Source organism: Streptomyces sp. NPDC088812 (assembly GCF_044750285.1).
Taxonomy (GTDB): Bacteria; Actinomycetota; Actinomycetes; order Streptomycetales; family Streptomycetaceae; genus Streptomyces.
On sequence record NZ_JBIVJP010000007.1, the window covers coordinates 250,234 to 307,904 of the forward strand.

A 57,671-nucleotide genomic window follows, 5' to 3' on the forward strand; every position below is an offset into this window, starting at 1 on the left:
CAATCCCACCGGCGCCCGCGAGGCCGGGCAACTGCTGGAGAAGCACTTCCCCGAGCGGCGGGCGCAGATTCTCGCGCTGTACCGGGCGGCGGCAGCGGCCGGGGAGGACTTCGCCAGGACACGGCTGACCGCGTTGCTGGGAACGGAGCAGGGGAAGGCGGAGCAGGAGAAGAAGGTCCCGGCGCCGCAGCGGAACGGAAGGAACGCGGGAGCGAAGCAGACCGAGAAGGCCGCAGCGCCGCAGCAGAACGGCAAGGCCGCAGCGCCGCAGCAGAACGGCAAGGCGGTCGTGCGGACCGGCGCGGCGCCGACGCGCGGTCCCGCCCCCGGTGCCGACGCCCAGGTCGGTCGGGCTCCGCTGTCCCCGGCGGAACAGGCGCTGCTCAGCGAGCACCGGGCCTCCGCCCTGGAGGGGCGGATCAAGTCCATCCTGGCGATCGCGAACTGGTACAAGCAGCAGAAGCGCGACGAGTCCGCGCTCGTCTGGTACTGGCGGGCCGCGGAGGCCGGCCACGAGCACAGCATGCACGTGACCGCGCAACTGCTCGAGAAGGATCCCGACCGCTGGAACGAGTCGCTGGACTGGTACCGCAAAGCGGCCGAGACCGGCAACGTGGCGGCCATGGTCCGGGCCGGACGCCTCCTCCTGCGGGCGGACCGGCCGACGGAAGCGCTGGACCACTTCCGCACCGCCGCCGCCAAGGGGCACGTGAACTCCATGGTCGAGACGGCGCGCATCCTGGAGCAGACAGGGCAGCCGGACCGGGCGCTGGAGTGGTTGGCCCGCGCCACGGCGCAGGGCAGCACGGCGGCGGCCAAGGAGGCGGACCGGCTCCGCGCAGCTCTGCGGCGCACCTCACCTCCCCCTCCCGAGGCAGCCCCGCCACCCAAGGCACCCCCTTCGCCCAAGCCGACCACTGCACCCAAGCCCACCCCCGCGCCCAAGCCCACCCACGCGCCCAAGCCCACCCCTGCACCCAAGGCCACCACTCCACCCAAGCCCACCCCCGCGCCCAAGGCCGCCCCTCCGCCCAAGGCCGAACCGCCCCAGAAGAACACCCCGGCCCGGGTGAAGCCGAAGTCCGACACCGTCTCCAAGGGCGGCCGTCCGAGTGTGTCCTGGCTGCGCAAGGAGGCCGCGGCGCACGAGCGGGAGGGCCGACTGCAGAAGGCCCTGGACGGCTACGTCGAGGCCGCGGATCAGGGAGACGTGGCCTCCCGACGGGACGTCGCCCGGCTCTGCCTGCGGCTGCACGACCACAGCGCCGACGCCGACGTGCGCAGACGCCTCAAGAAGCGGGCGCTGCGGCTGTACCGGAAGCTGGCGGAGGAGGGTGACCAACCGTCGATCCTGGTCCTGGCCGAGCTGGACGGTGAAGCCCGGACCCATGCGGAGACGCAGGTACAGGCAGCCGAGGCGGGAAGCATCAAGGCGATGCGTGCCGTGGCCCGCACGCAGCTGCGGGCGGGAACGGACGACTCCTTCCAGGAAGCCCTGCGCTGGCTGCACGCGGCCGCCGGGCGCGGCAGCACGGGGGCCATGCTGGACGGCGCCCGCGCGTACGAGGACCGCGGCCGCTACCGGGAGGCCCTGGAGTGGTACCGGTGGGCCTTGGACAGCGGTGACCGGGCGGCCGTGCCGCACATCGAGCGGCTGGAGGCCGAACACCCCGGGACCGCCCTGATGCACCGCTGGTCCAGGCGCCTGCGCCGCGCGTGGTCCTGACGCCGGCGCACCGGTCGTACGGCACGTCGCGAACCAAGTGCGGGAGCCGGCGGGCCGGTCATTCCCGGGCGGCGGCCTGGAGCATCCGGCGCAGCCCCTCGGTGAGCCGGTCCGCGTCGGGCGCGGTCTCCGGGTCGAAGGTCCACTGGGCGATGAGGCCCGTCATGAGGGTCACGTAGAACAGGCCGACCGTGTCCGCGGTCTCGTCCGACACGTCCTCCTCCCGCCCGCCCATGAGCAGCGGGACGAGTCCGCGCCCGGCCTCGCGCTGGGCGCGGACGAGGTGGTCGCGGACCTCGGGCAGCTGATCGCCCATGACCACGATCTCCATGCTGAGCCGCCAGATCGAGCCCGGCTCCCGCATGGTGGCGATGATGTTGGACCACACCGCCCGGAACCGCTCCAGCGAGCCCGGCTCCCCCGCGAGCCCGCCCACGTCGCCGCCCGCGAAGGTGTCACCCATCCCCTCCACCAGCGCCACGTAGGCCTGCGCGAGCAGTGCGTCCTTCGAGCCGTAGTGGTAGCCGATCGAGGCGAGGTTGGTCCCCGACTCCTTGACGATGTCGCGCGCCGTCGTCCGCGCGAACCCCTTCTCCAGCAGGCAGCGCCGGGCGCCCTCGAGCAGATCCTCACGGTGTCCCATGCGGCCCACCCTATCCCCCGATCCATACATCCGTCCTAGACGCATGAGTGGGACGGCCGTCCCAGACGAACGATTTATACAAACGTTCTAGACAGTCGTTTAATACAGCCGTACAGTCCTCGCCATGACGAACTCGACGCGTACTTCCGCGGGCGGCGCCCGCGCCGGGCGCCGCGAATGGACCGCTCTCGGCGTCCTGATGCTTCCGCTGCTCCTGGTCTCCATGGACGTCTCGGTCCTCTACTTCGCCGTCCCGGCGATCAGCGCGGACCTGGAGCCGAGCGGCACCCAACAGTTGTGGATCTTCGACATCTACGCGTTCGTCCTCGCCGGCCTGCTGATGACCATGGGCTCGCTGGGCGACCGCATCGGCCGGCGCCGGCTGCTGCTGACCGGCGCGGCCGCCTTCGGCGCCGCCTCGCTCGTCGCGGCGTACGCGGACAGCGCCGAGACCCTCATCGCGGCCCGTGCGGTCCTCGGTGTCGGCGGCGCCACCCTGATGCCGTCGACGATGGCCCTGCTGCGCACGATGTTCACCGACCCCGGTCAGCGCGCGAAGGCGGTCGGCCTGTGGTCGGGCGTGATGACGGGCGGGATCGCGCTCGGCTCGGTGATGAGCGGCGTGCTGGTCGAACACTTCTGGTGGGGCTCGGTCTTCCTGGTCAACCTGCCCGCGATGGCGCTCCTGCTGGTCCTCGGTCCGGTCCTGCTGCCCGAGTCGCGCGATCCCGCCCCCGGCCGCTTCGACTGGGCCGGCATCCCCCTGTCGATGGCCGCCGTGCTGCCCGTGGTCTACGGCCTGAAGGAGATCCCGTCCGAGGGCTGGCACGTCCGCTACGTCGTCTCGATCACCGTGGGCCTGCTCTTCGCCGCGCTCTTCGTCCACCGCCAGCGCACGGCCGCCTCACCGATGATCCCCCCGGCCCTGTTCCGCGGCCGCGGCTTCGCCCCCTCCGTCGTCCTCAACCTGCTCGCGGCGTTCGGCGTGCTGGGTTCCGCCTACTTCACCACCCAGTACCTTCAGTCGGTGCTCGGCAAGAGCGCGCTGGAGGCCGCCCTGTGGGCGCTGCTGCCGTCGGTCCCGATCGGCGCGGCCGCACCGGTCGCGACGGCGCTGGTGCAGCGGGGCGTCCCCCGGGCGCACGTCGTCACCGCCGGATTCGCGGTCTCCGCGGGCGGCTTCGCGCTGCTCGCCCTCGCCGGTACCGACTCGATGGTGCTGGTGCTGGTCGCGTGCGCCGTCCTCGCCGTCGGGGGCGTCACCGTGATGTCCCAGATCATGGATCTCGCGATGAGCACGGCCCCGGTCGAGCGGGCGGGCACCGCGTCCTCCCTGATGGAGACCGCCACCGAGTTCGGCGGCGCCCTCGGTATGGCGGTGCTCGGCTCCGTCGGGACGGCGGTCTACCGCCACGGGATGCCGGCGTCGGCGCCGCACGCGGCCCGCGAGACGCTGGGCGGGGCCCTGGCGATCGCCGACCGGGTGCCGGGCCTGGCGGCCGTGGCCCGGGAGGCGTTCACCGACGGGATGCGGGGCGCGGCGATCACCGGCGCGGTGGTCCTGGCGGGGGCGGCGGTGCTGGCGGCGCTGAGCCTGAGGCGGGCGGAGGCGCGAGAGGCGGACGCCGAGGAAGCGGAGCAGGCCGGCGTGTGACACACCCCGGAGAGACGGACGCCGGACGGGCTGCGCCTCCCGGACAGCCGGACGCCGGACGGGCTGCTGCGGCCCGTCCGGCGTTCGGCGTTCGGCGAGGAGGCCCGTTCCGGGCCGAAAGGGGGCCCGGGGCGGCAGCCCCGGGCTGCGGCGACCGCGACGGGCGGTCACCGGAGACGGAACGGTCAGGCCAGGTTCACCGCGCGGGCCGACGTCGCGCCGATCTCCGCGGCGACCTCGCCGAGCACCGTGGCGGACACGGTGTCGTCCACCGTCAGCACGGCCAGCGCCTCGCCGCCCGCCGCCGCGCGGGCGACCTGCATACCGGCGATGTTGATCCCGGCCTCGCCGAAGATGCGGCCGACGGTGCCGACGACGCCCGGACGGTCCTCGTAGCGCAGCACCACCATGTGGTCGGCGAGCGCGAGGTCCACGTCGTAGTCGCCGACCGCGACGATCTTCTGCAGGTGCTTGGGGCCGGCCAGCGTGCCGGAGACCGACACCTCCTCGCCGCTGCCGAGCGTGCCGCGCACGGTGACGACGTTGCGGTGGTCGGCCGACTCAGAGCTGGTGGTCAGCCGCACCTCGACGCCGCGCTCCTGGGCGAACAGGGGGGCGTTGACGTACGACACCGTCTCGTCGACGACGTCCTCGAAGACGCCCTTGAGGGCGGACAGCTCCAGCACCTTCACGTCGTGCTGGGTGATCTCGCCGTAGACCTCCACGTCGAGGCGGACCGCGACCTCGCCCGCGAGCGCGGTGAAGATGCGGCCGAGGCGCTCGGCGAGCGGCAGGCCGGGCTTGACGTCCTCGGCGATGACACCGCCCTGGACGTTCACCGCGTCCGGCACCAGCTCACCGGCGAGGGCGAGACGGACGGACTTCGCGACCGCGATGCCCGCCTTCTCCTGCGCCTCGTCGGTGGAGGCACCGAGGTGCGGCGTGGCGACGACCTGGTCGAACTCGAACAGCGGGGAGTCCGTACAGGGCTCCTTGGCGTACACGTCGAGGCCGGCGCCGGCGACCCGGCCCTCCTTCAGCGCCGAGTACAGCGCCTCCTCGTCGACGATGCCGCCGCGGGCGGCGTTGACGATACGCACGCCCGGCTTGACCTTGCGCAGCGCCTCGTCACCGATGAGGCCGACCGTCTCGGGGGTCTTGGGCAGGTGGACGGTGATGAAGTCGGAGACCTCCAGCAGCTCGTCCAGCGACAGCACCTTCACGCCCATCTGGGCGGCGCGCGCGGGCTGCACGTAGGGGTCGTAGGCGACGACCTTCATGCCGAAGCCCGACATGCGCTGGGCGACGAGCGCGCCGATGCGGCCGAGCCCGACGACACCGAGGGTCTTCTCGGCCAGCTCCACACCCGTGTACTTGCTGCGCTTCCACTCGCCGTTCTTCAGCGCGGCGTTGGCCTGCGGGATGTGGCGGGCGGTGGCGAGGATCAGACCGCAGGCCAGCTCGGCGGCGGTCACGATGTTGGAGGTGGGGGCGTTGACGACCATCACGCCGGCCTTGGTGGCGGCGGAGACGTCGACGTTGTCCAGGCCGACGCCGGCTCGTGCGACGACCTTCAGTTTGCCCGCGGCGGCGATGGCCTCGGCGTCGACCTTGGTGGCCGAGCGGATCAGGATCGCGTCGACATCGGCGATGGCCGGGAGCAGTTCGGCTCGGTCCGCTCCGTTGCAGTGCCGGATCTCGAAGTCCGGGCCGAGCGCGTCCACGGTCGCGGGCGACAGCTCTTCAGCGATGAGTACGACGGGGTTCGAGCTCACGTGAGTCCTCACAGTTTGAGGGCACCTCCCATGCCCTCAATGGCTATGGGGGCGCGTGCGGACGGCCGTCCCGACGGCCGCAGGCGGAGGAGGGGCTAGCCGCGTGGAAGACGCACGACGCTGTGGGCCTGACGCGTATGTAGTGCAGCAGTCTAGTGCCGTGGCAAAGGGCGTCATGCGCCTCTGCGGAAGGATCACCCGTCCGTGGCTGGACGGGATGGACAACACCGTTTCACACGACGTTACCCGTGGTTCGCCGAAGGGGCCGGAGCAGCACGCTCCGGCCCCTCGGCCTGAGGCTTACGCCTCCTCGTCGACCCAGCTCATCAGCTTGCGCAGCTGCTTGCCGGTGGTCTCCAGCAGGTGCTCGGAGTCCTGCTGCTTGTACTCGTTGTACTTCTTCAGACCGCCGTGGTACTCCGCCATCCACTCACGGGCGAAGGTGCCGTCCTGGATCTCGGCGAGGACCTTCTTCATCTCGGCCTTGGTGGCGTCGGTGATGATCCGCGGGCCGGTGACGTAGTCGCCCCACTCGGCGGTCTCGGAGATCGACCAGCGCATCTTCTCCAGGCCGCCCTCGTACATGAGGTCCACGATCAGCTTCAGCTCGTGGAGGCACTCGAAGTAGGCGATCTCCGGCTGGTAGCCGGCCTCGGTCAGGGTCTCGAAGCCCGCCTTGACCAGCGCGGCCGTACCACCACAGAGGACGGCCTGCTCGCCGAAGAGGTCGGTCTCGGTCTCCTCGGTGAAGGTCGTCTTGATGACGCCGGCGCGGGTGCCGCCGATGCCCTTGGCGTACGACAGGGCCAGCGCGAAGGCGTTGCCGGAGGCGTCCTGCTCGACGGCGGCGATGCAGGGAACGCCGCGGCCCTCCTCGTACTGGCGGCGGACCAGGTGGCCCGGGCCCTTCGGGGCGACCATGCAGACGTCGACGCCGGCCGGGGGCTTGATGAAGTCGAAGCGGATGTTCAGGCCGTGCCCGAAGAACAGCGCGTCGCCGTCCTTGAGGTTGTCCTTGATGGACTCCTCGTAGACCTGCGCCTGGATCGGGTCCGGGACCAGGATCATGATGACGTCGGCCTCGGCGGCGGCCTCCGACGGGGTCACCACGCGCAGGCCCTGCTCCTCGGCCTTGGCCTTGGACTTGGAGCCCTCGTGCAGACCGACCCGCACGTCGACACCCGAGTCACGGAGCGACAGGGCGTGGGCGTGGCCCTGGCTGCCGTAGCCGATGACCGCGACCTTGCGGCCCTGGATGATGGACAGGTCGGCGTCAGCGTCGTAGAACAGCTCGGCCACTTTGGGTTCTCTCCTTGTGTGCAGGTGTTGCGTCCCACCGTATGACGGCGGGCTGAGGGGAAGTCTGGGGGTCTCGGTATGCGGGCGGTCGACGGCGCGCCGACCGCCCGTTCCCGGTACCGGACGAGTCCGGTAAGCGTGCTATGCCGACCGGTCGAGTGCGCGCAGTGAGCGGTCGGTGATCGAACGGGCGCCGCGGCCGATCGCGATCGTGCCGGACTGGACCAGCTCCTTGATGCCGTACGGTTCCAGCATCTTGAGCATGGCGGACAGCTTCTCGCTGCTCCCGGTGGCCTCGATGGTCACGGCCTCCGGGGAGACGTCCACGGTCTTGGCGCGGAACAGCTGGACGATCTCGACGATCTGGGAGCGCGTCTCGTTGTCGGCGCGCACCTTCACCAGGACGAGTTCGCGCTGGACGGCCTGGGCCGGCTCCAGCTCGACGATCTTCAGCACCTCGACCAGCTTGTTGAGCTGCTTGGTGACCTGCTCCAGCGGCAGCTCCTCCACCCCCACGACGATGGTGATGCGGGAGATGTCGGGGTGCTCGGTGACGCCGACGGCGAGGGAGTCGATGTTGAAGCCGCGGCGGGAGAAGAGGGCGGCGATCCGGGCCAGGATGCCCGGCTTGTTCTCCACCAGGACGGAGAGCGTGTGCTTGGACATGTCTCTTGGGTCTTCCTCGCTCAGTCGTCTTCGTTGTCGCCGAAGTCGGGGCGGACGTCCCGGGCGGCCATGATCTCGTCGTTGGAGGTGCCGGCGGCGACCATCGGCCACACCATGGCGTCCTCGTGGACGATGAAGTCGACGACGACCGGGCGGTCGTTGATCGAGTTCGCCTCCTCGATGACCTTGTCGAGGTCGGCGGGGTCCTCGCAGCGGATGGCGTAGCAGCCCATGGCCTCCGACAGCTTCACGAAGTCGGGGATGCGGGTGCCCCTCGCCTCCGGGTTCACGTCGTTCGGACCGGAGTGCAGCACCGTGTTGGAGTAGCGCTGGTTGTAGAAGAGGCTCTGCCACTGGCGGACCATCCCGAGGGCGCCGTTGTTGATGACGGCGACCTTGATCGGGATGTTGTTCAGGGCGCAGGTGGTGAGCTCCTGGTTGGTCATCTGGAAGCAGCCGTCGCCGTCGATCGCCCAGACCGTCTTCGACGGGGCTCCCGCCTTGGCGCCCATCGCGGCCGGAACCGCGTAGCCCATGGTGCCCGCGCCGCCGGAGTTCAGCCAGCTGGCGGGCTTCTCGTAGCGGATGAACTGGGCGGCCCACATCTGGTGCTGACCGACGCCCGCCGTGAAGACCGTGCCCTCGGGCGCGAGCTGCCCGATGCGCTCGATGACCTGCTGCGGGGAGAGCGAGCCGTCCTCGGGCTGGTCGTAGCCCAGCGGGTACGTCTCGCGCCAGCGGTCGAGGTCCTTCCACCAGGCGGTGTAATCGCCCCGGCCGCCCTCGCCGTGCTCCTTCTGGACGGCCTGGATCAGGTCGGCGATGACCTCGCGGGCGTCCCCGACGATCGGCACGTCGGCGGTGCGGTTCTTGCCGATCTCCGCCGGGTCGATGTCCGCGTGGACGATCTTGGCGTTCGGCGCGAAGCTGTCCAGCTTGCCGGTGACGCGGTCGTCGAAGCGGGCGCCGAGGGCGACGATCAGGTCGGCCTTCTGCAGACCGGTGACGGCCGCCACCGAGCCGTGCATGCCGGGCATGCCCAGGTGCTGCGGGTGGCTGTCGGGGAACGCGCCGAGCGCCATCAGGGTGGTGGTGACGGGCGCGCCGGTCAGTTCGGCGAGCACCTTCAGCTCGGCGGTGGCGCCGGCCTTGAGGACGCCGCCGCCGACGTAGAGGATCGGCCGCTTGGCGGCGGTGATCAGCTTGGCGGCCTCGCGGATCTGCTTGGCGTGCGGCTTGGTCACCGGGCGGTAGCCGGGCAGGTCCATGGTGGGCGGCCAGGAGAAGGTGGTCTTCGCCTGGAGGGCGTCCTTGGCGATGTCGACCAGGACCGGGCCGGGGCGGCCGGTGGAGGCGATGTGGAACGCCTGCGCGATCACCCGGGGGATGTCGTCGGCCTTGGTGACCAGGAAGTTGTGCTTGGTGATCGGCATGCTGATACCGACGATGTCCGCCTCCTGGAAGGCGTCCGTGCCGATCGCGTGGGAGGCGACCTGGCCGGTGATCGCGACCATCGGCACCGAGTCCATGTGGGCGTCGGCGAGCGGGGTCACCAGGTTGGTGGCGCCGGGCCCGGAGGTCGCCATGCAGACGCCGACCTTGCCGGTGGCCAGCGCGTAGCCCTCGGCCGCGTGACCGGCGCCCTGCTCGTGGCGGACCAGGATGTGGCGGACACGGGTGGAGTCCATCAGCGGGTCGTACGCCGGGAGGATGCAGCCACCGGGAATGCCGAATACCGTGTCGGCGCCGACCTCCTCGAGAGAGCGGATGAGGGACTGCGCACCCGTGACGTGCTCGACGGGCGCGGAGTGCTGTCCTCCGGATCGGGGCCGCGGCTGCGGGTGATGGGCCCCGGTGGCCTGCTCGGTCATCGGCATTCTCTTCTCGATGCTGAGGGTTTTTGCGAGTTTTGTGCGGTGTTCGTCTGCTGTACGGCAGGTGCCCGTGCAACAAAAAACCCCTCGTGCCGGAAGGCAAGCGAGGGGAGCGCGCCGGTGAGGTCGCTGGGGTTGCCGGATCGTCCTCCGGTCGTTCCCAGCTCAGCCGACGCGCTGTCCAAGTACGAGAATTCGGGTGCGCATGGCACTGACCCTCCCCCCGGCACGCACCCACTGTCAAGTGGGTGGGACGGGGGTCTCATTATGTGAGCGAAGGGTTGCTCCGCCTCCGAGGGGTGTGCCACCGAGGGTTCCGCCTCCCAGGACCGCGGGGACACCTCCGGTGTACACCCCGGTGGCGCCGCCCGCGAACGCGGGCTCGGCGGGGCCGTGCGGCACCGTGAACTGGCCCCGGCCGAGCGCCCTGCGCAGCCGGTACTCGTCGAGCGGGCCGGAGAACGCCATGCCCTGACCGTGCGTACAGCCCATCGCGCGCAGGGCGACGACCTGCTCGGGCAGGTCCACGCCCTCCGCCACGGACGGCAGCCCGAGGTCACCGGCGATCCGCAGCAGCCCACTGGTGATCTTGTGCAGTCGTGTGGACTCGACGACGCCCTCCACGAGTGCGCGGTCCAGCTTCAGGACGTCGACGGGGAGCCGGCGCAGTGCCGTCATGGCCACGCGGCCGCCGCCGAAGCCGTCGAGGGCGATCCGCACGCCGAGCCGGTGCAGGGCGCTCAGGCGTCGTTCGAGTTCGTCCGGCGGCACGTCGGGCTCGATGTCCGACAGTTCGACCACCAGCGATCCGGACGGCAGCCCGTACCGCGTCAGCAGCGCCTCGACGGAGCCCGGCGGCAGGGAGCGGTCCAGCAGCCGCCGGGCGCTCAGCCGGACCAGCACCGGTACGTTCAGTCCGCCGGCGGACCGGTCGGCGGCCTGCTCGACGGCCCGCTCCAGCGTCCAGCGGCTGAGCTCGGCGGTACGGTCTCCGTCCTCCGCCACCCGCAGGAACTCCGCGGGGGTGAAGAGCACTCCCTGCGAGGAGCGCCACCGGGCGTGGGCGGTGACCGACGAGACCCTGCCGTCCTCCAGCCGCACCACGGGCTGGTGCAGCAGCGCGAACTCGCCGTCGTGCAGCGCGGCACGCAGCCGCGTGGCCAGCTCCGCCTTCCGTACGACGTCCTGCTGCATCTGCGGCTTGTACAGCTCGACCCGGCCCTTGCCGCCCGCCTTGGCGCGGTACATGGCGAGGTCGGCGTTGCGCAGCAGCTCGCCCGCGCCGAGTCCCGGCTCGGCGAAGGCGACGCCGATGGACGCGGCGACCCGCACCTCGTTGCCGTCGATGAGGTAGGGCTGGGAGAGCGTGATCCTGAGGCGGTCGGCGAGTTCCACGATGTGCCGCTCCCGGGCGCTGCGGTCGCGGGTGGTGTCGCCCACGATCAGGGCGGCGAACTCGTCACCGCCCAGCCGGGAGGCGGTGTCGCCCTGGCGGACCGCCTCCTGGAGCCGGCGCGCGGCCTGGACGAGCAGTTCGTCACCGGCCTGGTGGCCGATGGTGTCGTTGACGGCCTTGAAGCCGTCGAGGTCGATGAAGAGGACGGCCGTGTTGCGCAGGGCGGTGCCCCGGTCGGAGCTGCGGCGGCCGGACAGCGCCTGCTGGACGCGCCGGGTGAACAGGGCGCGGTTGGGCAGGTCGGTGAGCGGGTCGTGCTCGGCGTTGTGCTGGAGCTGCGCCTGGAGGCGCACCCGTTCGGTGACGTCCCGGCTGTTGAAGATCAGGCCGCCGTGGTGCCGGCTGACGGTGGACTCCACGTTCAGCCAGCCTCCCCCGCTCTCGGCTTCGCTCGGGCGGGAGGTGCCCCCGTCGCCGGAGCGGAAGCGGCACTCGATGCGGGTGGTGGGCTCCTCCTGGGGGCTGGCGGCGAGGAAGCGGCGCACCTCGTGCACCACGCAGCCCAGGTCCTCCGGGTGGATCAGATGGGCCAGCTCGGTGCCGACCAGGTCCTCGGCGGGCCGTCCGTAGACGCCGGCGGCGGCCGGGGAGACGTAGCGCAGGACGCCGCTGGGGGCGGCGATCATGATGACGTCGCTGGAGCCCTGTACCAGGGAGCGGAAGTGGTTCTCCTTCTGGGCCAGTTCCTGGGTGAGGGCGATGTTGTCGAGCAGCATGATCCCCTGGCGGATCACCAGGGCGAGCACGACGGTGCCGCCGGTCAGGAGGACCACGCGGTCGACGCTGCGGCCGTTGAGGACGTTGTAGAGGATGCCCAGGGTGCAGACGGCGGCGGCGAGGTAGGGGGTGAGGGCGGCGAGGGAGCCGGTGATGGGCCGGGTGGCCGGATACCGGCCGTCGTCACCGCCCGGGGCGGACGGCTTGGACTGCGGGTGGCCGCCGGGGCGGTGTCCGGGCAGGTGCTCGTGCGCCGCGCGCGCGTGCCCGTCGTCCACCGGAGCGTGCCGCCGCACGGCGGCCCAGGGCGCGTAGGCGAGCAGCAGCGAGCCGGCGAACCAGCCCGCGTCGAGGAGCTGGCCCGAGCGGTAGGTGTGGTGCAGCAGCGGCGAGGTGAACAGGGCGTCGCACATCACGGTCAACGCGAGCGCTCCGACGGCGGTGTTGACCGCCGTGCGGTTGACCGACGAGCGCCGGAAGTGCAGCACCAGCACCATGCTCACCAGGGCGATGTCGAGGAGCGGGTACGCCAGCGTCAGCGCCGCGTGGGCCACGCTCGGGCCGTCGAACCGCGCGGCCTGCGCGAGCGCGAGGCTCCAGGACAGCGTGATCAGCGAGCCCGCGATTAACCAGGCGTCCAGCGCCAGGCAGACCCAGCCCGCCTTCGTCACGGGGCGGGCGGCGAGCACCAGCAGCCCCACGATCGCGGGCGGCGCGAAGCAGAGGAAGAACAGGTCGGCGTAGCTGGGGCTGGGCACGGGACGGTCCAGGACCACCTCGTACCACCCCCAGACCAGGTTGCCCAGGGCGGCCATCGCGGAGGAGAGACCGAACAGCAGCCAGGCGGGTCGAAAGCGGACGTGGCGGGTGCGCGCGTAGAGGAAGCAGGACACGGCGGCGGCGCCGGCAGCCGCCGAGAGGCCGAAGTCGCCCATGATGAGGGCGAGTTCGCTCGAACCCCAGCCGAGCGCCGAGCCGATGGCGTACCCCGCGCACAGCAGGGCCAGCAGCAGTTGGTGGAGCACGCAGGGAGCGCCGGGGCGGCCGGAGGACGGCCGCCGGGTCAGCGGCGTCCCCTCCGGAGCTTGGGTCCGCAGCGCTCCGTCGAGGAGGGTCGTGGAGGTCGGCGGTGAACTCACCGGGGCCTCCCGGTCCGCGCCGCCGCCCCCCGGTCCTGCCGGTGCCGCTGCGCCTGCTGGGTCTGCCTCCGGCGGCCGCCGTGCCCACGGTGGCGCTGTCGGTGCCGACTGCCGTGGCCGGGGCCGCCGCGTCCGCGCGTGGCCGTGCAGCAGGGTCGCCGGCGGCGGCTCCGCCGCGTCGGATCGTTCGTCCATAGGCCGTGCATCGCCCGTCGCCCCCCTCACAGTCTGGAATGTCCGTCCCCGGCGCCGAACGGTGCGCGGCGCAGCCCCTGTCGGGACGATACACCAGTATCGTCACTCAGGGACATAGTTCCTCTACGCTCCGTGACGACCAGCGGGGACGCGCGTACCGACCGCGTCCGGGGGACTGCGGAGGGTGCGCGAACCGGACCACACGTGTGCCCTGTCCGTCACGGCCCACTCGTGGCGCTCGTCGTCAGGATCACGTGGCGCAGGGGCTCCCGGTTCACGAAACGGCTCAACTGGTCCGTCAGCAGGCGCTTGGCGCGGGGCAGGAAGGCGGACGTGGGGCCGCCGACGTGCGGGCTGATCAGCACGCCCGGCGCCCGCCACAACGGGTGGGCGGGAGGCAGGGGTTCCGGATCGGTCACGTCCAGGGCGGCGGTGAGACGGCCGCGCTCCAGTTCCGCGAGGAGCGCCTCGGTGTCGACGACCGGGCCGCGGGCGACGTTGACGAGGAGGGCGCCGTCCTTCATCCGGGCGAGGAAGTCGGCGTCGACCAGGCCGCGGGTGGTCTCGTTCAACGGCGTGGAGAGGATGACGACGTCCGCCTCGGGGAGCAGCGCGGGCAGTTCGGTGAGTGGGTGCACCGGGCCGCGCGCCGTTGTGCGCTGGGAGCGCGCGACGCGCGCCACCCGCGCCACCTCGAAGGGCACGAGCCGGTCCTCGATGGCGGCGCCGATCGACCCGTAGCCGACGACGAGGACGTTCTTGTCGGCGAGCGCCGGATGGAACCCGCTCTGCCAGCGGCCCTCCTGCTGCGCGCGCACGAATCCGGGGATGCCGCGCAGGGCGGCGAGGGTCAGGGTCAGCGCGAGCTCGGCGGTGCTCGCCTCGTGCACCCCGCGCGCGTTGCACAGCCGCACGCCCGGTACGAGGTCCGACAGGCGCGCGGTGATGTCGTCGACGCCCGCGGTGAGCGTCTGGACCAACTGAAGGTGACGCATCTCCCGCAGCGGCCGTACCCGCACCGACTGCGGCTTCATGTACGGCACCACGTAGACGGCGCAGTCCGCGGGATCCCCGGGGAACGGCTGGTCCCCGCTCTCGCCTCCGTCCCAGAAGAGGTACCGGGGCCCTTCGGGGAGGCCGTCGATCTCGTCGGGCGGAATGGGCAGCCACACGTCGCGGTGCAGGTCGTCAGCAGTCATGATCCGGAGGCTACGTCAGGCACGCGCGCGTGCAGAGGTTAGGTTGGGGGCCGGGAAAGGGAGGGTCACGAGCAGGTGGAGCGCAGGACGATCGGCGCGGCGGCGCTCGCGGTGGGGGCCGTCGGACTCGGGTGCATGCCGATGAGCTGGGGGTACAGCGGGTCGCGGCGGCGGGGCGACGAGTCGCTGAGGGCCTTGCACCGGGCGCTCGACCTCGGTGTCTCCCTGCTGGACACGGCCGACATGTACGGCCCGTACACCAACGAGCTGCTCGTGGGGCGGGCGTTGAAGGGGCGGCGCGGGGACGCGTTCGTGTCGACGAAGGTCGGCCTGCTGGTGGGCGAGCAGCACGTCGTCGCCAACGGCCGCCCGGGGTACGTGAGACGGGCGTGCGACGCCTCCCTCCGCCGTCTCCAGACGGACGTCATCGACCTCTACCAGCTGCACCGCGCCGACCCGGAGGTGCCCGTCGAGGAGACCTGGGGCGCCATGGCGGAGCTCGTGCAGGTGGGCAAGGTAAGGGCGTTGGGGCTGTGCGCGGTCGGGGCGCGGGGCGGCCGCCGGGCGGGCGGGCGGCTGTACGACGCGACCAAGCCGCTGTACGACGCGACGATCCGGCAACTGGACCGGGTGCAGCAGGTGTTCCCGGTGAGCGCGGTGGAGGCGGAGCTGTCGGTGTGGTCGCCGGAGGCGCTGGACGCCCTGCTGCCGTGGTGCGGGACGCGCGGCATCGGGTTCCTCGCGGCGATGCCCCTCGGCAACGGTTTCCTCACCGGCACGCTGACCCCCGGCGAGGGGTTCGAGCCGGACGACATGCGGGCCCGCCACCCCCGTTTCACCGCCGAGATGATGGCCGCGAACCAGCCGATCGTCGCCGGGCTGCGCCGGGTGGCCGCCCGGCACGGCGAGGACGTGACGCCGGCGCAGGTGGCGCTGGCGTGGGTGCTGGCCCAGGGCCGGCACGTGGTGCCGGTGCCCGGCGCCAAGCAGCAGCGGTGGGTCACCGAGAACGCGGCGGCGGCCGGTCTGCGGCTGACGGCCCGAGATCTGGCGGAGGTCGCGGGGCTGCCGGCCGCTCAGGGGTCCTGGGAGTAGGGCGGGGCCGGGGGCTCGGGGGCAGGGCGGGGCCAGGGGCCCGGGAGCAGAGCGGGGCCAGGGCTCGGAGGTGAGCCGGAGCCGGGGTTCAGGGGCACGCCTGGGCCAGAGGCCAGGGGCTCGGAGGCAGGGCGAGGCAGGGGCTCGGAGGTGAGCCGGAGCCGGGGTTCAGGGGCACGCCTGGGCCAGGGGCCAGGGGCTCGGGGGTGGGACCGGGCCCGGGGGCTCAGAAGTGGGCCGGGGCCGGAACCCGAGGCCGACAGCGCGGCGTCTGCGGCCGCAAGGCCCGGGGCGCACGGCCGACGGCCGCAAGGCCCGGGGCGCACGGCCGGAAAGGCCGTGGCGGTGTGGCTGTGTGCGCATCGGGTTGCGGTGATCGGGAACCGGTGGGGCGTCGGCGGTGTATGACAGGGAGAGGCTGCCGGTGGAATCCGGCGGATCCGGCGGGTGCGCCCGTCGCCGGGAACCCACGGGGCGAACCGTCACGTCGAAAGGGACCGAGATCGTGCAACGTCGAGCGGTGACGGCCGTGCTGGCCGTGAGTGTGCTCCTGCTGGCGGCCGGCTGCTCCTCCGACGGCGGAGGGACCCCCGGCAGCGCCGCGAGCCCGTCCCCGAGCCCCACGGCCGCCCGGAGCTCGCCCTCGCCGACGGCCGAGGAGACCCCGCCCGCGAAGGGTGCGGTCAACGTGGTGCGGACGGTCGCCGAGGGCCTGAACAGCCCCTGGGGCCTCGCCCCGCTGCCCGACGGCGGTCTGCTGGTCTCCTCCCGCGACGAGGGGACCATCCTGCGTGTCGACGAGGAGAGCGGCGCGAAGACGGAGATCGGCGAGGTGCCGGGTGTCTCCGCGTCCGGCGAGGGCGGTCTGCTCGGTATCGCCCTCTCCCCCGACTACGCCTCGGACCACATGGTCTACGCCTACTTCACCTCGGTCTCGGACAACCGCGTCGTCCGCATGCTGTACGACCCGCAGCGGCCCGCCGGCGACCAGCTGGGGGCGCCCGACACGGTGTTCAAGGGCATCCCCAAGGGTGTGATCCACAACGGCGGCCGGATCGCCTTCGGCCCGGACAGGATGCTCTACGTCGGCACGGGCGAGAGCGGCGACCGCGGCCTGGCCCAGGACAAGGAGTCCCTGGGCGGCAAGATCCTGCGCCTGACCCCGGAGGGCGAACCGGCCCCGGGCAACCCGTTCCCCGACTCCCCGGTGTACACGTACGGCCATCGCAATGTGCAGGGGCTGGCCTGGGACGGCAGACAGCGCCTGTTCGCGGCGGAGTTCGGGCAGGACACCTGGGACGAGCTGAACGCGATCGAGCCGGGCGACGACTACGGCTGGCCGGAGGCCGAAGGGACGTCGGACGACGTCGCGTACCACGATCCGCTGGCCCAGTGGGGCACGGACGACGCCTCCCCGAGCGGCATCGCCTACGCCGAGGGCTCGATCTGGATGGCCGGTCTGAAGGGGGAACGCCTGTGGCGCGTCCCGCTGAAGGGCACGGAGGCGTCGGCGGACCCGCAGGCGTTCCTGGAGGGCGACTACGGCCGGCTGCGCACGGTGGTCGCGGCCGGCGGCGACAAGCTGTGGGTGACCACCAGCAACACGGACGGACGGGGCACGCCGGAGGAGGGGGACGACCGGATTCTGGAGCTGGAGGTGAGCTGAGGCCCCGGCGCCCGGCCTCACTCCCGGGTGCGGTCCTCCCCCGTGTCCTCCTCGGCCTCGGCCCCGCTGTCCTCCACGGCATCGGTCCCGCTGTCCTCCTCGGCCTCGGCCCCGCTGTCCTCCACGGCCGGCGGGGTGGGCCGGCGGACGACGACCTTCCCGGACGCGAGGTCTATCGGTCCGCGGCCCGGGTCGGCGTCTCCGACGTCCTCCCGGGTCAGCTCGAGCCGGTTCTGCTCGTCCCGGGTGTGCTTGCGGCCCGGGGAGAACAGTTCCTCGAAGGCGTTGAACATGGTTGCCGGCTCCTCACTGGTCGCCTGCCGTCATCGTCCCGCCACCGCGCGGTCGTCCGTGTCCGCCGGGAACAGCCCCAGCCGGTGCGCCACCGCCGCCGCCTCGCCCCGTCCCGAGACGCCCAGTTTGGCCAGGATGCGGGAGACGTGGACGCTGGCCGTCTTCGGGGAGATGAAGAGTTCCTCGGCTATCTGGCGGTTGGTGCGGCCGGCGGAGACCAGGCGCAGGACCTCGCGTTCCCGGCCGGTGAGGCCGAGGGCGCGGGCCGGGTCGTCCGGGGCGCGGTCCGGGACGGCGGGGAGGGCGAGGCGGGCGCGCCGGGCGAGGCCGACGGCGGACTCGGCGAGGGCGCGGGCGCCCAGGTGGCCGGCGACGGCGTGGGTGAGGCGGAGGAGTTCCGTGGCGCGGTCGCGGTCCGCCTCGGCGTCCCGTCCGTCGCCGGCCGTGCCCGGGCGGGAGGTGCTTTTGGCGAGGAGTGCCTCGGCCAGCCGGTACCGGACGCGGGCGAGGTCGTAGGGGTTCTCCAGCGGTTCGAAGGCGGTGACCACCTCCGACCACAGTTCGGGAGTGTCCGCTCCCGCGACGCGGCGGAGTTCGGCGCGGACCCACTGCTCGACGGCGAGCCAGACGGGCGCGCCCGTGGCGGTCCGTCTGACGCCGGTGAGGATGCGGTCGAGGGCGGCGGCCCGGCCGGGTCCGGCGGCGGGCAGGTCGCGGGCGTCGGCCTCGGCCAGGGCGGCGGCCAGCAGCACCGACCAGCCGTAGCGCTGGGTGCCGGTCGGGAAGCCCGCGTCGAGGACCCGGTCCACCTCGGCGCGGACGTCGAGCAGGCGGCCCTCCTCCGCGGCCACCCCGATCACGATCCGGGAGAGGGGCAGCGCCTGCTGCGGCATGGAGTCGTGGGTGCCGTAGTGCGCCCGGGCGGTGGCCAGGTGGACGGCGGCCGCGGCCGCGTCGCCCCGTACGAGGGCGATGTTGGCCAGGCGCAGGGCGCCGGCCCCCCGGGGCTTCGTGCTGTGCCCGACCCGCAGGGCGTTCGCCGCGGCCTCCGCGGCCTCGTCCCACCGGCCCAGCGAGTACAGCGAGTCGGACAGGTTGCCCCACACCCACGCCTCGGCGTCCAGCAGTCCGTACCTGCGGGTGTAGGCGATCCCTGCCTCCAGGATGGGGACCGCCTCCCGCGAGCGGCCGACGCCCTCCAGCTCCGACGGCAGGTTCACATGGGCGCGTCCGGCCACCACCGTCACGCCTTCCTCGACGGCCCGCTCCTTGACCTCGTACAGCTCCGCCAGGCCGGCCTCGACGTCACCGGAGTCGACCATGAGGCAGCCGAGGGTGAGACGGGCGTTCAGTTCGATCTCACGGGCGCCGACCATGCGCGCGTACGCCACGGCCCGCTCGGCCGACGAGAAGGCGTCGGCGCCGGGTTCGTGGAGCATGGCCCAGTTGGCCACGGTGGACAGCACCTCGGCGTGCACCGCGGACGGGGGCAGGCCGCGGACCAGGTCCTGGGCGGTGGCCAGTTCCTGCCGGCCGTCGCCGCGGGCCTGCGCCTGGACGAGCCGGGAACGCTGGACCCAGAACCAGGCGGCGCGCAACGGGTCCGTCTCGTCGTCCAGCAGGCGCAGCGCCCGCTTGGTGATCTTCAGGGCGCGTTCGCGTTCCCCGCAGAGCCGGCCCGCGACGGCGGCCTCCGCCATCAGGTCGAGGTAGCGCAGCGGCGCGGAGGCGGCCTGGTCGCAGCCACCGGAGGGCTCCCCGCGCGGTGCGGACCACGGGGGGACCCGGGCGCGGTCGAGGCGGCCCAGCCTGGCCCGTACGTCCTCGGGGGCGGCCTCCCACAGCTCCATCGCCCGCTCCAGCAGCCGTAGCTGCTCGGTGTAGGCGTGGCGGGAACGGGCGGCGACGGAGGCGTCCAGGACGGCGGGGAGGGCCTTGGCGGCGTCGTGGGCGTGGTACCAGTAGCTGGCCAGACGCATGACGCGCTCGTCGGCGGGGACGAGCGTCGGATCGGCCTCCAGGGCCTCGGCGTAGCGGCGGTTGATGCGGGACCGTTCGCCGGGCAGCAGGTCGTCGCCGACGGCCTCGCGGACCAGGGAGTGCCGGAAGCGGTAGCCGTCGCCGGTCGGCGCGGCGAGCAGGATGGTGGCGCCGACGGCCGCCCGCAGCGCCTCGATGAGGTCGTCCTCGGCGAGCCTGGCCACGGCGGACAGCAGCCGGTACTCCACGGTGGAGCCGCCCTCGGCGACGATCCGGGCGACGTGCTGCGCGCTCTCGGGCAGCGCCTCGACCCGTACGAGCAGCAGGTCGCGCAGGGTGTCGGGGAGGCCGGTGCGGCAGCCGGCGCGGGCGGCGACGGCGAGTTCCTCGACGAAGAAGGCGTTGCCGTCGGAGCGTTCGTAGATGGCGTCGACCTGGGCCGGGTCGGGTTCGTGGGCGAGGATGCCGGCGATCTGGCGGCCGACCTCCTCGCGGGTGAAGCGGGCCAGTTCGAGGCGGCGGACGGTGCGCACCCGGTCGAGTTCGGCGAGCAGGGGGCGCAGCGGGTGGCGGCGGTGGATGTCGTCGGTGCGGTAGGTGGCGAGGACGACCAGGCGTCCGGTGCGCAGGGTGCGCAGGAGGTAGGCGAGGAGGTGGCGGGTGGAGGCGTCGGACCAGTGCAGGTCCTCCAGGGCGACGACGACGGTCCGGTCGGCGGCGAGCCGTTCCAGGAGGCGGGCGGTGAGGTCGAAGAGGCGGGCCATGCCCTCCTCGTCGTGGCGTTCGGCGCCCGCTTCGCCCATCTCGGGCAGCAGCCGGGCGAGTTCCTCCTCCTGCCCGGCGGCCGCGGCGGCCCAGGCGTCCGGCACGGCGCGGCGCAGGGCGCGCAGGGCGGTGGAGAAGGGGGCGAACGGCAGCCCGTCGGCGCCGATCTCGACACAGCCGCCGAGCGCGACGACCGCGTCCCGGCGGCCGGCGGCGGCGGCGAACTCCTCGACGAGGCGGGTCTTGCCGACCCCGGCCTCGCCGCCGATCAGCAGGGCCTGCGGCGCTCCCCCGGCGGCGCGGGAGAGCGCCTCGCTCAAGGTGACCAACTCGTCGGCACGGCCGACGAAGACGGGGCTGACGGACCTGGTCTCCACGGAGGCGAGCATCGCACAGGGGCCCGTCCGCCCCCCAGCGGATATCGACGGGACCGTCACGCCGACACCGGCCGGCACACGCCGCCCACCGGACACGGCGGGACGGCCGGCTCCCCTGCGAGCGGCTCCCCGACGACCCGCCGCCGTTCCTGTGCCGCCCGCCCGCTCCCCGGCGCTCACGGGGTCCGGGCGGACGGCGGGCGGCAGGGACGCCGGGTGGGCGGCTCACTCGCGGCCACGTCACGGGCCCCGGCGGCGGCACCGCGGCCCGGCGCGGCACCGTCCGGGGCCCGGGAGACGGCATCGCCGCCCGACACGACACCATCCGAGGCCCGGGAGACGGCATCGCCGCCCGACACGACACCATCCGAGGCCCGAAAGCCCCCCTGACCACCCGGCACGACACCATCCGAGGCCCGAGAGTCCCCCTCACCACCCGGCACGACACCATCCGGAACCCGAAAGCCCCCCTCACCACCCGACACGACACCATCCGGAGCCCGGGCGGTGGTGTCGCGGGGCCGCTCGGCGCACTCCCGTGGCCGCGGGGCTGCCTCCCGGGCGCGCTCGGCGGCCTCCCGGCGGGCGGCGCGCCGGCCGCGGACGGCCTCGCGGGCGAGCCGCTCGCGCTCGGCACTGCGGATGAGCTCGGCGGCGCGGAACCGCGGGTACTGGTACCGGTCCTCGTACACGATGTGCCCCTCGGCGGGTTCGGTCGGATGGCCTCGCTGTGCGCGATGGCTCCACCCTCGTCTCCCGGAGGGGTCCGCCACATCGGGAGAGTTCCGCATCTCCGGGGGGCGGTCGGGGCCTCAGACGTGCGGGAGGGGTCCCGGTCGGGCCGTAAGGTGCTTACGGCCCGGTCGGGACCCCTCCCGGAACCCCTCAGCGGCGGCGCCCCCGGGCCGCCGTGGGCCTCGGGACGCGCGGCGGCTCAGCTCGCCGACGGCAGTCCGAGCAGCGCGTCGGTGTACTTCAGGACGGCCAGCAGCAGCCCGATGACACCGATCGCGACGCCCGCCCAGGCGACCGACTTGATCCAGGGCGCCTGCGGCCTGCCGGACGCCCCGAAGGCGGGCCGGGCCAGCACGACGACGCCGGTGATCAGCCCGGCCAGCGCGAACAGGCCGGCCCACAGGGCGGTGGCCTGCCAGGCGTCGCCGTAGACCGCCTGGATCTGCTGGGCGACGCTGGCGGTCGAGGAGGTCTCCAGCTGGCCGATGAGGGTCGCGCGCGCGGAGGCGACGGTGCCGATCCAGCCGCCGCTCAGCGACACCAGGCCGAGCACGGCGGAGACGACGGCTCCGGCGCCCTGCCCGACGCCCGAGGGACCGTCCGCGACGGCGGCCTCGGCATCCTTCCCGGTCTCCCAGGCCTCGTCCTCCTCCAAAGCGACGGTCTCCGAAGCCGCGGACTCCGGCGCGTCGGACTCCGAAACAACGGAGGCCGCGGCCACGGCTTCCGGAGCCACGGCCTCCAAAGCCACGGATTCCGGAGCCACGGATTCCGGAGTACCGGGCTCGGTGGCGCCGGACTCCTCCGTCCCGCCGTCCTTCCGGGCCGTCACGGCCTTGCCGGTGGCCGCCGCGGCCTCGTCGGTCTCCGTCTCGGCCACTGCGGCCTCGTCAACAGTCTTCGTTCCCATGCCCCGCACCGTACGGACGCTCTCTGAGAGGTCTCTTAATGATCGTTGTGAACGGTACGCGCGCGTGCCGCGCGCCACTCCGGGGCGAGCACCGACCAGATCTCGGTGTCCGTGCGCACCCCCCGGTACGGGTAGTCCGCGCGTAGGACACCGTCACGGGTCATGCCCAGCCGCCGCGCCACACTGACGCTGGGCTCGTTGGCCGACGACACGCGCCACTCCGCACGGTGCATCCCGCGCTCGTCGAACGCCCAGTCCAGCATCGTCCGCATCCCGCGCGTGACGAGTCCGCGCCCCGCCGCGTCCGGCACCAGCCAGCAGCCGGCCTCGCAGACCCCGGCGGCGGTGTCCCAGACGCGGAACAGCAGCCCGCCGACGAGCGTCCCGTCCAGCCACACCCCGTGCAGGCTGCCGGAGTCGGTGGCGCGCTTGTCGGCGTACGAGCGCAGGAAGGCGCGGGCCCCGTCCAGGTCGCGGATCGCGTCGGGCAGTCCGACGTGGCGGCCGATGAAGTCCCGCCCGCGGTCGATGTTCGCGAGGAGTTCCCCGGCGTGCCAGACCTCCAGCGGCCGCAGTTCGGCCCCGTCGTCACCCAGGGATGTCGCGTACATCCTGTCGCCCCCGCTCGGTCTCCCACTCCGCCGTCTCGTCCGTGAGCCTCTCACGGGCCGCGGCGCGGCACTCGGGGGGTTCGATGCTGAGGCGTGGCAGCCGCCGGTCGAGCCAGCGGGGCAGCCACCAGTTGGCGCTGCCGAGGAGGTGCATGAGGGCGGGGACGAGGAGGGTGCGCAGGACGAAGGCGTCGATGGCGACGGCGGCGGCGAGGGCGATGCCGAACATGGCGATCACCCGGTCGCCGCTGAGGACGAAGGCGAGGAAGACCGAGATCATGATGACCGCGGCGGAGTTGATCACCCGGCTGGTCTCGGCGAGGCCGACGCGGACGGCGCGCCGGTTGTCGCCGGTCTCCAGCCACTCCTCGTACATCCGGCTGACGAGGAAGACCTGGTAGTCCATCGAGAGCCCGAAGAGGACCGACACCATGATCACGGGCAGGAAGGGCTCGATCGGGCCGGCCCGGCCGAGGCCCAGCAGGTCGCTGCCCCAGCCCCACTGGAAGACGGCGACGACGACACCGAAGGCGGCGGCGACGGCGGCGACGTTCATCGCGGCGGCCTTCAGGGGTATCCCGACGGACCGGAAGGCGAGCAGGAGCAGCAGGCAGCCGAGGCCGACGACCACACCGACGAACAGGGGCAGCTTGCCCACGATGACCGTCGCGAAGTCGTCGTAGCCGGCCGTCACCCCGCCGACCTGCACATCGAGCGAGGTGCCTCGTTCGGCGCGGGGCAGCACCTCGTCGCGCAGCCGGTCGACGAGTTCGCTGGTCCGCTGCGACTGTGGGGCGGAGTCGGGTACGACGGTGAGGAACGCGGTGTCACCGCCCGCGCTGTACGTCACCGGTGTGGCCGAGGCCACGCCTTCGGTGGCGCGCAGGGTGGCGTCGAGGTTGTCGAGGGCGAGCCGGTCCTCGGCGCCGCCGACCCGCGCGACGAGGGTGAGCGGCCCGTTCACCCCGGGGCCGAGGCCGTCGGCGAGGAGGTCGTAGGCCTGGCGGGTGGTGCTGGAGCGGGGGTCGTTGCCCTGGTCGGAAGTGCCCAGGCGGAGGGAGAGGGTGGGCAGCGCGAGGACGGCGACGACGGCCAGGGCGAGCACGCCGAGCAGCCGGGGGTGGCGCTCGACGAACGCCGACCAGCGGGCGGCGAGGCCGGTCGGCAACTCCGGCTCAGGCCCGTGCTCGGCGAGCCGGCGCCGTTCGCGGCGGCTGAGGGCGCGCGGGCCGATCCAGGACAGCAGGGCGGGCAGCAGGGTCACGGAGGCCGCGACCGTCAGCACGACGGTCAGGGAGGCGGCCGTCGCGACGCCGTTGAGGAAGTCCAGGCGCAGGATCAGCATGCCCAGCAGGGCGATGCACACGGTCGCGCCCGCGAAGACGACGGCGCGGCCCGTGGTGGCCACGGCGTCCGTGGCGGCCTCGGTGACCGACAGTCCGCGCTTCAGGCCGCGCCGGTGCCGGGTGACGATGAACAGGGCGTAGTCGATGCCGACACCGAGTCCGACGAGCATGCCGAGCAGGGGCGCGAAGTCGGCGACGGTCATGGCGTGCCCGAGCAGCACGGTCCCGGCGTACGCGGTGCCGACGCCGACCAGTGCGGTGGCGATGGGCAGCAGACTGGCGGCGAGCGAGCCGAAGGCGAGGAACAGCACGACGGCGGCGACGGCCACGCCGACGGCCTCGGCGAGGTGGGTGCCGGAGGACTCGGTGAGGGCGACGGCGCTGCCGCCCAGCTCGACCCGGAGCCCGTCGCCCGCGGCGGCCTCGGCGGTGTCGACGACGGCCTGGGCCTCGCCCGGGTCGACGCCCTCGGCCGGGGCGTCGAAGGTGACGGTGGCGTAGGCGGTCCGTCCGTCCGCGCTGATCCGGGCGGCGTCCTGGTCGCCGTAGGGGCCGGTCACGGACGCGACGCCCGGCAGGTCGGCGATCTTCGCCAGGGTGCGGGTCATGGTCTGCTCGACGGCGGCGGCGCGGACGGTGCCCGACGCGGTGTGCCAGACCACGGTGTCGCTGTCGCCGCCGAGGCCGGGGAAGCCCTCCGCGAGCAGCCGGCCGGCCCGGGCGGACTCGGTGCCGGGGACGTCGTAGTCGTTGGAGTAGGCGGAGCCGGCGACGACGGCCGCAGTGGCCGTCCCGACGAGGGTCAGGAGCCAGAGCAGGACCGCGGCGAGGCGGTGCCGGACACACCAGCGTGCAAGGGCTGCCACGAAACGTGCTCCCGGAGGTGAAATGTGGATCTTTGACCGGGAACAGCGGTGAAGGAGCTGATAGGCCCGCAAAGAACGCATGAGCGAAGCCCGATCACTCTTTCAGGCGGAAGTGATCGTTTGCCCGGTTCGTGGGCTTCGTCACACGGCCGGGAGGCAGATCACAGGTGGGTGACAGGGAGGGCGTCGCCCTCGTCACCGGGTTCAGTCGGCCTGGTCACCGACCGCCATGATCATCACGCCGCCGATGAGCAGCCACAGCGCGCGCCGGGTGCGGCCCCGGGACGCCAGCACCGCGGCGAGGGCGCAGACGGCGGCGCCGAGGGCGTAGGCCGCCGGGACGAGGGCCGGGGCGGTGCCGGCGAGGCGCAGCAGCGCCGCGGCCAGACCGGCGAGGGTGAGGAGGGCGCCGGTGCCGGTCGCCGTCCAGCGGGCCCGCCGGGCGTCCTCGACGCCGTATTCCTCGTCCCCCTCCGGGCCCTGGACCGCGCGCCCGTCCGGGCCGCGATCCTGGCCCTGATCCCGGTCCCGGTCCTCGTCCTGCTCCTGGTCCTGGTCCTGATATCGGCCCTGATCCTGCTCCTGGTCCCGGCCCTGATCCTGATCCCGGCCCCGGCCCTGATCCCGGCCCCGGCCCTGATCCCGGCCCCGGTCGGCTCCCCGGCGCGGGCTCCGGGGTGTCTGCCCCGCGGTCTCCTGATCGTCCATCGCGTCGGCCCGTATGCCGTCCTGGGTGTCGGAATCGGTACGTCCACTCATGGCGGGCGAGCGTAGCGCCTCGGCCTGAGAGCCCCGGGTGCGGGCGGACGGGCGCGGCGGGGACGTGGGGGCGCTTCTGACGGAGCTCCGGGGGAGAAGGAGCGGCGTCCGGTGCGTGCCCTCGGTGTGCGGTCGGTGGAGGTACCGCCCACGCCGTTCAGGCAGTGGGGAGCGTGCCGGGCGTCGCGACGCCGCGGGAATCCGTCGGAAGCGCCCGAGGGGGACGCACCGACGACGGCGCGTCCCCCTCGGGCGGTGCGGCGGGGTCAGCCGACGCCCAGCTTCTCCAGGATGAGCTCCTTGACGCGGGCCGCGTCCGCCTGTCCGCGGGTGGCCTTCATGACCGCGCCGACCAGGGCTCCGGCCGCGGCCACCTTGCCGCCGCGGATCTTGTCCGCGACGCCCGGGTTGCCGGCGATGGCCTCCTCGACGGCGGCGGTGAGCGCGCCCTCGTCGGAGACGACCTTCAGACCGCGCCGGTCGACGACCTCGTCCGGGGTGCCCTCGCCCGCGAGGACGCCCTCGATGACCTGGCGGGCCAGCTTGTCGTTCAGGTCACCCTTGGAGACGAGCTCGGTGACCCGGGCGACCTGCTCCGGGGTGATCGCCAGCTCGTCCAGCGCCTTGCCCGACTCGTTGGCGCTGCGGGCCAGCTCACCCATCCACCACTTGCGGGCGGAGGCCGCGTCCGCACCGGCGTCGATCGTGGCGACGATCAGGTCCAGCGCGCCGACGTTGGTGATCGCCTGCATGTCCGTGGCCGAGATGCCCCACTCCGCGAGGAGCCGGTTGCGGCGGGCCAGCGGAAGCTCGGGCAGTCCGGCGCGGATCTCCTCGACCCACTCGCGCGAGGGGGCCACCGGCACCAGGTCCGGCTCGGGGAAGTACCGGTAGTCCTCGGCCTCCTCCTTCACGCGGCCCGAGGTCGTCGACCCGGTGTCCTCGTGGAAGTGGCGGGTCTCCTGGACGATCAGGCCACCGCCGCCGAGCACGGCCGCGTGCCGCTGGATCTCGAAACGGGCCGCGCGCTCCACGGACCGCAGGGAGTTCACGTTCTTCGTCTCGGAACGCGTGCCGAACTTCTCGGCGCCCTTCGGCATCAGCGACAGGTTCACGTCGCAGCGCATCTGGCCCATCTCCATGCGGGCCTCGGAGACACCGAGGGCCCGGATGACCTCGCGCAGCTCCCGCACGTACGCCCGCGCGACCTCGGGGGCGCGCTCGCCGGCGCCGACGATCGGCTTGGTGACGATCTCGATCAGCGGGATGCCGGCGCGGTTGTAGTCGAGCAGCGAGTGCGAGGCGCCGTGGATACGGCCGGTGGCGCCGCCGACGTGCGTCGACTTGCCGGTGTCCTCCTCCATGTGGGCGCGCTCGATCTCCACGCGGAAGGTTTCGCCGTCCTCCAGCTGCACGTCGAGGTAACCGTCGAAGGCGATCGGCTCGTCGTACTGGGAGGTTTGGAAGTTCTTCGGCATGTCCGGATAGAAGTAGTTCTTCCGGGCGAAGCGGCACCACTCGGCGATCTCGCAGTTCAGCGCGAGACCGATCTTGATCGCGGACTCGACGCCGGTCGCGTTGACGACCGGGAGCGAGCCGGGCAGGCCGAGGCAGGTGGGGCAGGTCTGCGTGTTGGCGCCCTGACCGAGTGCGGTCGAACAACCGCAGAACATCTTGGTCTTGGTGCCGAGTTCGACATGGACCTCGAGGCCCATGACGGGGTCGTACGACGCCAGCGCGTCCTCGTACGACACCAGGTCGGTCGTGGTGGTCACGGTGAAACTTCCCTCTCAGCCCAGCAGGACGTCGTCGTCGCCCAGCCGCTTCAGCTCGCGGTAGAGGATGGCGAGGCCGGTGACGATGGCGGCGGCGGACAAGGTGGCGTCGATCAGGACGAGCGTGTCGTTCTCGACGCGGGCCTTCTTGAGACGCTTGGCGACACCGATCGCGCCGAACGCGGTGGTGGCCATGGTCAGGTACGTGCCGGACTTGGACTTCTTGAAGCCCTTGGCCTTGGTCAGTGCACTCACAGCGACGGAGCCTCCTCGAGCAGCGGGTGGCCCCACTTTTCCACGAAGGCGGCCTCGACGGCGGCGCCGACCTTGTACAGCCTGTCGTCCTTCAGCGCCGGGGCGATGATCTGGAGGCCGACCGGGAGGTTGTCCTCCGGGGCGAGACCGCAGGGCAGCGACATGGCCGCGTTGCCCGCCAGGTTGGTCGGGATGGTGCACAGGTCGGCCAGGTACATCGCCATCGGGTCGTCGGCGCGCTCGCCGATCGGGAAGGCGGTGGTCGGGGTCGTCGGGGAGACGATCACGTCGACCTGCTCGAAGGCCTTCTCGAAGTCGCGCGTGATGAGCGTGCGGACCTTCTGGGCGGAGCCGTAGTACGCGTCGTAGTAGCCGGAGCTGAGCGCGTACGTGCCGAGCATGATGCGGCGCTTGACCTCGGGGCCGAAACCCGCCTCACGGGTGAGGGAGGTGACCTCCTCGGCGGAGTGGTTGCCGTCGTCGCCGGTCCGCAGGCCGTAGCGCAGGCCGTCGAAGCGGGCGAGGTTGGACGAACACTCCGACGGCGCGATCAGGTAGTACGCCGACAGCGCCAGGTCGAAGGACGGGCAGTCCAGTTCGACGATCTCGGCACCCAGCTCCTTCAGGAGGGCGACGGACTCGTCGAAGCGCTGGATCACACCGGCCTGGTAGCCCTCGCCGCGGAACTGCTTGACCACGCCGACGCGCATCCCGGCGACGCTGCCGTTGCGGGCGGCCTCGACGACCGGCGGCACCGGGGCGTCGATGGAGGTCGAGTCGAGCGGGTCGTGGCCGGCGATGACCTCGTGCAGCAGGGCCGCGTCCAGGACCGTACGGGCGCAGGGGCCGCCCTGGTCGAGGGAGGAGGAGAAGGCCACCATGCCGTAGCGGGAGACGGCCCCGTACGTCGGCTTCACGCCGACCGTGCCGGTGACGGCGGCCGGCTGGCGGATGGAGCCGCCGGTGTCGGTGCCGATGGCGAGCGGGGCCTCGAAGGAGGCGAGGGCGGCGGACGAGCCGCCGCCGGAGCCGCCGGGGATGCGGGTGAGGTCCCAGGGGTTGCCGGTCGGGCCGTAGGCGCTGTTCTCCGTCGACGACCCCATGGCGAACTCGTCCATGTTGGTCTTGCCGAGGATGACGACGTCGGCGGCCTTCAGCTTCTTGGTGAGGGTCGCGTCGTACGGCGGGATCCAGCCTTCGAGGATCTTGGAGCCGACGGTCGTCGGGATGCCCTCGGTGGTGAAGATGTCCTTGAGCGCGAGGGGGACGCCGGCCAGCGGGCCGAGCTTCTCGCCGCGCTCCCGCTTCTCGTCCACGGCGCGGGCCTGGGCCAGGGCACCCTCGCGGTCGACGTGGAGGAAGGCGTGCACCTTCTCGTCGACGGCCTCGATCCGGGCCAGGTGGGCCTCGGCGACCTCGACGGCGGTGAGCTCGCCGGAGGCGATCTTCGCGGCGATCTCGGCCGCGGTGAGCTTGATGATGTCCGTCATGACGGTTAGTCCTCCCCCAGGATCTGCGGCACCTTGAAACGCTGCTGCTCCTGGGCCGGGGCGCCGGAGAGCGCCTGCTCGGGGGTGAGCGACGGACGGACCTCGTCCACCCGCATGACGTTCGTCAGCGGGAGGGGGTGCGAGGTCGGCGGTACGTCTTGGTCGGCGACCTCACTGACGCGGGCGACCGCGCCGATGATGTCGTCCAGCTGTCCCGCGAAGTGGTCGAGCTCTTCGGGCTTCAGCTCCAGACGCGCCAGCCGGGCGAGGTGGGCGACCTCCTCGCGCGTGATGCCAGGCATGCAGCGTTCCTCTGGGGTGAGTATGTGTGGTGTGGGCCCAATCCTAGGGGGCGGGGCCCGCAACCCGTGAAACGGTCGCCGCCCGCGGGGCCCCGGCGTTCGGCGCCGGCCCCCCGTCGGCCGGTGACGCGACCGCGCCCGGACGGCGAAGGCCGACCGGGCCGGGCCCGTCCCGTCCCGCCCTTCCCTCCGGCCCCTAGTGCGGCGGACGCCTGCGGAGGGTGCCCGCGACAGGCGCCTTGAGCTGCCGACCGCGCGTTTCACGGCCGGGGTGAGCTGATGCCCCGGCCTAAGAGCCCGCCCGCTCAGCTGGGCCGGACGGGTGGGCGCGGGGTGACGTGACGGCCGGTGTGCCGGGCAGCCGGGCGGCCGGTGACCAGGGTGGCCGGTGTCCGGGGCGGCCGGTCTGCCGGGCGGCCGCCGACGGCGGGCGGCCCGTCACACTGCAACGCCCGCTCTCCGGTCGGTCCGGCGACGGACCGGCCAATGGACGGGCCGGCGCAGGGACGGGGGTTCGGGGACGGGTGTGCCAAGGGACGGGCCGGCAAAGGGACGGGTGGGCCAAGGAACGGGCGGGCTATTCGTCCGCGGCCGCCGCCGGGAGGACCGCCGCGGGGCGCTGCCAGCCCCGGGAGCCCCGGGCCCGCAGCCAGGCCGTGGTCTCCTCGGGGGGCATCGCCGCGGCCACCAGCCAGCCCTGGACCGCGTCGCAGCCCAGGTCGCGCAGGCGTTCCCAGGTCTCGTCGTCCTCGACGCCCTCGGCGACCACCAGGAGTCCCAGGGAGTGCGCGAGGTCGACCGTGCAGCGCACGATCTCCGCGTCCTCGGTGTCCACCGCCAGCCGGGCCACGAAGGAGCGGTCGATCTTCAGCTCGCTCACCGGCAGCCGGCGCAGGTGGACGAGCGAGGAGTAACCGGTGCCGAAGTCGTCCAGGGACATCTTCACGCCGTGCCCGGTCAGCCCGTTGAGGGTGTCGGCGGCGCGCTGCGGGTCCTCCAGCAGGACGTGTTCGGTTATCTCCAGCTGGAGCGCTCCCGCGGGGACGCCGTGCCGGGCGAGGCGCGCGGCGACGGAGCCGGCGAAGCCGGGGGTGTGGACGTCGCGCGGGGAGACGTTCACCGCGACCGGGACGTACAGCCCCTGGGACCGCCACTCGGCGACCTGGCCGAGCGCGGTGTCCAGGACGTACTCCGTGAGGTGCGGCATCAGCCCGGACGACTCGGCGATCGCTATGAACTCGTCCGGCGGGACCTTCCCCCGCTCGGGGTGCACCCAGCGCACCAGCGCCTCCAGGCCGGCGACCTGCCCGTCGAAGCGGACCTTGGGCTGGTAGTGCAGCTGCACCTCGTGCGCGTCCAGCGCGCGCCGCAGATCGCCGAGGAGGCCGAGCCGGTCGGGGGTGTTGGAGTCGCGCTTGGACTCGTAGACCTCGACGGCCGTACGGTCCCGCTTGGCCTGGTACATCGCGATGTCCGCCCGGCGCAGCAGCCCCTCGGCGTCGAGGGCGTGGTCGGGGAAGACGGCGACGCCGGCGCTGGCCTCCAGGACGAGGGTGAGCCCGTCGAGGTCGAGCGGCGAGCTGAGGGCGGAGACGAGTCCGCGGGCGACGCGGGCGGCGGAGGTGGTGGAGTCGGCGACGGGCAGTAAGACGGCGAACTCGTCGCCGCCGAGCCGGGCGACCTCGGCCCCGCGCGGGAGGGCGACCCGGAGCCGGTCGGCTATCTGGAGCAGCAGCCGGTCGCCGGCGAGATGACCGAGGGTGTCGTTGACGGACCGGAAACGGTCGAGGTCGATCAGCATGAGTGCGGCCCGGGCGCCGATGCGTTCGGCGTCGTCCAGGGCGGTCCAGATGCGCTCCCCCAGCCACTGCCGGTTGGGCAGTCCGGTGAGCGGGTCGCGCAGTTGCTCCTCGGCCCGCGCGCGGGCCATCCACAGGGTGGAGTCGAGGGCGATGAGCGGGATGGCGAACAGCGGCAGCAGGATCGGCTCGGCCACGGCGACCACGCACACCAGGGGGGCGATGCCGAGCAGGGCGACCGCGACCAGTCCCTGCCGGACCAGGGCGGTGCGGGCGACGGTGGGCAGACCGCCGGCGCGCGGCGCGTGCAGGTACCAGAGCAGGACGCGGGTGACCGCGAGGTAGGCGACGGCGACGAGGGCCACCTGGGGGGCGGTGTAGAGCGTCCAGGTGTCCGGGGTCCACGGCCGCTCGACGGACGGCACCCGGCCGCAGGCGGCCAGCAGCAGCGCGCCGGTGCCGATACCGAGGATGTCCGCGGCGCCGTGCAGGACACCCTGCCGCCAGCGGTGGCGCCGGGCCGCGCCGACCAGGACGACGACGGTGAGGCTGACCAGTCCGGCCGGCACCCAGCCGTACAGCAGCAGGACGGCGAGGGTGAGGGCGGCGCCGGAGCCGGTGCCGCCCCACCAGCGGGCCCGGCCGAGCATGACCAGGTGTCCGACGATGACGCCGGTGAGGAGGGCCAGCGACCAGCCGGCGGTGCCGGCCGGGAAGAGCGCGTGGGGGCCGGTGAAGGCGCGGTAGAAGCCGGCGCCGAGGACGAACCCGGCCGCCGCGACGACCGCCGCGGGCAGCGGGGGCCAGGACGGGTGCCGGTCGGCGCCGCCACCGGGTGCCACCGCGGCGACGGCTCCGGGGGCGAGCCCGCCGGAGGCGCACCGGGCCACCGAGGCGTGCGGAGCGCCCGCGTGCTCCTGCGCGCGTTCGGACCACACCACCCACCGGCTGCCCCACCAGGTGCCGGCGGCCCGGCGTCGGCGCAGCCGTGACTCCGTGGCGGCGCTCTCGGTCGGTTCCATTCCCGTCCCTCTCACAGCCGGCGGTGCCCACGCCACGCGGCCCGTTGCCCGACAGCCTCCGGGCGGCGCCGCGTTGGGCGGCCCTTCCCCCTGCTCAACCGGAGCACGAGGATGCCCCGACCGCAGCTGGGCACGGCAGGCGCACATCTCAACAGTAGGCCGCAGAAGGCGTCCACGGGCAGCGGTCGTCGACGGTTGCCCGAATGCGCCCCGGCCACCCGTATGCATCTGATATGCGCCGATCGGGTGGCCTTCAACCGCCGTCGCCCGCTACCGGGTCACTGCTCCGGCGCCGGGAGCGCGGCGTCGGCCGCGGCGTCCGGGCCCTGTTCGAGCAGGACGGTGAAGCCGTCCTCGTTCAGAACAGGCACCTTGAGCTGCATCGCCTTGTCGTACTTCGACCCGGGATTGTCCCCCACGACGACGAACGACGTCTTCTTCGAAACCGAACCGGTCACCTTCGCTCCGCGGCTCTGGAGGGCGTCCTTGGCGCCGTCGCGGGTGAAGTGCTCCAGTGTGCCGGTCACGACGACCGTCAGGCCCTCCAGCGGGCGCGGACCCTCGTCCTGTGCGGAGCCTTCCTCCTCCGTACGGACCCCGGCGGCCTTCCACTTGCGGAGGATCTCCTGGTGCCACTCCTCGGCGAACCACTCCTTGAGGGAGGCGGCGATGATCGGGCCGACGCCTTCCGTGCCGGCCAGTTCCTCCTCGCTCGCCCCCTCGATGCGCTCGATGGAGCGGAACTCGCGCGCGAGCGCCTCGGCGGCGACCGGTCCCACGTGCCGGATGGACAGGCCGGTGAGGACCCGCGCCAGCGGCCGCTCCTTGGCGGCCGCGATGTTGTCCAGCATGGCCAGCGCGTTCTTCTTCGGCTCGCCCTGCTGGTTGGCGAAGACCGTGACGACCTTCTCCTCGCCGGTCTTCGGGTCGCGCTTGGGCAGGCCGCTGTCCTGGTCCAGGACGTAGGCCTTGATGGGCAGGAGCCGCTCGATGGTGAGGTCGAACAGGTCGCCCTCGTCGGCCAGCGGCGGATCCGCCGGTTCCAGCGGCTTGGTGAGGGCCGCGGCGGCGACGTACCCGAAGTGCTCGATGTCCAGGGCCTTGCGGCCGGCGAGGTAGAAGAGGCGCTCGCGCAACTGGGCCGGGCAGGTGCGGGCGTTGGGGCAGCGCAGGTCGACGTCGCCCTCCTTCATCGGCCGCAGCGGCGTCCCGCACTCGGGGCACTCGGCCGGCATCACGAACTCCCGCTCGGTGCCGTCGCGCAGGTCGACGACCGGTCCGAGGATCTCCGGGATGACGTCACCGGCCTTGCGCAGCACCACCGTGTCGCCGATGAGGACGCCCTTGGCCTTGACGACGTCCTGGTTGTGCAGGGTCGCGAACTCGACCTCGGACCCGGCCACCGTCACCGGCTCGACCTGGGCGTACGGCGTGACACGGCCCGTACGGCCCACGCCCACACGGATGTTGACGAGCTTGGTGTTGACCTCCTCCGGCGCGTACTTGTACGCGATCGCCCAGCGCGGCGCCCGCGAGGTGGAGCCGAGCCGGCCCTGGAGGGGGATCTCGTCGAGCTTGACGACGACACCGTCGATCTCGTGCTCCACCGAGTGGCGGTTCTCGCCGTAGTACGCGATGAACTCCCGTACGCCGTCGAGGCCGTCGACGACCCGGTTGTGCGGGGAGGTCGGCAGACCCCACGTCTTGAGCAGGTCGTAGGCCTCGGAGAGCCGGGTGAGGCCCTCGTAGCCCTCCAGCGCCCCGATGCCGTGGACGACCATGTGCAGCGGGCGGGTGGCCGTCACGCGCGGGTCCTTCTGGCGCAGCGAACCGGCCGCCGCGTTGCGCGGGTTGGCGAAGGGCTTGTCGCCGGCCTCCACCAGGCGGGCGTTGAGCTCCTCGAACTTCTCCATCGGGAAGTAGACCTCGCCGCGGATCTCCACCAGCGTGGGGACGCCGTCGCCGGACAGCCGGTCCGGGATCTCCGCGATCGTGCGCACGTTGGGCGTGATGTCCTCGCCGGTGCGGCCGTCGCCGCGGGTCGCCGCGCGCGTGAGGCGCCCGTGCTCGTAGGTGAGGTTCACGGCCAGGCCGTCGACCTTCAGCTCGCACAGGAAGTGGTGCGCGGACGCGCCCACGTCCTTGTGGACGCGCTCGGCCCATGCGGCCAGTTCCAGGTCGTCGAAGGCGTTGTCCAGGGAGAGCATGCGCTCGCGGTGCTGGACCGCCGTGAACTCCGTCGCGTACGCGCCCGCCACCTTCTGGGTCGGCGAGTCGGGCGTGCGCAGCTCGGGGTACTCCTGCTCCAGCGCCTCCAGGGACCGCAGGAGCCGGTCGAACTCCGCGTCGCTGATGACGGGGGCGTCCTTCACGTAGTACCGGAAGCGGTGCTCCTCGATCTGCTCAGCGAGCTGCGCATGCTGCTCCCGTGCCTCGGTGGGCACCGTCGTGTCCGCTTGCTTGTCGCCGGCCACCGTGTTGTCCTCCCGTTACTCTGGGTTGTCCGCGAGGGATCTCGCCGCCCGGACGCAGTGCGCGAGTGCCTGTCGTGCGTACGCGGGGGAAGCGCCCGCGAGGCCGCACGCCGGCGTGATCGTGACCGCGTCCGCGAGCAGCCCCGGTCGCAGCCCCAGCCTGCGCCACAGCGTCCTGACACCCATGACGCTACCGGCAGGGTCCGACAATGGGCCGTCCGTCCCCGGCACGACACCGGCGAACAGCCGGGTACCCGCTTCCACCGCCTCCCCGATCGCGTCGTCGTCACGCTCGGTGAGCAGGGAGAAGTCGAACGAGATACCCGCCACTCCGGCCCTGCGCAGGAGCGCGAACGGGACGTCCGGAGCGCACGAGTGGACGACGACGGGACCGTCGCCGTGCACCCCCGCCACGTCCCGGAGGCCGGCCTCGACGACCTGGCGGTCGACGGCGCGGTGGGTGCGGTAGCCGCTGGCGGTCCGCACCTGCCCGCGCAGGACGGCGGTGAGGGAGGGCTCGTCGAGCTGGAGCACCACCTGCGCGCCCGGCACGCGGCGCCGCACCTCCGCGAGGTGCCCGCGCAGGCCCTCGGTGAGGGACGCGGCCAGGTCGCGGCAGGCGCCGGGGTCGGAGAGGGCGGCCTCGCCGTTCCTGAGTTCCAGAGCGGCGGCGAGGGTCCAGGGACCGACCGCCTGGACCTTCAGGGGTCCTTCGTAGCCCTGGGTGAACTCCTCCAGCGCGTCCAGGTCCTCCCCCAGCCACGCCCTCGCCCGCCGGGTGTCCCGGCCCGGCCGGTCCCCCAGGCGCCAGCCGCTGGGCTCCACGCGCGCGTACAGCTCCACCAGCAGGCCCGCCGTCCGGCCGATCATGTCGGCGCCGGGGCCCCGGGCGGGCAGCTCGGCGAGGAACGGGAAGTCCTCGAAGGAGCCGGTGACGGTCTTGGCGGCCTCCCGGGCGTCGCCGCCGGGCAGGGAGCCGATCCCGGTGGCGGGGCCGAAGGCGAAGTGTGCGTTCACGGGGGAAGCCTACGTAGGTCTCCGGGCGCGCGGTCGCCCCGCCCCGGGCGGCGGCCGCCCGGGGCCCTCGCTCAGCGACCGGGCCGTACCGTCAGGTCGTTGACCTCCGCGTCCCTCGGCAGGTCGAGCGCCATCAGGATCGTCGTCGCGACCGACTCGGCGTCGATCCAGCGGGCGGGGTCGTACTCCTCGCCCAACTGCTGGTGGACCTTGGCCTGCATGGGGCTCGCCGTGCGGCCGGGGTAGACGGAGGTGACGCGGACGCCGCCCGCGTGCTCCTCGTGCCGCAGGGAGTCGGCCAGCGCCTTCAGGCCGTGCTTGGAGGCGGCGTAGGCCGACCATTCGGCGTGGGCCCGCAGCCCGGCCCCGGAGTTGACGAACACCACGTGTCCGCGCGTGGCCCGGAGCTGCGGCAGGAAGTGCCGGGTCAGCTCGGCGGGGGCGATGAGGTTGACGTTGAGCTGGTGGCGCCAGGACTTGGGGGTGAGGTCGCCGACCGGGCCCAGGTCGACCACGCCGGCGATGTGCAGCAGGGAGTCCACCCGGTCGGGGAGCGTCTGGTGGGAGAAGGCCCAGGACAGCTTGTCGGGGTCGGCCAGGTCACCGACGAGCGTCCTCGCCCCGGGGAACTCCGCCGCCAGCTCCTTCGCCCGTCCCGCGTCGCGCGCGTGCAGCACGAGGTCGTCCCCGCGCGCGTGGAGCCGGCGGGCGACGGCCGCACCGATGCCGGAGCCCGCTCCGGTGATCACATGAGTAGCCATGCCCGCCATGCTCGCACCACCGGGCGCCGCGCTCACACGACGCCCTGGCTCTCCTCCAGGTAGGCCAGCGCCCCGACCGGCTCCTCCGCGAAGAACACCAGGTCGGTCAGCGGCCGGGGCAGGAAGCCCTCGGCGTCCATCCGCCGGAACTGCTCCTTGAGGCCGTCGTAGAAGCCGGCGGTGTTCAGCAGGACGACCGGCTTGTCGGTGTGCCCGTGCTTCTTCAGCTCCAGGATCTCGGTGGCCTCGTCGAGCGTGCCCGTACCACCGACCATGATCACGACCGCGTCGGCCTTCTCCAGCAGGAGCCGCTTGCGCTCGGCGAGGTCACGCGCGACGACCATCTCGTCGGATCCCTGCCGCGCCTTCGCCGCGAGGAAGTCCACCGACACCCCGCACAGCCGGCCGCCCGCCTCCTGGACGCCGTCGGCCACCACCTTCATCAGCCCGACGTCGGAACCGCCCCACACGAGCGTGTGGCCGCCCTTGCCGAGCAGTTCGGCGAACTCACGGGCGGGGCGGGTGTAGCGGTCGTCGAGGTCGGCGGCGGAGAGGAAGACGCAGATACGCATGCCCTACACCGTACGCGGGAACACCCGGCCGCCCGCGCGCGCTGTTCCGGTATGGCACAAGGACACACGATCACGATCGAGCGGGAGACCCTGCGCGTCAGGGCGGTCCACGGCGACCGGGTGCTGGCCGAGAGCGACCGGCCCCTCGTCCTGCGGGAGACCGGCTGTCCGGTGCGGTACTACCTGCCCGCCGAGGACGTCCGCGTGGACCTGCTCACCCCGTCCGACACCCGCACGCACTGCCCCTTCAAGGGCACGGCGTCCTACTGGTCACTGCCCGGCGCGCCCGACCTGGTGTGGGCGTACCCCGACCCGAAGCCGGACGTGGCCGCGATCAAGGACCACTTCTGCTTCTACGAGGTGAGCGTCTCGCCTGCGTGACGGCGGGACCGCGTGACATTCCCCGCGGTGCGGCCGGTGGCTTCCCCGTCGTCACCGGCCGCACCTCCCCCACGCCCCGGCGGGCGCCGTCCTGACCCCCCGGGACGGCACGACCGAGCCTGTCGATCGCCGGTCGGGGACGCAACGGCGTCCGGCTGTCCCGGACGGGTGACGGCTGTCCGGGCTGGCCACGCCGTTGTCCGGATTCCGTTCCGGACAAGGGCGGACCTGTCCGAATCCCCCGTTGTCCCTCAAACGGGCTCTGCAACACCATGCGTGCATGGGGAACCTGGGAGAGCTGTCGCCCTATGCGGCCAGGGACGCCGCCGGCTTCGTCGCGTCGATGCAGCGGCTCAAGGAGCGCGCCGGGCTGACCTATCGGGAGCTGGAGGAGAAAGCCGCCCGCAACGGTGACGTGCTGGCGCGCAGCACGCTGGCCGACGTCCTGCGCCGGACGACCCTGCCGCGCGCGGACATCGTCGCCGCCTTCGTCCGCGCCTGCGGGGACGGACAGCACGTCGACGCCTGGCTCCAGGCCAGGGACCGGCTCGCCACCGCGGACCCGGCGGGAACGGCCGGTTCCGATGGCCCGGCAGCGCCCACCGACCCCGCGGACCCGACGGACCCGGCCGCCCCCCGCGCCGAGGACGCCGGAGCACCCGGCCCCGGCCCCGGAACTCCCGTGCCCGGCCCCGGATCGCCCGTCCCCTCCGGGCCCCGTCCGGCCCGAGCCCGCACCCGGGTCCTCGTCGCCGCGCTGCTGGCCCCGCTGCTCGCCTTCGCCGCCTGGGTCCTGCTCGCCCACGGCACGGGCTCCTCCGACGACTCCGACGGCTCCGGCGACGCGGACGCGGCGGCCGCCGCGAACACCGCGTCCCGGGCCCCCGTCGACGGCTGGGTCACCGTGCGCCCCGCCCGCGCGCCGGAGCTCTGCCTGACGGACGGACGGGACCGGGGCGGCGCCTACCCGAACGCCGTCGCCGTCCAGCGCCCCTGCGCCGAAGTCCCGGTTCCGCGTACGTACCTGGAACCGGCGGGAGAGGGCCTCTACCGCATCCAGTGGCACCACCCCGAGATGGGCAAGGGCTGTCTGACGGTGATGGAGTCCGGGCCGGTCAAGGGCATGCTGGAGCCCCGCGACGACTGCACGCAGGGGACCCTGTTCCGGCTGGAGCCCGTCTCCGACGACGCCGACGAGGGCTTCCGGATGCGGCCGGCCCACGGCAGCCGCTGCGTCGGACTGGCCGGGGACGGCAGCGCGGAGGGGGCGGAGGCCATCGAGGAGCGCTGTACCGGTGCGGCCGACCAGCGCTTCCTCGTGCGGGCGGACTGAGCGCGCACCGGGCGGTCCAGCGGTCGGCGAACCCGGCCGTCGCCCCGCCCGGCACGGCCCCGCCACCCCGACAACTCCCGCCGGGTCTGACAGTCTGCACAGACATGGACAAGAAGACCCTTTCGCGCGACGGTACCTCCCTCGCGTACGGCATCAGGGGACAGGGCCCGGCGGTCGTCCTCGTCAGCGGCGCGATGTCCACGGGCACCACCGTCGCACCACTGGCCGGCCTCCTCGCGCAACGCTTCACCGCCCTCTGGTACGACCGCCGGGGCCGCGGCGAGAGCGGTGACACCGCGCCCTACGCGGTGGAACGCGAGGTCGAGGACATCGCGGCGCTGATCGACGCGGCGGGCGGTGAGGCGGCGCTGTACGGCGTCTCCTCGGGCGGCGCGCTGGCCCTGGAGGCGGCGGCGAGCGGGCTGCCGGTGAGCCGGGTCGCGGTGTACGAGACGCCGTACGCGGACTTCTCGGACGACGGCGCCGAGCGTTGCGCCGTCTACACCGAGCGCCTCACCGAGGCACTCGGGCAGGACCGGCGCGGGGACGCGGTCGAGCTGTTCCTGCGGCGGACGGGCCTGGCGGAGAGCGTGATCGGGGGCGCCCGCCAGTCACCGATGTGGGCCGGCATGGAGGCCATCGCCCCGACCCTGGCCTACGACGACGCCCTGATGGGCGACGGCCTGGTGCCCCGGCACCGGCTGGCCTCGCTCGGCGTCCCCGTGCTGGCCGTGGCAGGCGCGGCGAGCCCCGCGTGGATGCGCGAGGCCGCGCGCGCGGTGGCGGACGCGGTCCCGCGCGGCGCCTACCGCACGCTGGAGGACCAGACACACATGGTGGACCCGAACGTCCTGGCGCCGGTGCTGGCGGAGTTCCTCGCGGAATAGGCCCTCATGCGGTCAGGGTGACGCCCGCGCGGACGGTCGGCGGCCACGTCCGGGCGGGCATCCACTCGGTGCCGCGCGCGGCTCGCGCGCGGGGAGCCCGCCAGGGAGTTTCGGCCTTGCGATCAAGCCGTGACGGACTCCGGCGGCAGGGCCAGTTCGAACCAGATCGTCTTCCCGGCCGGCCCGTACGGCCCCTCGTCCGTCCCGCAGCCGCCCCAGCGGTCGGCGAGCAGGTCGAGGATCAGCAGTCCACGGCCCCCGTCGGCGTGTACCGGCGCGGCCGGGGGCGGCACCAGCGGGGGCAGATCGGGACCCATGTCCCAGACACTGACCCGGAGTACGGGGTCCAGCCAGTGCAGGCGGACGAGGGCGGGCCCCTTGGTGTGCCGGACGGAGTTCGTCGCGAGTTCCGAAGTCAGCAGCTCGGCCCGGTCCACGAGTCCGGCGAGACCGTGGGCGGCGAGGACGGCCCGGAGCGTGAGGCGGGCGATGCCGGGGGCGCGGGGGTCGCAGGGGAAGTGGAGCTCGTAGGTCCAGGGGGCGGTGAAGGGGAGGGGGGCGGGGTGGGTGGGGGGAGGGGGCTCGGGGTCGTCGGCGTGGGGGGTGGGGGTGGCGGGGCTGGTGGGGGGTCGGGTCACGCGGCACCTCCGTTGGTGCGGGTGGCTGTGGTGAGGAGCGGGGTCGTGCCCCGCGCGGGCCATGTCCTCCGAGTCCGCGTCGGGTCGGTGCCGTTGCCGGTCCGTGAACCGCTGTCCCGGTGGACCGGGAGGGCGGGCCACGGTGGTCCGGTGCACTTCCGTCGGGCGGGGTAGGGCGGTGGCTTGGATCACAAGCTAGCCCCGAGACTAAAACTCGTGCTACCTCATTCACTAAAACGGGTCTTATCCGAGTTGCGCGTGGACGATCGCGCACAGAGGTCGGCAAACTGTGCGCGCGAGCAAGGAGTTGACCCATGGCACCACGTCACACACCCACGATTCGTCAGCGGCGCTTCGGCGCTGAACTCAGACGACTCCGTGACTCCATCGGCATGTCCGCCCCTGTTGCCGCCGAGCGGCTGGGAGTGGATCGCACGATGATCTCCAACATCGAATCCGGCCGCTTCGGCATCAGCGAGGAGCGCCTACGACGTCTGGCGAGTATCTACGAGTGCGACGACGACGGGTTGATCGACGCACTTGCCTCGATGACCGGCGGGCGCGCTCGGGGCTGGTGGGACGAGTACCGAGGCAAAATCCCGCCCGATTTCCTGGACGTGGCGGAACTCGAACATCACGCCACGAGCCTGCGGACGCTCCAGACGGCCCACATCCCCGGGTTGTTCCAGACCGAGGAGCACGCCCGCGCGCTGTTCGACCTCTTCGTCCCGGCGTTGCCACGGCTGGAGGTCGAGCTACGCGTGGCGCATCGCCTGGCCCGGCACGGTGTCGTCGCGGTCGATCCTGGTGTGCCCTACGTGGGCCTGGTCTACGAGGCCGCCCTGCATCTCCGGATCGGTGGCCGCCAAGTGGCCAAGGCCCAGTTGCACCACCTGTTGGAGGAAAGCGAGCGTCCCAACGTCACCCTGCTAGTCATTCCGCTCGCGGCAGAGGGGTTCCCCATGGCCGGGGACTCACTGATGTACGCCACCGCAGCGAGCCCTCACCTGGACACTGTCGAGGTGGACTCAGCCGTCGGTGCCGTCTTCTTCGACTCACCGACCCAGCTGTCCAACTTCCGTCGGCGGCTGGACTTGGTCGAACGCGTGGCGTTGAATCCCGAAGAGTCGAGGAACCGCATCCTTGAAATCGCCGGAGATCTGTAAGAGGTGCCCCAGTGCCCAGCGTGACCTGGACGAAGTCCTCCTTCTCGGAGGCCGCGGGCAACGCCTGCGTCGAGATAGCCGCTCCGAGCCCCGACGGAGTCGCCGTGCGCGAGAGCGAGAGCCCGGCCCGCGTGCTGACCACGGGCCGGGCTGCGCTGGGCGCGCTGATAGGGGGCGTCAAGGCGGGGCTCGACAGGAGCGTTGCGAGCTCCGCTCGGGCCTGCCCGCCGAGCAGGTCCTCGACGACCGCTCGCTGAACCGTCTCCGGTGTGGCGGGGGAGGCGACCCGCCGGTCACTTCCCCTTGCGGACGATCCGCAGGGGGAAGCCTGTGACGGCGGCGGGCCCGGGGCCAGCCCTCAAGATCTTCTCTAGGCCACCCCGGCCGTCGCGCGCGTGGTCGACGCGATCGTCGCCGATCCCACCACCCGGGTGCCGTCGTACAGCACGATCGCCTGGCCGGGGGCGACGCCGCGGACCGGGTCGGTGAAGGTGACCTCCAGGCGGCCGTCGACGAGTGCGGCGGTCACCTCGGTCTCGCCGCCGTGGGCGCGCAGCTGGGCGGTGTAGGTGCCGGGGCCGGTGGGGGCGGCTCCGCACCAGCGGGGCTTGACGGCCGTGAGGCCCGTCACGTCGAGGGCGGCCGCGGGGCCCACCGTCACGCGGTTGTCGACCGGGGAGATGTCGAGGACGTAGCGCGGCTTGCCGTCGGCGGCCGGGGTCCCGATGCGCAGGCCCTTGCGCTGGCCGATGGTGAAGCCGTACGCGCCGTCGTGCGTGCCGAGCTTGTTGCCGGCCTCGTCGACGATGTCGCCCTCGGCCGTGCCCAGCCGCTGGGCGAGGAAGCCCTGGGTGTCGCCGTCGGCGATGAAGCAGATGTCGTGGGAGTCGGGCTTCTTGGCGACGGCCAGCCCCCGGCGCTCGGCCTCGGCGCGGATCTCTTCCTTGGTGGTGACGGTGTCGCCGAGGGGGAAGAGGGCGTGGGCGAGCTGCCGCTCGTCGAGCACGCCGAGGACGTAGGACTGGTCCTTGGCCATGTCGGAGGCCCGGTGCAGGGCGCGGGATCCGTCGGGCAGGGTCACGACCTTCGCGTAGTGGCCGGTGCACACCGCGTCGAAGCCCAGGGCGAGCGCCTTGTCGAGGAGCGCGGCGAACTTGATCTTCTCGTTGCAGCGCAGGCAGGGGTTGGGGGTGCGGCCGGCCTCGTACTCGGCGACGAAGTCCTCGACGACGTCCTCGCGGAAGCGGTCGGCGAGGTCCCAGACGTAGAAGGGGATGCCGATGACGTCGGCGGCGCGGCGGGCGTCACGGGAGTCCTCGATGGTGCAGCAGCCCCGCGCGCCGGTGCGGAACGATTGCGGGTTCGCGGAGAGCGCGAGGTGGACGCCGGTGACGTCGTGACCGGCTTCCGCGGCGCGGGCGGCGGCGACGGCGGAGTCGACCCCGCCGGACATGGCGGCGAGGACGCGGAGGGGACGCTGTGAGGTCTCAGTCATAGCCCTTCAAGAGTACGGGGCGCGGGGAACCGCGGGCCGCGGATATCCGTTGGTCGGATCGAGGGGCGGGGTGGGCGCGGTGGGCGCCCCGGAGCGGGGACGGGCGCGGGGGGACGAGGATGCGGGACGAAGAGGGGCAGAGCGGGCGTATGGGGGTGCGGGACGCAGAGGGGCAGGGCGGGCGTATGGGGGTGCGGGACAAGGACGCGGACCGGCGGCTCGGGCGGCGGGCGCTGCTGGTCGGCGGGGCGGCGGCGGCCGTGGGGTCGGCGGTGCTGGCGCGGGACGAGCTGGCGCGGCTGTGGTGGCGGGTGCCGGGGGTGGAGAAGCCGCGGGTGGAGGGCGCGGTCGACTTCCGGGGCGCGCGCTGGGTGGCCGCGTCGGAGGCCAACTTCCGCTGGGCGGACCGGCCGGACGACTACGGCATCGACACGGTGGTCGTCCATGTCACGCAGGGCGACTACGCGAGCGCGGTGCGGGCGTTCCAGGATCCGGAGCACCAGGCGGCCGCGCACTACATCGTCGGCCAGGACGGGCGCGTGGCGCAGATGATCCGCGAGCTGGACGTGGCGTACCACGCGGGCAACCGCGCGTACAACGAGCGGAGCATCGGCATCGAACACGAGGGCTTCGTGGACCGGCCGCAGGACTTCACCGACGCCATGTACACGGCGTCGGCGCGCCTGACGGCCGGGATCTGCCGCCGGTACGGCATACCCGTAGACCGTGAGCACATCATCGGGCACGTGGAGGTGCCGGGGACGGACCACACCGACCCGGGCGAGCACTGGGACTGGGACCGGTATCTGCGGCTGGTGCGGGAGGCGCGCACGGCGTCCGCGTGACCCGCGGCCGGGGTGGCGGGGCCGTGACCGGGGTGGCGGGGCCCCGGGGTGGCGGAGCCGTGGCCGGGGTGGCGGGGCCCCGGGGCGCCGCCACCGCGCGGGGAGCGGGTCCGGGCCGGGCCCTACATGAGTCCTGCGGCGCGTGCCCGTTCGACGGCCGGGCCGATGACCTTGGCGACGGCTTCGACGTCGGCTTCGGTGGAGGTGTGGCCGAGGGAGAAGCGGAGGGTGCCGCGGGCCAGGTCCGGGTCGGTGCCGGTGGCGAGCAGGACATGGCTGGGCTGGGCGACGCCGGCGGTGCACGCGGAGCCCGTGGAGCACTCGATGCCCTGGGCGTCCAGGAGCAGCAGCAGGGAGTCGCCCTCGCAGCCGGGGAAGGTGAAGTGGGCGTTGGCCGGGAGGCGGCCCTCCGGTGCCGGGTCGCCGCCCAGGAGGGCGTCCGGGACCGCCGTACGGACCGCGGTGACCAGGGCGTCGCGCAGGGCGCCGATCTCGCGGGCGAACCACTCGCGCCGCTCGGCGGCGAGACGTCCGGCGACGGCGAAGGAGGCGATCGCGGGGACGTCGAGGGTGCCGGAGCGGACGTGCCGTTCCTGGCCTCCGCCGTGCAGGACGGGCACGGGGGTGCGGTCGCGGCCGAGGAGGAGGGCGCCGATGCCGTAGGGACCGCCGATCTTGTGGCCGGAGACGGTCATCGCGGCGAGGCCGGAGTCGGCGAAGTCGACGGGGACCTGGCCGAACGCCTGCACCGCGTCGGCGTGCAGGGGGACGTCGAACTCGGCGGCCACCCGGGCGAGTTCGCGGACCGGCATGAGCGTGCCGATCTCGTTGTTCGCCCACATGACCGTGGCCAGGGCCACGTCGGCGGGGTTGCGGGCGATCGCCTCGCGGAGCGTGTCCGGGTGGACCCGGCCGTACGCGTCGACGGGCAGGTACTCGACCGTCGCGCCCTCGTGCTCGCCCAGCCAGTGCACGGCGTCGAGGACGGCGTGGTGTTCGACGGGGCTGGCGAGGACCCGGGTGCGCGCCGGGTCGGCGTCCCGGCGGGACCAGTACAGGCCCTTGACGGCGAGGTTGTCGGCCTCGGTGCCGCCGGAGGTGAAGACGACCTCGCTGGGGCGGGCGCCGAGCGCTTCCGCGAGGGTCTCGCGTGCTTCCTCGACCGTGCGGCGGGCCTGGCGGCCGGCCGCGTGGAGGGAGGAGGCATTGCCGGTGAGGCCCAGGTGGGCGGTCAGTGCCTCTGCCGCCTCCGGGAGCATCGGGGTGGTCGCGGCGTGGTCGAGGTAAGCCATGGTGAGGCGATTCTACGGCGCGCCGTCCGCGCGTCTCGGGCGGCCGCCTCCGGGGCGGCGGGACGGGGTCGCACGGCGAGCGCGCGGCATCCCCGGCGTGGACGGCCGCAGGGCGGCGGCACACCCGGGCGAAGCCGGACTCCGCGCCCGCCCCGCACCCGGCCCGGACGGCCACTGGCACGGCGGCACACCCTGCGTAAACGGCCTCAGGAACGGCGGCGCGCCCTGCACAGACGGCCTCGGAGGCGGCGGCACGCCTGACCGAAGCCGGACCCCGCACCCGCCCCGCACCCGGCCCGGACGGCCACGGCGGCACACCCCCACACGGACGGCCTCAGGAACGGCGGCGCGCCCTGCGCGGACGGCTGTGGGAGTGGCGGTGCGGGCCGCGGCCCGGGCCGTCCGTCAGAAGCTCCACGAGATCGTCGAGTCCGCCTGTATGAACGCGGCGAGGACCACCAGGTCGGCGACCCCGAGGGCGAGGCCCAGCAGGGCGCGGCCGCGGCGCTCGGTGCCGCGCCACAGCGCCACCGAGGCCAGGACGATGGCTATGGGCCCGAGGAAGACGTTGAGGACCAGGAGGCCCACGAGGCCGAGGACGAAGGACGCGACGGCCATGCCGTCGGTGTCCCGGATGCCCGTGCGGCGCGTGGCGGGTGCGGTGAGGTGCATGGTCGTTCCGCTCCTTCCGGTCAGTGGGTCGAGGTGTGACGACGGCGGCCGTGGCGCTCGCGGAGCGCGAAGACGCCGAGCCAGGCGGCGATCACGGCGGCGGCGGCCAGGCTGAACCCGAGCGGCGCGTGGGCGACGGTGCCCAGGACGACGCCGAGCAGCAGGAGTGCGACGACGAGGAACAGCACGGGATCGGATCCCCCTCCGTGGACGGTCGGTGAACAGTTGTGGGTACAGTTGTTCACTGACTACCCAGTCTAGCCCGCCCCACTGCTTTGCAATGACAGGTAACAGTTGTTAACTAAATGACATGAGTCACACGCTCGGCATTCGTCAGGCACAGAAGCAGAAGACGCGTCAGGCGCTCCTGGACGCGGCGCTGGCGCTGCTGGAGGAGCAGAGCCTCAGCAGCCTGGGCCTGCGTGAGGTCACCCGCGCGGTCGGGGTGGCCCCGACCGCCTTCTACCGGCACTTCCGCTCCACGGCGGACCTGGGCGTGGCCCTGGTCGAGGAGGCGCTGGGCAGCCTGCACCCGCTGATCCGCACCACCGTGACCGCCGCCGACTCCAGCGACGAACGCATCACGCGCGCTGTCGAGTTGATCGCCCGTCATGTTCACGCGTACCCCGCCCATGTCCGTTTCATCGCCCGTGAGCGACACGGCGGGGTCCAGCCGGTCCGCGAGGCGATACGGGAGCAACTGGGCCGGTTCGCCGAGGAGGTGAAGGCCGAGCTGGCCGAGGACGACGAGGCGGAGGGCTGGAGCGACGACGACCTGCTGATGCTCGCGCACCTCTACGTCGACCAGATGCTCATCACGGCCTCCCTGTTCCTGGAGGTCCAGGAGGCGGCGGCCGGTGACGAGGCCTCCGCGGGAGCCCGTGAGCGGGTCGCCCGGCTCGCGACACGGCGGTTGCGGCTCATCACCGTCGGCCGCCACCACTGGCTCGGCTGAGCCGGGCGGTCCGGCACACGCGGGAGGGCGGCACACTCACCCCGAGTGCGCCGCCCTCCCGCGTCGACCGCCACGGCTTGCCGCAGGCCTGCCGACGGGCCCTGCCGTCGACGCCGCCGCGCCCGCCGGTCCTACTGCGCCGACTGACTCTGCTGCGCCTGCTGGCTCTGCTGCGCCTGGCCGCCGCCCGGCCCGCCACAGCCGCCCTGGCCGCCACCGGGACCACCGCCCTGACCGGGCCCGCCGCTCGGCATGCCCGAGGGCATGCCCGTCGGCATGCCGCTGGGCGAACCCGTCGGCACACCTGACGCGGCACCGCTCGGCATCCCGGACGGCATGCCCGATGGCATCCCGCTCGGCATCCCGGAGGGCGCCTGACACTCCTGCTGACCGGAGCTGCCGCTGTCCGTGGAGGACGAGTCGCTCGAACCGCAGGCCGCCAGGGCGAGCGGCGAGAGCGCCAGGAGGGCCACCGCGGGGACGAGACGCACCGACCCGAGTACACGCTTCATGAGAATCAGCTCCATGGAGGATAAGAAATTCCTGAGGTGCGGTACTCAACCAACGGCGCATAAGGCTTTGTTGGGGTCCTCCTGTTCCCCTCCTGTCAATCGGGCAAAGCACGCCCCAAGGAACCGCTCTGACCTGGGAGTTCACCACGACCGGCGGTCGGTGCACCGGTACAGCTCCGTGACGGAGACGGCCGTCCGCGGCAGTTGGCCGACGGGGCGCGCGGGCCCCTCAGCCCAGCCCGACCCGGGCCAACTGGCGTGACTGCGCCACCAGCCGGTCCTCGCTGTCCCACACCTCGGCGTCCTCCTCCAGGAAGCCGCCGGCGAGGTTGCGGGTGGTGATGGAGACGCGCACGGGGCCCGGAGCCGGACGGGAGCGGACGTGGACGGTGAGTTCGACCGTGGGCACCCAGCCGGCGATGCCGAGGTCGAACGCGGTGGGCGGCAGGGCGTCCACGGCGAGGAGCAGCGAGAGGGGGTCGGCGTCGCGGCCGTCCGCCAGCCCGAACCAGGCCCGCACCTCGCCCTTGCCGGACGGCTGCCCGAGCGCCCAGCCCACGGTCGACGGGTCGAGCTTGAGCATCAGCCGCTCGGCGATGGGCTGCTGGTCGGCACCGGGAGCGGGGGCGGGCCCGTCCGCGGGGCCGAGGCACTGGCCGATCGGCGGGACGGCGGGGGGCTTCGCGGAGGTGCGGACGTCGTCGGGGAGGGCGTCGAGGTCGCCGTAGGTGGCGAGGACGCGGATGCGTTCGACCTCGCGGCCCTGCTCGTCGTACTGGAGGAGCGACGCCTGGCCGGTGGAGAGGGTGCGGCCGGTGCGGACCGTCTCGGTGCGGACGACCGCCGGGCCGGGGCGGGAGGCGCTGAGGTAGTGCGCGGAGACGGTGAACGGGTCGTGGTGCGGCAGGGTGTCCGCCAGGGCGCGGGCCACGACGGCGAGCAGGTAGCCGCCGTTGACGGCGCCGAAGATCGTCCAGCCGGCCGAGAGATCGGTGTCGTAGAGGCCGGGTGCGCGGAGGGTGACGGCGGTGTCGCGGTCGAACTCGCTGTCCCCGACGGCGGCGGGGGCCGTGACTGCTTCAGACATGGCGGAAACGGTACAGCAAGCAATTACTAAGCGGTAGCTTTCCAGGCGGTACCAGGACCGCACCTACTCCTCGCGCACCGTCGAGCGGCGGTTCCACGCGCGCGGCGCTCGCCAGTGGAACCGCATCGCGAGCAGCCGGAGCACGAAGGCGGTGGCCGCGGCCACCCCGCTGGCCAGCGGGGTCAGGGCGTCGTAGCGGATGCAGAGCACCACCATGGTGGCGCCCACGATCGCCGGGACCGCGTACAGGTCGCGGTCCCAGCGCAGCAGGGACGGCACTTCGTTGGCGAGGACGTCACGCAGCACACCGCCGCCGACCGCGGTGGCCAGCCCCAGGGCGGCCGACGCGGTGAGGCCCAGGCCGAAGTCGTACGCCTTCGTCGTGCCCGTGACGCAGAAGAGGCCGAGGCCGGCGGCGTCGAAGACGTTCACGCCGGTCTGGATGCGCTCCACGTGCGGGTGCAGGAAGACGACGAGGAGGGCGGCGAGCAGCGGCGTGAGGAAGTACCCCAGATCCGTGAAGGCAGCGGGCGGTACGGCCCCGATGACCAGGTCACGGAACAGCCCGCCGCCCAGTGCGGTGACCTCGGCGAGCACGGCGATGCCGAAGACGTCGAAGTTCTTGCGGACGGCCAGCAGGGCGCCGGAGATCGCGAAGACGAAGATGCCGATCAGGTCGAGCGTGTGCTGGACGGAGGGGCTGAAGATTTGCTGGAGCACCCTTCTATTCTCGCCCAGCAATGAGCCCCCGCCTTACATTGCAAGGCGGGGGCTCGGCACTGCGCTGCTTATTTCTCCTTGGAGGGAGAGTCCTTAGTGGTGGGCGACGGGGCGGGAGACCCCTCCTCCGGGCCCTCCCCGGCCGCCTCCTGCGAACCGGCCCCGGCCGCCTCCTCCGAACCGGCCCCGGCTGCCTCCTCCAGGCCCTCCCCGGCCGCCTCCTCCGTCAGTGAGGCCACCGCCGCCGACGTCTCCGCCGACTGCGCGAGCACCTCGTCGGCCACCAGCTCCGCCGCCTCCTTCGCGGCCGTCAGCAGGACGGTGTCCTGCGGGGCCTGGTCCGCGAAGTTCTCCGGGTGGTGGCAGGCGACCTGCTGGCCGGGCCGCAGCTCCACCAGCCTGGGCTCGGTGGTCCGGCAGATCTCCGTCGCCTTCCAGCAGCGCGTATGGAAGCGGCAGCCGCTGGGCGGCGAGATCGGCGAGGGCACGTCACCCCGGAGCAGGATCCGCTCGCTCTTGGCGTTGCGGCGCTTGGGGTCCGGGATGGGCACCGCCGACATCAGCGCCTTGGTGTAGGGGTGCATCGGCGTGCGGTACAGCAGGTCGCGGTCGGCGAGCTCCACGATCTTGCCGAGGTACATCACCGCGATCCGGTCGGAGACGTGCCGGACCACCGACAGGTCGTGCGCGATGATCACGTATGTGAGGCCGAGCTCCTGCTGGAGATCGTCCAGCAGGTTCACCACCTGCGCCTGGATCGACACGTCCAGCGCGGACACCGGCTCGTCCGCGACGACCAGCTTCGGGTTGAGCGCGAGGGCGCGGGCGATGCCGACGCGCTGGCGCTGACCGCCGGAGAACTCGTGCGGGTAGCGGTTGTAGTGCTCGGGGCTGAGGCCCACCAGCCCGAGCAGGCGCTGGACCTCCTTCTTGACCCCGCCCTCCGGCTCGACGCCCTGGAGCCGGAACGGCGCCGAGACGATGGTGCCGATGGTGTGCCGGGGGTTCAGCGAGCCGTACGGGTCCTGGAAGATCATCTGCACGTCCCGGCGGAGCGGGCGCAGGCCCTTGGTGCCGAGGTGCGTGATGTCGGTCCCGTCGAACTCGACCGACCCGCCGGTGGGCTCGATCAGCCGCGTGACGAGCCGGCCCATGGTCGACTTGCCGCAGCCGGACTCCCCGACGACACCGAGGGTCTCTCCCCTGCGCACCTCGAAGTCGATGCCGTCGACGGCCCTGACCGCCCCGACCTGCCGCTGGAGCAGGCCCTTCTTGATGGGAAAGTGCTTGACCAGGCCCTCGACCTTGAGCAGCGGTTTCTCGTCGTCGGTCCGCGGGGCCGGCACGGCGGCCCGGGTCTCAGTCTCGCTCACAGATTCGGCGCAATCTCTTCGGTCCAGATCCGCGTACGGTCCTCGGGCGAGAGGTGGCACGCGGTGAAGTGCCTGCTGCCGACCTCGTGCAGCTCGGGCCGTTCGGTGCGGGTGATCCCGCCCTTGGGGACGTCGGCGTACGGGCAGCGCGGGTGGAACGCGCAGCCCGGGGGGACGTTGATGAGGCTGGGCGGCTGGCCCTTGACCGGGATGAGCCGGTCGGTCTGGTCACGGTCGATGCGCGGCATCGAGCCGAGCAGGCCCCAGGTGTAGGGGTGCTTGGGTTCCTCGAAGATCTGGTCGACCGGTCCGCGTTCCACACAGCGTCCGCCGTACATCACGAGGATGTCGTCGGCGATCTCGGCGACCACGCCGAGGTCGTGCGTGATGATGACGACCGCGGAGCCGAACTCCTTCTGGAGGTCCCGGATGAGGTCGAGGATCTGCGCCTGGACGGTCACGTCGAGCGCCGTGGTGGGCTCGTCCGCGATCAGCAGCTGCGGGTTGTTGACCAGCGCCATCGCGATCATCGCGCGCTGGCGCATACCGCCGGAGAACTCGTGCGGATAGCTGTCGACGCGCTTGTGCGGCTCGGGGATGCCGACGCGGTCGAGGAGTTCGACGGCGCGCCTGCGGGCGGTCTTCTTGTCGACGTCGTGGTGGACGCGGTACGCCTCCACGATCTGGCTGCCCACCGTGTAGTACGGGTGCATCGCCGACAGCGGGTCCTGGAAGATCATCGCCATGTCGCGGCCCCGCAGCCGGCGCACCTCGTCGGGGCTCGCCGAGACGAGTTCCTTGCCGTCGAGCCAGATCTCGCCGGACATCCGCACGTTCTTGCCCCGGTTGCCGAGGCGGTGCAGGCCCATGACGGCGAGCGAGGTGACGGACTTTCCGGAGCCGGACTCGCCGACGATGCCGAGGGTCCTGCCCTTCTCCAGCTGGAAGCTGAGCCCGTCGACGGACTTGACCAGGCCGTCGTCGGTCGGGAAGTGCACCTTCAGATCGCGCACGTCCAGGAACGCGCGGTCGGCGCCCTCGGCGCGCACGGGCTCGCCCACGGCGGCCCCGGTCTTGGAAACGTCGGTCACGAGAGCCTCACCCGCGGGTCGACGGTGGCGTACAGCACGTCCACCACCAGGTTGCAGAGCACGACGAAGAAGGCGGCCAGCAGGGTGACGCCCAGGATCGGCGGCAGGTCGTTGTCGGTGATGGCGGCCACAGCGTACTGGCCGATACCGGGCAGGGAGAAAACGGACTCGGTGATCACGGCGCCGCCGAGCAGCAGGCCGATGTCCATGCCGAAGACCGTGACGATCGGGGTGAGCGCGGCCCGCAGGCCGTGCTTGAAGACGACCTTGCGCTCGCCCAGGCCCTTGGCCCGGGCCGTGCGGATGAAGTCCTCGCTCATGGTCTCGAGCATGCCGGACCGGGTGAGCCGCGCGTAGACGGCGGAGTACAGCAGTGCCAGCGAGCACCACGGCAGGAACAGGGTGTTGGCCCACTGCGACGGGTTCTCGGTGAACGGCACATAGGTCCGCCCGAAGATGCCCAGCTCGTAGCTGAAGACGAGCAGGGCCAGCTGGCCGGTGAAGAACATGGGGAGCGACACACCGGCGAGCGCCACGCCCATCGCGGTCCGGTCGAAGAACGAACCCGGCCTGAGCGCCGAGACGACACCGGCGGCCACACCCGAGACCAGCCACAGCACGGCGGCGCCCGCGGCCAGCGAGACGGTCACCGGCAGCCGGTCGACCAGCTGCGGCCAGACCTCGACGTGGTTCTTGAAGGAGTAGCCGAAGCAGGGCACCCCGCAGTCGGCCGTGGTGGGGCCGAGGTTGTAGGTGGCGCCGGAGACGATCCCCTTGATGAACTCGAAGTACTGCTCGTAGACCGGCTGGTCGAGCCCGAGGTTCTGCTTGACCGCCAGGATGTCCTCCGGCGAGGGGTTCTTTCCGATGTACTGCGCGGCCAGTTGGTCGGGGCTCTGCCCGGCCAGTCTCGGCAGCAGGAAGAAGATGCCGAAGGTGACCGCGGTGACGACCAGCAGCAGGATCACTGCCGCGATCGTCCGGCGGATGATGTACGAGATCACGGGGACCGGCGCCGGCGCCCGCGGACCGTCCGGCCCGCGGGCGCCAATGCCTTCACCTGCCTTCCAGGGCTTCTGCTGCGCGCTACTTCTTGGTCGTACCGAGGTTCAGGGCGTCGTACTGACCGCTCCAGGCGGCCGACGAGACCACGTTGGTGGCGTACGGCGAGCGGTACAGCAGGACCTTGAAGTAGGTCAGCGGCACGATCACGGCGTCGTCCATCGCCTTCTTGTCGACCGCGGTGTAGGCGGCGTTGCGCGCCGCCTCGTCCGGGTTCAGGATGGCCCCGTCGAGCAGCTTGTTGACCTCGGCGTTGTTGTACGCGGAGAGGTTCGTGTTGCCGGACGAGCTGATCGCCTTGCCGTTGAGGATCTGGTTCAGGTAGCCGTAGCCGGTCGGCCAGTCGGCACCCCACTGCATCATGATGATGCCGATGCCCTGCTTCTTGGCGAACGCCGGGACACCCGCGTAGTCCGTGAAGTACTTGCCGGACGGGTACTGCTTCAGCTCGGCGTTGATGCCGACCTTCTTCAGCGAGTCGATGATCGCGGTGGCCGCGTCGACCTCCTGCTGGCGGTCGCTGCGCGCGGAGATGTAGGTCTTGAAGCCCTTCTCCTGGCCGCAGGCCTTCAGCTGCTCCTTGGCCTTGGTCGCGTCGCCCTTGTTGCCGGCGGTGGCGTAGGTGTCGTACTTCTGGTAGCCGGTGACGTCCGTCGGGAGGACGGTCGAGGCGATGTCACCGCGGACCGGGCCGCCCTGCGCGGTCTGCACGGCCACCTTGTCGATGGCGTACTGCACGGCCCTGCGGCACTCGACCTTGTCGAACGGCGCGACCTGGGTGTTCAGCGCCGCGTAGACGAGCCGGCTGCCGTAGGTGTTGTCGGTGTTGGCCTTGAGGTCCGCGTCGGCGAACAGCTTGGCCTGGGTCTGGGTGTCCACACCGCGGCCCGCGAGGTCGACGGTGGTGGTGCCGTCGATCAGGTCCTGGTCGATGGTGGCCTGGTTGACCTTCAGGTTGACCACGATCTTGTCCGGGTACTGCTTGCGCAGCGGGTCGGTCTTGGCGTCCCACTGGTCGTTGCGGACCAGGGTGGCCGACTTGCCCTCCTCGTAGCTGGCGAACTTGTACGAGCCGGAGGAGACGATGTTCTTGACGTAGTCGATACCGGTGTCCTTCGCCTGCGGCACGGGGGCCGTCTGCGGCGTGGTGACCAGGTAGTCGAAGTCCATGAACGCTTGCTTGAGCTTGAAGGTGATCGTGTACTTGTCCGGCGTCTCGATGGACGCCAGGCCCTTCGCGCTCTTGTCCTTGTACGGGCCCTTGTAGCTGTCGCCGCCCGCGAGGTACGTGGCGAAGTAGTTCGGGCCGAGGGAGAGCACGTCACGGGCGAAGTTGGAGCGCTCCACCGCGTACTTGACGTCGGCCGAGGTGATCTCCGTGCCGTCCTGGTACTTCACGCCCTGGCGGATCTTGTACGTCCAGGTCTTGCCGCCGTCGGACGACACACCCTTGGACTCCGCCAGGTCGGGCACGACCTCGTTGCCCTTCTCGCCCGGAGCCGGGTTGAAGGTGAGCAGCGGACGCGCGTAGAGCCGGCTGAAGTTGTACATGTACGCGTAGTACGTGTTGCCCGGGTCGAACGAGTCCGGGACGTCGGACATCGCGTAGGTGACCGTGCCGCCCTTCTCCGTCGAGGCGTTCACGACCCCCTTGGTTGCGGCGTCGGCGGCGGCCTTGTTGCCACTGTTGTCACCGCTGCCGTCGTCGGCCTTGCTGCAGCCTGCCAGGAGCAGCCCAGCGCTGCTGATGGCCGCGACTACGGCCAATGCTGACCTTCGCATGTTGGTCGCATTCCCCTTCGTAGGTGGACACTTGGAATGGACGCGGACACCGTCCGCGACCGCAGACGTCAGCGGCTGCGGGGATCGAGTGCGTCCCGGAGGCCGTCACCGAGGAGGTTGAAGGCCAGCACGGTGATGAAGATGGCGAGACCGGGGACGATCATGTACTGCGGATCGACCTGGAAGAAGTCGACGGCCTGGTTGAGCATGCCGCCCCACGAGGCCTGCGGGGGCTGGATGCCGACGCCGAGGAAACTCAGTGAGGCCTCGAAGAGGATGTTGGTGGGGATCAGCAGCGTCGAGTAGACGATGATCGGCGCCACCAGGTTGGGCAGCAGCTCCTTGAACAGGATGTACGGCCCGCCGGCGCCCATGCCCCGGGAGGCGTCCACGAACTCCCGCTCGCGCAGCGCCAGCGTCTGGCCGCGCACGATGCGGCCCATGTACGGCCAGTTGAAGAAGCCGATGACGAAGATCAGCACGAGGATGTGCAGCGGAAGGCCCTCGAGCCCGAACGCGCCGCCCTGGAGCGTCGCCGAGATGGCGATGGCGAACAGCAGCAGCGGGAAGGCGAGGAAGGTGTCCATGAGACGGCTGATGACGGAGTCGACGCGTCCGCCGTAGAAGCCGGCGACGAGGCCGAGGACGGTGCCGATCACGTTGGACAGGATCGTCGCACCGAAGGCGACGACGAGGGAGACCCAGGAGCCCTCGAGGATGCGGGCGAGGATGTCGCGCCCGAACTTGGGCTCCACACCGAGCGGATGGTCCCAGCTCATGCCACCGAAGTCCCCCTGGGGAAGGGTGGTGTTGGGGTCGATCAGGTCCTGGTGGAAGGCGTTGGGGTCGAGGCCCAGCAGCGCCTGGAGCGGGCGCGACAGGGCGGCCGTCAGGATCAGCAGCACGACGATGACGCCGCCGGCCACCGCCGCCTTGTCCCGCTTGAAGCGGGTCCAGGCGATCTGTCCGAGGGAGCGGCCCTCGATCTGCCGGGACCCGGCGCCCGCCGGCACGGCCTCGGGTTGGGCCTCGGCCTGCGATCCGGTGGTGTCGATCGGTGCCGTCACAAGTGCCCTGCCCCTTCTCGCCGGCGGTGACCGGCCTTCATACCGCCGCTGTCGGCGCTGTGATTCGCTTGCGTGCTGCGCGGCGGCCGCAGGTGGTACGGCTCAACTGCCCAGCCGATCCCCGGACGGGTGTGCCTTCACAGGATCGACACGGCCTCGCGTCTGAGAGGCGAGTCTTCAACGCGTTCGTGATCACGCGCCAGATCTGTCGACGAAAGTATGCATAACCGTGATGCCGACATGGGGAATCCGTTATCCGAACGCGGCGCGCCGCCTTCCGGAGAGGCAAGGACCCAACATCAGTGCGACACACACGAGTTGACGGACCACTCAACGTGACGGACGTCCGGTCGGCGACGCCGTCGCGACAGGGACGGCGAACTACGCGAAACGGGCGGGTCATCGGATGATCCCGTGTGGCCACGGCCCGGAGGAGGTACTACCGCGACCGGCTCCGGGGCGGGCCCGACCCGCCGGTCGGACACGGGGGGTGACGGTCAGTAGGGGCGCGGGCCCGGGTAGCCGTATCCGGTGGCCGGGGCCTGGGCGGGGGCCGCCGGGGCGTGGGCCTCACGGTCGTAGAACGGACGGGAGTGGGCGCGCATCCACATCACGACCGGGTCGTAGTCGTCGCTCATGGCGACCGTCGACACCGGCAGCCCCTCCGGCACGGCGCCGATCGACTGCTGCATCATCGCCCGCACCGCGTCCACCGCCGGCGGGGAGGTGTCGTACACGTCGAGGCCCAGGGCGAGGTAGGGCGCGCCCAGCGCGGGCTGCACCCAGGCGCGGCGCAGCGAGCGCAGGGCGGGGGTGCGGTGGGCGTTCTGGGCCAGGAGGGCGTAGAACTGCGGGATCTCGATGGCGGGTTCGGACAGCCGCAGGGGTCCGGCCGGCTGGCGCTCCAGGCCGGTGGCGATCCGCCGCAGATCGAGCCAGGGGATGCCGACGCCGCCGCCCGGGGCGTGCGGGTTCAGCCAGAGGCCGTGGTGGTCCGGGTAGAGCGTGCGCGCCACGTCCAGGCCGTCGACGACCTCGTACGACCTGTTCCAGCCGCTGGCGGAGAGCTCCTGGGCGGAGGTGACGCAGGGGGCGTAGCCGTGGCCCTCGACCTCCATGGTGCCGTACTGGGCGTCGGGGGAGCCGGCCTGTCCCTGCCACAGCAGCATCCAGACCTGGCCGGTGGTCGGTGTCGCGAGCGCGCGCAGGAGCGCCTCGTAGGCGTCGTAGCGCCCGGGCGTGACCTGGCGCAGCATGTGCTCGACCTGCCCGGCCGCGATGCCGCTGGCGCTCACCTGTACCGCCCCTTCTCTCGGTTGCCCCGCGTCGGAGACCAGCTTAGGCGGCTCCGCCGACAACGGACGCCCACCGAGGGGTGGGTTGTTCGTCGCCGGCGGTCGCGGGGGTGCCCGGACGGGCTGTCACCCGGCCCTGGTGTAGAAGGGGCGGACCCGTTCCTTCATCCACCGGCCCACCGGGTCCTCCGTCACGTCGAGGAGGACTAGGTTGACCGGCCACTTCGGGGGGACTGCGCCCAGGGCCCGGCCGAGGGCCTCCAGGGGCACCGCCCTCAGGTCGCCCTCCCACACGGAGAGTTCCACGCCGACGAACATGACCGGGTCGGCCGTCTCGATGGCGGCGAGGCAGCGGCGGGCCGTGAGGACGACGCCGGTCGCCTCGAACTCGGCCGAGGCCGCGGTGAGGAAGTCGACGGGGTCGTCCTGCCAGTCGGGCTCGAAGAGGCGGACCCGGCCCCCGCTCGACGGGCCGTCCAGCGGGGTGCGCACCACGCGGCACAGCTCGGCCACGGCCGGCGGGGGCAACGGCATGCCGACGACGCCGTCCGGGTTCAGCGCGATGCCCACCTGCGGCGGCAGCCCGCGGGCGAACTCGACGGCCGGCGCGATCGTGTACGACATGTGCGAGCCGACGACCTGGCGGAACTGCTCCTCCGAGCTGAAGACGGGCACGAAGGCCTGGCCGTCGAGTTCCAGCGTGGGCAGGTCGAGGGGGCCGCTGTGCGGGCCGCCGCCACTGGGCAGCGGGATCCACACGAAGCTGCGGCCGAGCACCTCCACGATCCGCCCGCCGGCCTCCGG

Annotated in this window: 47 protein-coding genes and 1 pseudogene (2 of these 48 only partly in view); 12 read left to right on the forward strand and 36 right to left on the reverse strand. The window is 72.6% G+C overall.

The features are described from left to right. A protein-coding gene (locus ACIP67_RS15070; RefSeq protein WP_401691925.1) for a protein kinase crosses the window boundary here: on the forward strand, positions 1-1,726 show its 3' portion. It extends 1,265 nt beyond the left edge of the window; 1,726 of the gene's 2,991 nt are visible here — the last part of the coding sequence; its start codon lies off the left edge, out of view; the stop codon is at positions 1,724-1,726. A gap of 58 nt (positions 1,727-1,784) precedes the next feature. Here ACIP67_RS15070 and ACIP67_RS15075 read toward each other — a convergent pair whose 3' ends face one another. After that, positions 1,785-2,369, reverse strand: coding sequence for a TetR/AcrR family transcriptional regulator (locus ACIP67_RS15075; RefSeq protein ID WP_401691927.1), 585 nt, complete (start codon positions 2,367-2,369; stop codon positions 1,785-1,787). 124 nt (positions 2,370-2,493) lie between these two features. On the opposite strand from ACIP67_RS15075, the gene ACIP67_RS15080 reads away from it, so the two are divergent. After that, the gene (locus ACIP67_RS15080; RefSeq protein ID WP_401691929.1) at positions 2,494-4,023 is read left to right on the forward strand and encodes an MFS transporter; all 1,530 of its coding nucleotides are present in this window, start codon (positions 2,494-2,496) and stop codon (positions 4,021-4,023) included. 185 nt (positions 4,024-4,208) lie between these two features. On the opposite strand, the gene serA is transcribed toward ACIP67_RS15080, so the two are convergent. The 6 genes from serA to ACIP67_RS15110 form a co-directional block, all read right to left on the reverse strand. Beyond that, positions 4,209-5,798, reverse strand: a complete 1,590-nt coding sequence (serA, locus tag ACIP67_RS15085) for a phosphoglycerate dehydrogenase (RefSeq protein ID WP_385068548.1) — start codon at positions 5,796-5,798, stop codon at positions 4,209-4,211. Positions 5,799-6,098: 300 nt separating this feature from the next. Continuing rightward, on the reverse strand, positions 6,099-7,097 hold the full coding sequence (gene ilvC, locus ACIP67_RS15090; RefSeq protein WP_385068550.1) for a ketol-acid reductoisomerase: 999 nt from the start codon (positions 7,095-7,097) through the stop codon (positions 6,099-6,101). Positions 7,098-7,238: 141 nt separating this feature from the next. Beyond that, complete coding sequence (gene ilvN / locus ACIP67_RS15095) at positions 7,239-7,763, reverse strand: acetolactate synthase small subunit (RefSeq protein WP_389520389.1); 525 nt, start codon at positions 7,761-7,763, stop codon at positions 7,239-7,241. Between the two features lie 20 nt (positions 7,764-7,783). Further along, positions 7,784-9,634 carry an acetolactate synthase large subunit gene (locus ACIP67_RS15100; RefSeq protein WP_401691933.1) on the reverse strand — a complete coding sequence of 617 codons (1,851 nt, stop codon included), beginning with the start codon at positions 9,632-9,634 and terminating at the stop codon, positions 7,784-7,786. A 243-nt stretch (positions 9,635-9,877) separates the two neighbouring features. Next, the gene (locus ACIP67_RS15105; RefSeq protein WP_401691936.1) at positions 9,878-12,949 is read right to left on the reverse strand and encodes a putative bifunctional diguanylate cyclase/phosphodiesterase; all 3,072 of its coding nucleotides are present in this window, start codon (positions 12,947-12,949) and stop codon (positions 9,878-9,880) included. Positions 12,950-13,362: 413 nt separating this feature from the next. Then, a complete protein-coding gene (locus ACIP67_RS15110; protein ID WP_401691938.1) occupies positions 13,363-14,343 on the reverse strand; it encodes a 2-hydroxyacid dehydrogenase in 981 nt (326 codons plus the stop codon). 75 nt (positions 14,344-14,418) lie between these two features. Here ACIP67_RS15110 and ACIP67_RS15115 point away from each other — a divergent pair, with 75 nt between their 5' ends. Both ACIP67_RS15115 and ACIP67_RS15120 read left to right on the forward strand, forming a co-directional pair. Beyond that, positions 14,419-15,438: an aldo/keto reductase gene (locus ACIP67_RS15115; protein ID WP_401691940.1), complete on the forward strand. Its 1,020-nt coding sequence runs from the start codon at positions 14,419-14,421 to the stop codon at positions 15,436-15,438. A gap of 505 nt (positions 15,439-15,943) precedes the next feature. Beyond that, a complete protein-coding gene (locus ACIP67_RS15120) occupies positions 15,944-17,104 on the forward strand; it encodes a PQQ-dependent sugar dehydrogenase (RefSeq protein ID WP_401691943.1) in 1,161 nt (386 codons plus the stop codon). A gap of 17 nt (positions 17,105-17,121) precedes the next feature. Here the strand turns inward: ACIP67_RS15120 and ACIP67_RS15125 are convergent, their stop codons facing one another. From ACIP67_RS15125 to ACIP67_RS15195, 15 genes and pseudogenes are all read right to left on the reverse strand, one after another. Then, complete coding sequence (locus tag ACIP67_RS15125) at positions 17,122-17,397, reverse strand: DUF6191 domain-containing protein (protein ID WP_401691945.1); 276 nt, start codon at positions 17,395-17,397, stop codon at positions 17,122-17,124. 30 nt (positions 17,398-17,427) lie between these two features. Next, entirely contained in the window at positions 17,428-20,532 is a 3,105-nt protein-coding gene (locus ACIP67_RS15130; protein ID WP_401691948.1) for an AAA family ATPase, read from the reverse strand. A 922-nt stretch (positions 20,533-21,454) separates the two neighbouring features. After that, positions 21,455-22,165 (reverse strand): hypothetical protein, encoded by a 711-nt coding sequence (locus ACIP67_RS15135; RefSeq protein ID WP_401691950.1) that lies wholly within the window; start codon positions 22,163-22,165, stop codon positions 21,455-21,457. Positions 22,166-22,200: 35 nt separating this feature from the next. Further along, positions 22,201-22,776, reverse strand: a complete 576-nt coding sequence (locus tag ACIP67_RS15140) for a GNAT family N-acetyltransferase (RefSeq protein ID WP_401691952.1) — start codon at positions 22,774-22,776, stop codon at positions 22,201-22,203. Next, positions 22,754-24,988 (reverse strand): MMPL family transporter, encoded by a 2,235-nt coding sequence (locus ACIP67_RS15145; RefSeq protein WP_401691954.1) that lies wholly within the window; start codon positions 24,986-24,988, stop codon positions 22,754-22,756. Before ACIP67_RS15145 ends, ACIP67_RS15140 begins: the two co-directional genes overlap by 23 nt. A gap of 204 nt (positions 24,989-25,192) precedes the next feature. Further along, a pseudogene (locus ACIP67_RS15150) lies at positions 25,193-25,447 on the reverse strand (hypothetical protein); the annotation flags it as partial. A 566-nt stretch (positions 25,448-26,013) separates the two neighbouring features. Beyond that, positions 26,014-27,522, reverse strand: a complete 1,509-nt coding sequence (gene gatB, locus ACIP67_RS15155; protein ID WP_401691957.1) for an Asp-tRNA(Asn)/Glu-tRNA(Gln) amidotransferase subunit GatB — start codon at positions 27,520-27,522, stop codon at positions 26,014-26,016. Between the two features lie 15 nt (positions 27,523-27,537). Then, on the reverse strand, positions 27,538-27,777 hold the full coding sequence (locus tag ACIP67_RS15160) for a hypothetical protein (protein WP_389520410.1): 240 nt from the start codon (positions 27,775-27,777) through the stop codon (positions 27,538-27,540). Beyond that, on the reverse strand, positions 27,774-29,267 hold the full coding sequence (gene gatA / locus ACIP67_RS15165) for an Asp-tRNA(Asn)/Glu-tRNA(Gln) amidotransferase subunit GatA (RefSeq protein WP_401691959.1): 1,494 nt from the start codon (positions 29,265-29,267) through the stop codon (positions 27,774-27,776). Before gatA ends, ACIP67_RS15160 begins: the two co-directional genes overlap by 4 nt. 5 nt (positions 29,268-29,272) lie before the next feature. Beyond that, positions 29,273-29,569, reverse strand: a complete 297-nt coding sequence (gatC, locus tag ACIP67_RS15170) for an Asp-tRNA(Asn)/Glu-tRNA(Gln) amidotransferase subunit GatC (RefSeq protein ID WP_095936815.1) — start codon at positions 29,567-29,569, stop codon at positions 29,273-29,275. Between the two features lie 577 nt (positions 29,570-30,146). After that, a complete protein-coding gene (locus tag ACIP67_RS15175) occupies positions 30,147-32,390 on the reverse strand; it encodes a putative bifunctional diguanylate cyclase/phosphodiesterase (RefSeq protein ID WP_401691961.1) in 2,244 nt (747 codons plus the stop codon). Between the two features lie 278 nt (positions 32,391-32,668). Continuing rightward, positions 32,669-34,864 (reverse strand): NAD-dependent DNA ligase LigA, encoded by a 2,196-nt coding sequence (gene ligA / locus ACIP67_RS15180; RefSeq protein ID WP_401691963.1) that lies wholly within the window; start codon positions 34,862-34,864, stop codon positions 32,669-32,671. Between the two features lie 15 nt (positions 34,865-34,879). Beyond that, positions 34,880-35,881, reverse strand: a complete 1,002-nt coding sequence (locus ACIP67_RS15185; protein ID WP_401691965.1) for a methionine synthase — start codon at positions 35,879-35,881, stop codon at positions 34,880-34,882. Positions 35,882-35,952: 71 nt separating this feature from the next. Beyond that, positions 35,953-36,651, reverse strand: coding sequence for an SDR family oxidoreductase (locus ACIP67_RS15190; RefSeq protein WP_401692142.1), 699 nt, complete (start codon positions 36,649-36,651; stop codon positions 35,953-35,955). A 23-nt stretch (positions 36,652-36,674) separates the two neighbouring features. Further along, on the reverse strand, positions 36,675-37,214 hold the full coding sequence (locus tag ACIP67_RS15195; protein ID WP_401691967.1) for a TIGR00730 family Rossman fold protein: 540 nt from the start codon (positions 37,212-37,214) through the stop codon (positions 36,675-36,677). 51 nt (positions 37,215-37,265) lie between these two features. Here ACIP67_RS15195 and ACIP67_RS15200 point away from each other — a divergent pair, with 51 nt between their 5' ends. The 3 genes from ACIP67_RS15200 to ACIP67_RS15210 all read left to right on the forward strand — a co-directional run bounded on the left by ACIP67_RS15200 (position 37,266) and on the right by ACIP67_RS15210 (position 39,815). After that, positions 37,266-37,595 carry a DUF427 domain-containing protein gene (locus tag ACIP67_RS15200; RefSeq protein ID WP_401691970.1) on the forward strand — a complete coding sequence of 110 codons (330 nt, stop codon included), beginning with the start codon at positions 37,266-37,268 and terminating at the stop codon, positions 37,593-37,595. 280 nt (positions 37,596-37,875) lie between these two features. Next, positions 37,876-38,928, forward strand: a complete 1,053-nt coding sequence (locus ACIP67_RS15205; RefSeq protein WP_401691972.1) for an XRE family transcriptional regulator — start codon at positions 37,876-37,878, stop codon at positions 38,926-38,928. Positions 38,929-39,032: 104 nt separating this feature from the next. Beyond that, the gene (locus ACIP67_RS15210; RefSeq protein ID WP_401691974.1) at positions 39,033-39,815 is read left to right on the forward strand and encodes an alpha/beta fold hydrolase; all 783 of its coding nucleotides are present in this window, start codon (positions 39,033-39,035) and stop codon (positions 39,813-39,815) included. A gap of 122 nt (positions 39,816-39,937) precedes the next feature. Here the strand turns inward: ACIP67_RS15210 and ACIP67_RS15215 are convergent, their stop codons facing one another. Further along, complete coding sequence (locus ACIP67_RS15215; protein ID WP_401691976.1) at positions 39,938-40,453, reverse strand: ATP-binding protein; 516 nt, start codon at positions 40,451-40,453, stop codon at positions 39,938-39,940. A gap of 314 nt (positions 40,454-40,767) precedes the next feature. On the opposite strand from ACIP67_RS15215, the gene ACIP67_RS15220 reads away from it, so the two are divergent. Next, positions 40,768-41,619 (forward strand): helix-turn-helix domain-containing protein, encoded by an 852-nt coding sequence (locus ACIP67_RS15220; protein ID WP_401691978.1) that lies wholly within the window; start codon positions 40,768-40,770, stop codon positions 41,617-41,619. An 11-nt stretch (positions 41,620-41,630) separates the two neighbouring features. Continuing rightward, positions 41,631-41,876, forward strand: coding sequence for a DUF397 domain-containing protein (locus ACIP67_RS15225; protein ID WP_401691981.1), 246 nt, complete (start codon positions 41,631-41,633; stop codon positions 41,874-41,876). Positions 41,877-41,989: 113 nt separating this feature from the next. Here ACIP67_RS15225 and mnmA read toward each other — a convergent pair whose 3' ends face one another. Beyond that, positions 41,990-43,114, reverse strand: coding sequence for a tRNA 2-thiouridine(34) synthase MnmA (mnmA, locus tag ACIP67_RS15230; protein WP_401691984.1), 1,125 nt, complete (start codon positions 43,112-43,114; stop codon positions 41,990-41,992). Positions 43,115-43,299: 185 nt separating this feature from the next. On the opposite strand from mnmA, the gene ACIP67_RS15235 reads away from it, so the two are divergent. Then, complete coding sequence (locus ACIP67_RS15235) at positions 43,300-43,959, forward strand: N-acetylmuramoyl-L-alanine amidase (RefSeq protein ID WP_401692143.1); 660 nt, start codon at positions 43,300-43,302, stop codon at positions 43,957-43,959. Between the two features lie 122 nt (positions 43,960-44,081). On the opposite strand, the gene ACIP67_RS15240 is transcribed toward ACIP67_RS15235, so the two are convergent. The 3 genes from ACIP67_RS15240 to ACIP67_RS15250 form a co-directional block, all read right to left on the reverse strand. After that, a complete protein-coding gene (locus tag ACIP67_RS15240; protein WP_401691986.1) occupies positions 44,082-45,251 on the reverse strand; it encodes a cysteine desulfurase family protein in 1,170 nt (389 codons plus the stop codon). A gap of 405 nt (positions 45,252-45,656) precedes the next feature. Beyond that, entirely contained in the window at positions 45,657-45,923 is a 267-nt protein-coding gene (locus tag ACIP67_RS15245; protein WP_385068615.1) for a DUF4190 domain-containing protein, read from the reverse strand. A 20-nt stretch (positions 45,924-45,943) separates the two neighbouring features. After that, positions 45,944-46,168 (reverse strand): hypothetical protein, encoded by a 225-nt coding sequence (locus tag ACIP67_RS15250; RefSeq protein ID WP_401692147.1) that lies wholly within the window; start codon positions 46,166-46,168, stop codon positions 45,944-45,946. 65 nt (positions 46,169-46,233) lie between these two features. On the opposite strand from ACIP67_RS15250, the gene ACIP67_RS15255 reads away from it, so the two are divergent. After that, positions 46,234-46,878, forward strand: a complete 645-nt coding sequence (locus ACIP67_RS15255; RefSeq protein ID WP_401691989.1) for a TetR family transcriptional regulator — start codon at positions 46,234-46,236, stop codon at positions 46,876-46,878. 252 nt (positions 46,879-47,130) lie between these two features. Further along, positions 47,131-47,256, forward strand: coding sequence for a hypothetical protein (locus tag ACIP67_RS15260; RefSeq protein ID WP_401691992.1), 126 nt, complete (start codon positions 47,131-47,133; stop codon positions 47,254-47,256). Positions 47,257-47,619: 363 nt separating this feature from the next. Here the strand turns inward: ACIP67_RS15260 and ACIP67_RS15265 are convergent, their stop codons facing one another. The 9 genes from ACIP67_RS15265 to ACIP67_RS15305 all read right to left on the reverse strand — a co-directional run. Continuing rightward, complete coding sequence (locus ACIP67_RS15265; RefSeq protein ID WP_401691994.1) at positions 47,620-48,477, reverse strand: thioesterase family protein; 858 nt, start codon at positions 48,475-48,477, stop codon at positions 47,620-47,622. A gap of 63 nt (positions 48,478-48,540) precedes the next feature. After that, positions 48,541-49,197 (reverse strand): trimeric intracellular cation channel family protein, encoded by a 657-nt coding sequence (locus ACIP67_RS15270; protein WP_389520448.1) that lies wholly within the window; start codon positions 49,195-49,197, stop codon positions 48,541-48,543. A 68-nt stretch (positions 49,198-49,265) separates the two neighbouring features. Beyond that, positions 49,266-50,570: an ABC transporter ATP-binding protein gene (locus ACIP67_RS15275; protein ID WP_401691997.1), complete on the reverse strand. Its 1,305-nt coding sequence runs from the start codon at positions 50,568-50,570 to the stop codon at positions 49,266-49,268. Further along, entirely contained in the window at positions 50,567-51,661 is a 1,095-nt protein-coding gene (locus ACIP67_RS15280) for an ABC transporter ATP-binding protein (RefSeq protein WP_401691999.1), read from the reverse strand. Before ACIP67_RS15280 ends, ACIP67_RS15275 begins: the two co-directional genes overlap by 4 nt. Continuing rightward, positions 51,658-52,665 (reverse strand): ABC transporter permease, encoded by a 1,008-nt coding sequence (locus ACIP67_RS15285; RefSeq protein WP_401692001.1) that lies wholly within the window; start codon positions 52,663-52,665, stop codon positions 51,658-51,660. Before ACIP67_RS15285 ends, ACIP67_RS15280 begins: the two co-directional genes overlap by 4 nt. Positions 52,666-52,747: 82 nt before the next feature. Then, on the reverse strand, positions 52,748-54,505 hold the full coding sequence (locus ACIP67_RS15290; protein ID WP_401692003.1) for an ABC transporter substrate-binding protein: 1,758 nt from the start codon (positions 54,503-54,505) through the stop codon (positions 52,748-52,750). Positions 54,506-54,573: 68 nt separating this feature from the next. Further along, positions 54,574-55,572 carry an ABC transporter permease gene (locus ACIP67_RS15295; RefSeq protein WP_401692006.1) on the reverse strand — a complete coding sequence of 333 codons (999 nt, stop codon included), beginning with the start codon at positions 55,570-55,572 and terminating at the stop codon, positions 54,574-54,576. A gap of 497 nt (positions 55,573-56,069) precedes the next feature. Next, complete coding sequence (locus tag ACIP67_RS15300; protein ID WP_401692009.1) at positions 56,070-56,867, reverse strand: enhanced serine sensitivity protein SseB C-terminal domain-containing protein; 798 nt, start codon at positions 56,865-56,867, stop codon at positions 56,070-56,072. A 126-nt stretch (positions 56,868-56,993) separates the two neighbouring features. Next, on the reverse strand, positions 56,994-57,671 hold the 3' portion of the coding sequence (locus ACIP67_RS15305) for an enhanced serine sensitivity protein SseB (protein ID WP_401692011.1). The gene runs 129 nt beyond the window's last position; the window shows 678 of its 807 coding nt (coding positions 130-807); its start codon lies off the right edge, out of view; its stop codon occupies positions 56,994-56,996.

Coding starts and splice junctions, on each gene's coding strand:
- ACIP67_RS15220 (WP_401691978.1), top strand. CDS start 40,768: ATGGCACCACGTCACACACCCACGATTCGTCAGCGGCGCTTCGGCGCT.
- ACIP67_RS15130 (WP_401691948.1), bottom strand. CDS start 20,532: ATGCTCGCCTCCGTGGAGACCAGGTCCGTCAGCCCCGTCTTCGTCGGC.
- ACIP67_RS15080 (WP_401691929.1), top strand. CDS start 2,494: ATGACGAACTCGACGCGTACTTCCGCGGGCGGCGCCCGCGCCGGGCGC.
- ACIP67_RS15100 (WP_401691933.1), bottom strand. CDS start 9,634: ATGACCGAGCAGGCCACCGGGGCCCATCACCCGCAGCCGCGGCCCCGA.
- ACIP67_RS15265 (WP_401691994.1), bottom strand. CDS start 48,477: ATGTCTGAAGCAGTCACGGCCCCCGCCGCCGTCGGGGACAGCGAGTTC.
- gatA (WP_401691959.1), bottom strand. CDS start 29,267: ATGACGGACATCATCAAGCTCACCGCGGCCGAGATCGCCGCGAAGATC.
- ACIP67_RS15240 (WP_401691986.1), bottom strand. CDS start 45,251: ATGGCTTACCTCGACCACGCCGCGACCACCCCGATGCTCCCGGAGGCG.
- mnmA (WP_401691984.1), bottom strand. CDS start 43,114: ATGACTGAGACCTCACAGCGTCCCCTCCGCGTCCTCGCCGCCATGTCC.
- ACIP67_RS15260 (WP_401691992.1), top strand. CDS start 47,131: ATGCCCGAGGGCATGCCCGTCGGCATGCCGCTGGGCGAACCCGTCGGC.
- ACIP67_RS15235 (WP_401692143.1), top strand. CDS start 43,300: ATGGGGGTGCGGGACAAGGACGCGGACCGGCGGCTCGGGCGGCGGGCG.
- ACIP67_RS15205 (WP_401691972.1), top strand. CDS start 37,876: ATGGGGAACCTGGGAGAGCTGTCGCCCTATGCGGCCAGGGACGCCGCC.
- gatC (WP_095936815.1), bottom strand. CDS start 29,569: ATGCCTGGCATCACGCGCGAGGAGGTCGCCCACCTCGCCCGGCTGGCG.
- ACIP67_RS15125 (WP_401691945.1), bottom strand. CDS start 17,397: ATGTTCAACGCCTTCGAGGAACTGTTCTCCCCGGGCCGCAAGCACACC.
- ACIP67_RS15075 (WP_401691927.1), bottom strand. CDS start 2,369: ATGGGACACCGTGAGGATCTGCTCGAGGGCGCCCGGCGCTGCCTGCTG.
- ACIP67_RS15135 (WP_401691950.1), bottom strand. CDS start 22,165: ATGGGAACGAAGACTGTTGACGAGGCCGCAGTGGCCGAGACGGAGACC.
- ACIP67_RS15195 (WP_401691967.1), bottom strand. CDS start 37,214: ATGCGTATCTGCGTCTTCCTCTCCGCCGCCGACCTCGACGACCGCTAC.
- ACIP67_RS15110 (WP_401691938.1), bottom strand. CDS start 14,343: ATGACTGCTGACGACCTGCACCGCGACGTGTGGCTGCCCATTCCGCCC.
- ACIP67_RS15210 (WP_401691974.1), top strand. CDS start 39,033: ATGGACAAGAAGACCCTTTCGCGCGACGGTACCTCCCTCGCGTACGGC.
- ACIP67_RS15140 (WP_401691952.1), bottom strand. CDS start 22,776: ATGTACGCGACATCCCTGGGTGACGACGGGGCCGAACTGCGGCCGCTG.
- ACIP67_RS15200 (WP_401691970.1), top strand. CDS start 37,266: ATGGCACAAGGACACACGATCACGATCGAGCGGGAGACCCTGCGCGTC.
- ACIP67_RS15190 (WP_401692142.1), bottom strand. CDS start 36,651: ATGGCGGGCATGGCTACTCATGTGATCACCGGAGCGGGCTCCGGCATC.
- ACIP67_RS15255 (WP_401691989.1), top strand. CDS start 46,234: ATGAGTCACACGCTCGGCATTCGTCAGGCACAGAAGCAGAAGACGCGT.
- ACIP67_RS15245 (WP_385068615.1), bottom strand. CDS start 45,923: ATGCACCTCACCGCACCCGCCACGCGCCGCACGGGCATCCGGGACACC.
- ACIP67_RS15175 (WP_401691961.1), bottom strand. CDS start 32,390: ATGGAACCGACCGAGAGCGCCGCCACGGAGTCACGGCTGCGCCGACGC.
- ilvN (WP_389520389.1), bottom strand. CDS start 7,763: ATGTCCAAGCACACGCTCTCCGTCCTGGTGGAGAACAAGCCGGGCATC.
- ACIP67_RS15290 (WP_401692003.1), bottom strand. CDS start 54,505: ATGCGAAGGTCAGCATTGGCCGTAGTCGCGGCCATCAGCAGCGCTGGG.